Annotated in this window: 50 protein-coding genes and 2 pseudogenes (1 of these 52 cut by a window edge); 16 read left to right on the plus strand and 36 right to left on the minus strand. The window is 72.4% G+C overall.

All coding sequences use genetic code 11. The features are described 5' to 3' along the window. The first annotated feature begins 83 nt into the window (after positions 1-83). Positions 84-356, plus strand: a complete 273-nt coding sequence (locus tag ACZ3UD_RS23265; protein ID WP_465590794.1) for a phospholipase domain-containing protein — start codon at positions 84-86, stop codon at positions 354-356. A gap of 239 nt (positions 357-595) precedes the next feature. On the opposite strand, the gene ACZ3UD_RS23270 is transcribed toward ACZ3UD_RS23265, so the two are convergent. Beyond that, a complete protein-coding gene (locus tag ACZ3UD_RS23270) occupies positions 596-3,175 on the minus strand; it encodes a collagenase (RefSeq protein WP_465590797.1) in 2,580 nt (859 codons plus the stop codon). Positions 3,176-3,642: 467 nt separating this feature from the next. Between ACZ3UD_RS23270 and ACZ3UD_RS23275 the strand changes: the two genes are divergently transcribed. Beyond that, complete coding sequence (locus tag ACZ3UD_RS23275; protein WP_465590800.1) at positions 3,643-4,401, plus strand: endonuclease/exonuclease/phosphatase family protein; 759 nt, start codon at positions 3,643-3,645, stop codon at positions 4,399-4,401. A gap of 45 nt (positions 4,402-4,446) precedes the next feature. Here the strand turns inward: ACZ3UD_RS23275 and ACZ3UD_RS23280 are convergent, their stop codons facing one another. The 6 genes from ACZ3UD_RS23280 to ACZ3UD_RS23305 all read right to left on the minus strand — a co-directional run bounded on the left by ACZ3UD_RS23280 (position 4,447) and on the right by ACZ3UD_RS23305 (position 12,708). Beyond that, complete coding sequence (locus tag ACZ3UD_RS23280) at positions 4,447-5,748, minus strand: aminotransferase-like domain-containing protein (protein ID WP_465590803.1); 1,302 nt, start codon at positions 5,746-5,748, stop codon at positions 4,447-4,449. Further along, complete coding sequence (locus ACZ3UD_RS23285) at positions 5,741-6,859, minus strand: alpha-hydroxy acid oxidase (protein ID WP_465590806.1); 1,119 nt, start codon at positions 6,857-6,859, stop codon at positions 5,741-5,743. Before ACZ3UD_RS23285 ends, ACZ3UD_RS23280 begins: the two co-directional genes overlap by 8 nt. Continuing rightward, positions 6,856-7,920 (minus strand): 4-hydroxyphenylpyruvate dioxygenase, encoded by a 1,065-nt coding sequence (gene hppD / locus ACZ3UD_RS23290; RefSeq protein ID WP_465590809.1) that lies wholly within the window; start codon positions 7,918-7,920, stop codon positions 6,856-6,858. The genes ACZ3UD_RS23285 and hppD overlap by 4 nt, the downstream gene beginning before the upstream one ends. A 65-nt stretch (positions 7,921-7,985) precedes the next feature. Further along, positions 7,986-8,825 carry a phytanoyl-CoA dioxygenase family protein gene (locus ACZ3UD_RS23295; RefSeq protein WP_465590812.1) on the minus strand — a complete coding sequence of 280 codons (840 nt, stop codon included), beginning with the start codon at positions 8,823-8,825 and terminating at the stop codon, positions 7,986-7,988. Next, a complete protein-coding gene (locus ACZ3UD_RS23300; RefSeq protein ID WP_465590815.1) occupies positions 8,822-10,801 on the minus strand; it encodes a condensation domain-containing protein in 1,980 nt (659 codons plus the stop codon). Before ACZ3UD_RS23300 ends, ACZ3UD_RS23295 begins: the two co-directional genes overlap by 4 nt. Then, on the minus strand, positions 10,798-12,708 hold the full coding sequence (locus tag ACZ3UD_RS23305) for a non-ribosomal peptide synthetase (RefSeq protein WP_465590818.1): 1,911 nt from the start codon (positions 12,706-12,708) through the stop codon (positions 10,798-10,800). Before ACZ3UD_RS23305 ends, ACZ3UD_RS23300 begins: the two co-directional genes overlap by 4 nt. Before the next feature lie 827 nt (positions 12,709-13,535). Here ACZ3UD_RS23305 and ACZ3UD_RS23310 point away from each other — a divergent pair. Together ACZ3UD_RS23310 and ACZ3UD_RS23315 are read left to right on the plus strand one after the other, a co-directional pair. Next, positions 13,536-14,870, plus strand: a complete 1,335-nt coding sequence (locus ACZ3UD_RS23310) for an ATP-grasp domain-containing protein (RefSeq protein ID WP_465590821.1) — start codon at positions 13,536-13,538, stop codon at positions 14,868-14,870. Positions 14,871-14,934: 64 nt separating this feature from the next. Beyond that, positions 14,935-16,128 carry an argininosuccinate synthase-related protein gene (locus tag ACZ3UD_RS23315; RefSeq protein ID WP_465590824.1) on the plus strand — a complete coding sequence of 398 codons (1,194 nt, stop codon included), beginning with the start codon at positions 14,935-14,937 and terminating at the stop codon, positions 16,126-16,128. Positions 16,129-16,208: 80 nt separating this feature from the next. Here ACZ3UD_RS23315 and ACZ3UD_RS23320 read toward each other — a convergent pair whose 3' ends face one another. Then, the gene (locus tag ACZ3UD_RS23320; RefSeq protein ID WP_465590826.1) at positions 16,209-17,138 is read right to left on the minus strand and encodes an ROK family protein; all 930 of its coding nucleotides are present in this window, start codon (positions 17,136-17,138) and stop codon (positions 16,209-16,211) included. Between the two features lie 121 nt (positions 17,139-17,259). On the opposite strand from ACZ3UD_RS23320, the gene dcd reads away from it, so the two are divergent. From dcd to ACZ3UD_RS23355, 7 genes are all read left to right on the plus strand, one after another. Next, the gene (dcd, locus tag ACZ3UD_RS23325; protein WP_465591245.1) at positions 17,260-17,787 is read left to right on the plus strand and encodes a dCTP deaminase; all 528 of its coding nucleotides are present in this window, start codon (positions 17,260-17,262) and stop codon (positions 17,785-17,787) included. Continuing rightward, the gene (locus tag ACZ3UD_RS23330) at positions 17,784-18,308 is read left to right on the plus strand and encodes a dCTP deaminase (RefSeq protein ID WP_465590829.1); all 525 of its coding nucleotides are present in this window, start codon (positions 17,784-17,786) and stop codon (positions 18,306-18,308) included. The genes dcd and ACZ3UD_RS23330 overlap by 4 nt, the downstream gene beginning before the upstream one ends. Beyond that, positions 18,305-19,456 (plus strand): glycosyltransferase family 4 protein, encoded by a 1,152-nt coding sequence (locus ACZ3UD_RS23335; RefSeq protein ID WP_465590832.1) that lies wholly within the window; start codon positions 18,305-18,307, stop codon positions 19,454-19,456. The genes ACZ3UD_RS23330 and ACZ3UD_RS23335 overlap by 4 nt, the downstream gene beginning before the upstream one ends. A 41-nt stretch (positions 19,457-19,497) precedes the next feature. Continuing rightward, positions 19,498-19,947: an HIT family protein gene (locus ACZ3UD_RS23340; protein ID WP_465590835.1), complete on the plus strand. Its 450-nt coding sequence runs from the start codon at positions 19,498-19,500 to the stop codon at positions 19,945-19,947. A 56-nt stretch (positions 19,948-20,003) separates the two neighbouring features. Continuing rightward, entirely contained in the window at positions 20,004-21,326 is a 1,323-nt protein-coding gene (locus ACZ3UD_RS23345; protein ID WP_465590838.1) for an MFS transporter, read from the plus strand. Beyond that, positions 21,323-22,081: a class I SAM-dependent methyltransferase gene (locus ACZ3UD_RS23350; RefSeq protein WP_465590841.1), complete on the plus strand. Its 759-nt coding sequence runs from the start codon at positions 21,323-21,325 to the stop codon at positions 22,079-22,081. Before ACZ3UD_RS23345 ends, ACZ3UD_RS23350 begins: the two co-directional genes overlap by 4 nt. 76 nt (positions 22,082-22,157) lie before the next feature. After that, positions 22,158-23,498 carry a hypothetical protein gene (locus tag ACZ3UD_RS23355; protein WP_465590844.1) on the plus strand — a complete coding sequence of 447 codons (1,341 nt, stop codon included), beginning with the start codon at positions 22,158-22,160 and terminating at the stop codon, positions 23,496-23,498. 956 nt (positions 23,499-24,454) lie between these two features. Here ACZ3UD_RS23355 and ACZ3UD_RS23360 read toward each other — a convergent pair. From ACZ3UD_RS23360 to ACZ3UD_RS23370, 3 genes and pseudogenes are all read right to left on the minus strand, one after another. Beyond that, entirely contained in the window at positions 24,455-24,727 is a 273-nt protein-coding gene (locus ACZ3UD_RS23360; protein ID WP_465590847.1) for a hypothetical protein, read from the minus strand. A 185-nt stretch (positions 24,728-24,912) separates the two neighbouring features. Further along, positions 24,913-25,763 (minus strand): annotated as a pseudogene (locus tag ACZ3UD_RS23365) (IS5 family transposase). A gap of 142 nt (positions 25,764-25,905) precedes the next feature. Next, positions 25,906-26,223, minus strand: a pseudogene (locus ACZ3UD_RS23370) (transposase); the annotation flags it as partial. Between the two features lie 270 nt (positions 26,224-26,493). Here ACZ3UD_RS23370 and ACZ3UD_RS23375 point away from each other — a divergent pair. Together ACZ3UD_RS23375 and ACZ3UD_RS23380 are read left to right on the plus strand one after the other, a co-directional pair. Next, complete coding sequence (locus ACZ3UD_RS23375; RefSeq protein ID WP_465590850.1) at positions 26,494-26,673, plus strand: hypothetical protein; 180 nt, start codon at positions 26,494-26,496, stop codon at positions 26,671-26,673. Between the two features lie 93 nt (positions 26,674-26,766). Continuing rightward, positions 26,767-27,621: a PIG-L family deacetylase gene (locus ACZ3UD_RS23380; protein WP_465590853.1), complete on the plus strand. Its 855-nt coding sequence runs from the start codon at positions 26,767-26,769 to the stop codon at positions 27,619-27,621. 256 nt (positions 27,622-27,877) lie between these two features. Here the strand turns inward: ACZ3UD_RS23380 and hypE are convergent, their stop codons facing one another. The 16 genes from hypE to ACZ3UD_RS23460 all read right to left on the minus strand — a co-directional run bounded on the left by hypE (position 27,878) and on the right by ACZ3UD_RS23460 (position 42,979). Further along, positions 27,878-28,948: a hydrogenase expression/formation protein HypE gene (gene hypE, locus ACZ3UD_RS23385; protein ID WP_465591263.1), complete on the minus strand. Its 1,071-nt coding sequence runs from the start codon at positions 28,946-28,948 to the stop codon at positions 27,878-27,880. A 7-nt stretch (positions 28,949-28,955) separates the two neighbouring features. Then, a complete protein-coding gene (gene hypD, locus ACZ3UD_RS23390; RefSeq protein WP_465590855.1) occupies positions 28,956-30,080 on the minus strand; it encodes a hydrogenase formation protein HypD in 1,125 nt (374 codons plus the stop codon). Further along, positions 30,077-30,379 (minus strand): HypC/HybG/HupF family hydrogenase formation chaperone, encoded by a 303-nt coding sequence (locus ACZ3UD_RS23395; protein ID WP_465590858.1) that lies wholly within the window; start codon positions 30,377-30,379, stop codon positions 30,077-30,079. The genes hypD and ACZ3UD_RS23395 overlap by 4 nt, the downstream gene beginning before the upstream one ends. 6 nt (positions 30,380-30,385) lie before the next feature. Next, complete coding sequence (gene hypF / locus ACZ3UD_RS23400) at positions 30,386-32,704, minus strand: carbamoyltransferase HypF (RefSeq protein WP_465590860.1); 2,319 nt, start codon at positions 32,702-32,704, stop codon at positions 30,386-30,388. Continuing rightward, positions 32,701-33,447 (minus strand): hydrogenase nickel incorporation protein HypB, encoded by a 747-nt coding sequence (gene hypB / locus ACZ3UD_RS23405; RefSeq protein WP_465590863.1) that lies wholly within the window; start codon positions 33,445-33,447, stop codon positions 32,701-32,703. Before hypB ends, hypF begins: the two co-directional genes overlap by 4 nt. Before the next feature lie 4 nt (positions 33,448-33,451). Beyond that, positions 33,452-33,832 (minus strand): hydrogenase maturation nickel metallochaperone HypA/HybF, encoded by a 381-nt coding sequence (locus tag ACZ3UD_RS23410; RefSeq protein WP_465590866.1) that lies wholly within the window; start codon positions 33,830-33,832, stop codon positions 33,452-33,454. 116 nt (positions 33,833-33,948) lie between these two features. Continuing rightward, the gene (locus tag ACZ3UD_RS23415) at positions 33,949-34,053 is read right to left on the minus strand and encodes a DUF6893 family small protein (RefSeq protein ID WP_465590869.1); all 105 of its coding nucleotides are present in this window, start codon (positions 34,051-34,053) and stop codon (positions 33,949-33,951) included. Next, positions 34,047-34,553, minus strand: a complete 507-nt coding sequence (locus ACZ3UD_RS23420) for a hydrogenase maturation protease (RefSeq protein WP_465590871.1) — start codon at positions 34,551-34,553, stop codon at positions 34,047-34,049. Before ACZ3UD_RS23420 ends, ACZ3UD_RS23415 begins: the two co-directional genes overlap by 7 nt. Then, positions 34,550-35,920 (minus strand): hypothetical protein, encoded by a 1,371-nt coding sequence (locus ACZ3UD_RS23425; RefSeq protein ID WP_465590874.1) that lies wholly within the window; start codon positions 35,918-35,920, stop codon positions 34,550-34,552. The genes ACZ3UD_RS23420 and ACZ3UD_RS23425 overlap by 4 nt, the downstream gene beginning before the upstream one ends. Continuing rightward, positions 35,917-36,555 carry a DUF6084 family protein gene (locus ACZ3UD_RS23430; protein ID WP_465590877.1) on the minus strand — a complete coding sequence of 213 codons (639 nt, stop codon included), beginning with the start codon at positions 36,553-36,555 and terminating at the stop codon, positions 35,917-35,919. The genes ACZ3UD_RS23425 and ACZ3UD_RS23430 overlap by 4 nt, the downstream gene beginning before the upstream one ends. Beyond that, positions 36,552-37,199 carry a DUF5947 family protein gene (locus tag ACZ3UD_RS23435; protein ID WP_465590880.1) on the minus strand — a complete coding sequence of 216 codons (648 nt, stop codon included), beginning with the start codon at positions 37,197-37,199 and terminating at the stop codon, positions 36,552-36,554. Before ACZ3UD_RS23435 ends, ACZ3UD_RS23430 begins: the two co-directional genes overlap by 4 nt. Next, positions 37,196-37,663: a thioredoxin gene (locus tag ACZ3UD_RS23440; RefSeq protein ID WP_465590883.1), complete on the minus strand. Its 468-nt coding sequence runs from the start codon at positions 37,661-37,663 to the stop codon at positions 37,196-37,198. Before ACZ3UD_RS23440 ends, ACZ3UD_RS23435 begins: the two co-directional genes overlap by 4 nt. Next, positions 37,660-39,447: a nickel-dependent hydrogenase large subunit gene (locus ACZ3UD_RS23445; protein ID WP_465590886.1), complete on the minus strand. Its 1,788-nt coding sequence runs from the start codon at positions 39,445-39,447 to the stop codon at positions 37,660-37,662. Before ACZ3UD_RS23445 ends, ACZ3UD_RS23440 begins: the two co-directional genes overlap by 4 nt. Before the next feature lie 123 nt (positions 39,448-39,570). Then, positions 39,571-40,617, minus strand: coding sequence for an NADH-quinone oxidoreductase subunit B family protein (locus tag ACZ3UD_RS23450; protein ID WP_465590889.1), 1,047 nt, complete (start codon positions 40,615-40,617; stop codon positions 39,571-39,573). A gap of 134 nt (positions 40,618-40,751) precedes the next feature. Further along, complete coding sequence (locus ACZ3UD_RS23455; RefSeq protein ID WP_465590892.1) at positions 40,752-42,443, minus strand: enoyl-CoA hydratase-related protein; 1,692 nt, start codon at positions 42,441-42,443, stop codon at positions 40,752-40,754. Between the two features lie 119 nt (positions 42,444-42,562). Then, positions 42,563-42,979: a hypothetical protein gene (locus ACZ3UD_RS23460; RefSeq protein WP_465590895.1), complete on the minus strand. Its 417-nt coding sequence runs from the start codon at positions 42,977-42,979 to the stop codon at positions 42,563-42,565. A gap of 371 nt (positions 42,980-43,350) precedes the next feature. Here ACZ3UD_RS23460 and ACZ3UD_RS23465 point away from each other — a divergent pair, with 371 nt between their 5' ends. Both ACZ3UD_RS23465 and ACZ3UD_RS23470 read left to right on the plus strand, forming a co-directional pair. Further along, on the plus strand, positions 43,351-43,776 hold the full coding sequence (locus ACZ3UD_RS23465) for an SsgA family sporulation/cell division regulator (protein WP_465590898.1): 426 nt from the start codon (positions 43,351-43,353) through the stop codon (positions 43,774-43,776). A 73-nt stretch (positions 43,777-43,849) separates the two neighbouring features. Beyond that, positions 43,850-44,224 carry a cupin domain-containing protein gene (locus ACZ3UD_RS23470; RefSeq protein WP_465590901.1) on the plus strand — a complete coding sequence of 125 codons (375 nt, stop codon included), beginning with the start codon at positions 43,850-43,852 and terminating at the stop codon, positions 44,222-44,224. A 133-nt stretch (positions 44,225-44,357) separates the two neighbouring features. Here the strand turns inward: ACZ3UD_RS23470 and ACZ3UD_RS23475 are convergent, their stop codons facing one another. From ACZ3UD_RS23475 to ACZ3UD_RS23485, 3 genes are all read right to left on the minus strand, one after another. Further along, positions 44,358-47,108: an alkaline phosphatase family protein gene (locus tag ACZ3UD_RS23475; protein ID WP_465590904.1), complete on the minus strand. Its 2,751-nt coding sequence runs from the start codon at positions 47,106-47,108 to the stop codon at positions 44,358-44,360. 70 nt (positions 47,109-47,178) lie between these two features. Beyond that, complete coding sequence (locus ACZ3UD_RS23480; RefSeq protein ID WP_465590907.1) at positions 47,179-48,549, minus strand: ABC transporter permease; 1,371 nt, start codon at positions 48,547-48,549, stop codon at positions 47,179-47,181. Then, positions 48,546-49,484 (minus strand): ABC transporter ATP-binding protein, encoded by a 939-nt coding sequence (locus tag ACZ3UD_RS23485; RefSeq protein ID WP_465590910.1) that lies wholly within the window; start codon positions 49,482-49,484, stop codon positions 48,546-48,548. Before ACZ3UD_RS23485 ends, ACZ3UD_RS23480 begins: the two co-directional genes overlap by 4 nt. 360 nt (positions 49,485-49,844) lie before the next feature. Here ACZ3UD_RS23485 and ACZ3UD_RS23490 point away from each other — a divergent pair, with 360 nt between their 5' ends. Further along, a complete protein-coding gene (locus ACZ3UD_RS23490) occupies positions 49,845-50,096 on the plus strand; it encodes a hypothetical protein (protein ID WP_465590913.1) in 252 nt (83 codons plus the stop codon). Positions 50,097-50,209: 113 nt separating this feature from the next. On the opposite strand, the gene ACZ3UD_RS23495 is transcribed toward ACZ3UD_RS23490, so the two are convergent. The 6 genes from ACZ3UD_RS23495 to ACZ3UD_RS23520 form a co-directional block, all read right to left on the minus strand. Further along, on the minus strand, positions 50,210-50,365 hold the full coding sequence (locus ACZ3UD_RS23495; protein ID WP_465590916.1) for a DUF6131 family protein: 156 nt from the start codon (positions 50,363-50,365) through the stop codon (positions 50,210-50,212). A gap of 279 nt (positions 50,366-50,644) precedes the next feature. Beyond that, positions 50,645-52,201, minus strand: coding sequence for a threonine/serine exporter family protein (locus ACZ3UD_RS23500; protein WP_465590919.1), 1,557 nt, complete (start codon positions 52,199-52,201; stop codon positions 50,645-50,647). Between the two features lie 164 nt (positions 52,202-52,365). Next, the gene (locus ACZ3UD_RS23505; RefSeq protein WP_465590922.1) at positions 52,366-52,650 is read right to left on the minus strand and encodes a hypothetical protein; all 285 of its coding nucleotides are present in this window, start codon (positions 52,648-52,650) and stop codon (positions 52,366-52,368) included. Positions 52,651-52,721: 71 nt separating this feature from the next. Further along, entirely contained in the window at positions 52,722-54,404 is a 1,683-nt protein-coding gene (locus tag ACZ3UD_RS23510; protein ID WP_465590924.1) for a phospholipase D-like domain-containing protein, read from the minus strand. A 176-nt stretch (positions 54,405-54,580) separates the two neighbouring features. Continuing rightward, a complete protein-coding gene (locus tag ACZ3UD_RS23515; RefSeq protein ID WP_465590928.1) occupies positions 54,581-55,069 on the minus strand; it encodes a hypothetical protein in 489 nt (162 codons plus the stop codon). Positions 55,070-55,217: 148 nt separating this feature from the next. Beyond that, positions 55,218-56,422: the 3' portion of an Ig domain-containing protein gene (locus ACZ3UD_RS23520; protein ID WP_465590931.1), read on the minus strand. It continues 694 nt past the right edge of the window; the window shows 1,205 of its 1,899 coding nt (coding positions 695-1,899); its start codon lies beyond the right edge, outside the window; the stop codon is at positions 55,218-55,220.

A 56,422-nucleotide genomic window follows, 5' to 3' on the forward strand; every position in this document is an offset into this window, starting at 1 on the left:
CCCGCGCAGACATTTGTTTTCGAGCGGGGCCCCTATTGCGGGGGGGGGGGGGGGGCGGGGCCCGCGTTGTCCCCCGCCGCCGGATGCGGGGGGGGGGGGGGGGCCCCCCCCCCCCCGCCCCCGCTTCTGCGTTCTCTGCACACCGAACAACTGCGCCCCGAGCCACGCCCCGAACAACTGCGCCCCGAACCGCGCCCCCGAGCCGCCCCTCCGCCCCGGTCAGCGCCTCCTTCCCCACCAGGAGCGGCTGGTACGACCTGACCGTCACCGCCAACACCTCCGACGGCTTCCTGCGCCGCCTGGCCGGCCACATCGAGACCGGAGCGGTGAGCACCACCGACCCGGCCCCGCATTGATGTTGCTTTCGTTGCCCTGCAGCGCGAATGCCAGCTTCTTCCAGGAGTTGGATGCGGCACGCTGCATGGCTGCCGTGAGCCTCTCGGGGTACGGGCCGTACCTGCCGATCGGCAGGTACGGCCCGATGAACTTCCACTGCCTGTCGGCGAGTTGCCTACGCGTCATGCACAGCGTCCTACCGGATTCCGCCTTCAGGTGGACACGAAGCCGCAATGTTGATCACAACATCACACAGGCCCTAGTACTGGGTGGAGATGGTCACGCCGCTGAAGTCGGTCTGGGCGTAGAGGCTGATGTAGCGGTAGCCGGCCGTGGTGTTGGTGACGGTCAGGCTCTGGGTGGTGCCGTTGTTGGTGGAGCCGGTGGTGTAGGCGCTCGGCGTGGCCCAGGTGTCGGGGTTGTAGAGCAGGTACGCGGTGCCCGTGCCGCCGGAGCTGTCGACCTTCAGGGTGGTGGTGCCGGCCGGCAGGTAGATGTAGTAGTAGTCCAGGTTGCCGGCGGTCGCGGACTGGTTGCTGCGGGAGCAGTTCTTGTCCAGCACCCGGGCGTCGGCGGCGGTGCAGCCGGTGAGGCCGCCGACCGTGACGGACTGGGTGGCGGTGTTGGTCTTGCCGTTGCCGTCGGTCACCGTGAGGCTGACGGTGTAGCTGCCGGCCGCGGCGTAGGTGTGCGCGGGGCTCTGGCTGGTGGAGGTGGCGCCGTCACCGAAGTTCCAGGCCCAGGAGGCGATGCTCCCGCCGGACTCGGTCGACTGGTCGGTGAACTGCACGTTCAGGCCGGACGGGAGGGCGGTGAAGGCGGCGGTCGGGGAGCCGCCCACCACGCAGGCGCCGGCGGCGCAGGCGTCCAGCCAGGTGTTGAACTCGGCGTCGTACGCGGTGCCGATCGAGTTGTAGGTCGCGTAGCCGCCGGTGTAGTCACCGGTGCGGAAGTGGGCCAGCATGTTCCGGATGACGTCCGGGTGCTTCTCGACCATGAAGCGGACGGCCAGGTAGCCCCACGGGTAGGTGCGGGTGGTGTCGCTGTTGTCGTAGGTGTTCTGGAACAGCGTGCTGAGCGCGTAGGTGTGCTTGGGTGCCTCGGCGACCGCGCCGGTGTCGGTGACGTTGCGGTAGCTGTAGGAGACGTACTCGGCGACGCCCTCGATCCACCAGACGTCCGGGACGGAGATCTGCTGGCTGAAGTCGCCCTTCATGTCGAGGCGGCCGTCCAGGGCGTGGGTGTACTCGTGGTTGAGGTTCCAGATGCCCGCGGTGAAGCCGTCGTTGCCGTTCTGGTAGGTCAGCGACATCGGCTGGTTGCCGGGGGTGGCCGGGTCCCCGATCAGGGTGATGCCGCCGTTGTTGGTGCTGACGCCGTAGATGGCGCCCGCGTAGGTCTGGTAGTCCTGCGGCGAGGCGAACGTCACCAACTGCAGCGAGTTCTCGTACTGGCCGGCGATCGGGCCGTTGTCCTTGACCAGGTTGTGGAAGAACGGGTCCTGGTTCTGCAGGCTGGCGCAGACGGCGGCGAGGTCGGCGGCGGTCAGGCTCTGGGCCAGGATGGTGTGGGCGGAGTCGCAGGTGTGGCTGACCGGCAGGGCGGCGGCCTTGAGCCGGTCCGGCAGGTTGCAGACGCCGTAGTACGAGCAGTTCGCCTCGTCGTACCCGGCGGCCATGGCGGCCACCCCGACCCAGAGCGGCGCGGTGGGGCCGGTGATGGAGGAGACGTCCATCAGGCCCTTGATCAGCGGCCGGACGGTGTCGGCAAGCGCCGGGTGCTCGATAAACCGGGCCGTCTCCAGGCCGGCGTTGGAGTCCAGGAAGGAGTTGTTGCCGCCGAGCATGCCCTTGTGGTTCAGCGCGAAGCTGTCGAGGGTGTTGATGATGCTCGGGTCGGCGGTGACGGCCGCGACGTAGTCGGCGTTCTGGTGGCCGCGGAAGATCGGGGTGTACACGCTGTTCGCGAAGTTCACCATGGACGAGGACGCGTCCCACGAGCTGTTGTACGCGTTCAGCACCCGCTGGTAGGTGCTGAGGTAGTGGGCCTGGAGGTTGGCGCTGTCGGAGAGGATCATCGCCTGACCGGCGACCCGGCCGTTGCCGTCGTTGACGTCCAGGAAGTGCGGGCCGGCGACCAGGGTGTCGAGGGCGGACTGCACCGCGCCGGTGAGCGTCGCGTCGTACGTGCCGACGTCGGCCGGGTGGTAGTACTGCACGTAGTAGCCGGCCTGGAGGAAGTAGACCAGCTGGTAGATGCCGGTGGAGTTGTCGCCGGTGTACGAGGCGGCGGCGCTCTTCAGACCGTTGGCGACGGCGAGCATCTGGCTCTGCTGGAACACCGCGTGGGCGTCGCCGCCGGTGATGCGGAACAGCGAGCTGAGGCAGTCGACGGTCGAGCCCTGGATGAAGCTCACCAGGTCGGCGCCGCTGCGGCCGCTAAAGTCGGCCGGGGTGCAGGAGGTTTCGGCCGCACCGGCCGCGTGCGCGCCGTCGACGGTGGCCCCCTTGGCCGCGAACCGGCCCGGGACCTCGGCGAGTTTCGGCGTCGGGGCCTGGGGGGCGGCGGACTGCGGGGAGCGCGGCGGGAGTTGCGCGGGGGCGAGCCGGCCGGCCTGGGTCTCCGCGTGGGTGTCGAGGCCGAAGGCGGTGCCGGTGGGGGCTATGCCGCCGGGGTGCGCGGTCCGCGGGGCCTGGCTCGCCTGCTGACCGGCCTGCACCGTGGGGGCGGCGAAGCTCGGGGCGGCGGCGAAGCTCGGGGCGGCGGCGAAGCCGGTGATGGCGGTACTCGCGGCGGCGAGCACGGCCAGTGCTCGGGGCAGCCGAAGTCGGTGACGCATCGTCACTCCTAGCTGGGGGGTGGGGGATGAGCCTCACGTGCTGGCTGCGGAGGCGTCGCCTGGCACGGTGTCATGGACAACCCACCACAATCAATAGGGTGTGACATATCACTTTCGACCTTGGTCAACCTTTCGGATGCGATCGGCTGGGGCGCGGGCGAGCCCGCCGGAGCCCGGATCCGGCGGCCGGGGCGGGCGGCGGGGCGACGGGGAGGGTCCACGGGGGCGGGCCCGCCCCCGGAGGAGCGGCGGCGGCCGCAGGCATGGAGCCCCGCCTCGATGCGTCGGTGACGGGTACGCCTTCGCTTCGACGCATCGGCGGATTCCCGGTTCGCCGAGCCCCGGAATCCCCCGCCCTTTTCGCTACGAGGAGAATTCGGAGCGATCCCGATGCCGGTCGGATTCAATGGGCTCCCGGACCAACGTGCCGAAAAAGCGAATCCGTCCGCGACGGAAAGGGAGTTCACGTGAATCGTTCACTGGATGCCGCCGCACCAGCCATCGACGTCATGTCGTTCAACATCCACCACGGCGAGGGGGTCGACGGCGTCCTCGACCTCGAGCGGATCGCCCGGGTGATCCGGGCCAGCGGCGCCGACGTGGTCGGGCTCCAGGAGGTGGACCGGCACTTCGACGGGCGCAGCGAATGGGCCGACCAGGCAACGGAGTTGGCGAGACTCCTCGGCTACCACCTGGCGTACGGGGTGAACCTCGACCTGGCCGCGCCGACCCCGGGCGCGCCACGGATGCAGTACGGCACAGCGGTGCTGTCCCGCCATCCGATCACCCGCTGGCGGAACACCCACCTCTTCCGGTCCCCCGGCGAGGAACAGCGGGGCCTGCTCCAGGCCGAGATCGACTTCCGTGGAATTCCGCTCCAGGTCTTCGTCGCACATCTCGAGCTGTTCTCGGAGACCGATCGCACCCGACAGGTGGTGGAAGTCATCGAGCTGATCGGGGACACCGCCCCGGCAATTCTCCTCGGTGACTTCAATGCCGCCCCGGAAACACCGGAGATAGCCGCCGTCCGGGCCGCTTTCACCGATTCCTGGTCGGTTTTCGCCGGCGGACGGGTGGCGACCTTCCCGGCCGACGCGCCCGAGGAGTGCATCGACTACGTCTTCGCCGGCCCGGGGGTTCGGCCGGTGCGGATCGGTCCGGTCACCAAGGATCCGGCAGCCTCGGACCATCTGCCGGTGCTGGCGCGGCTGCTGGTCACGGCCTGACGCGGTCCGGGGGCGGTGCGGCGACGCACCGCCCCCCGGAGGGAGTCAGCAGCCCTGCTCGGCGAAGAGCGCGGCGAGCCGGTCCAGGCCCTCGTCGATCGCCCGGCCGCTGAGTGAACTCACGGACAGCCGCAGGGAGTCGGTACCGCCGGCGGCGCCGTAGAAGTGGCTCATCGGGGTCCACAGCACGCCGTGCCGACGCGCCGAGCGCTCCAGCAGCGCGTCGTCGACCGTGAACGGGACGGTCACGCAGACGAAGAAGCCGCCGGTCGGCACGGACCAGCTGATGCCCGGGTGCCCGCCGAAGCGGCTGCGGAGTCCGGCCAGGACCCGGTCGATGTTGTCGCGGTAGATCCCCCGTTCCCGGGCGTTGGCCCGTTCCAGGCTGAAGTCGTGTTCGAGCAGGGCGCCGCCGACCACCGCCTGGGCGATCGGCGAGGTGTTCACCGTCACCATGCTCTTGATCTTGGAGAGCTGGTCGGCGAACAATCCTGACCCGCCGTCGGCGGTCGCGACGCGCTGGTCCGCCACGGCGTAGCCGACCCGGGCGCCCGGCAGCACCGTCTTGGCGAAGGAGCCGAGGTGGACCACCCGGCGTCCGATGTCCAACGCCTTGAGGGTGGGAGGCGTCCCGTCGCCGCCGTGGAACACGCCGTACGGGTTGTCCTCCAGCAGCAGGATGGACTCGCGCTCGGCCAGCGCCAGCAGTTCCCGCCGTCGGCCGAGGTCGATGCTGAGGCCCGAGGGGTTGGCGAAGTCGGGCATCACGTAGCACGCCCGGGGGCGCAGGCCCTGGGCCCGGGCCGCGCGGATCGTCGCCGTCAGGTCGTCCAGGTCGATCCCGGTCGGCCCGGCGGCGACCGGCAGGACCGGCAGGTCGACCAGCCGCGCGGCGCCGGTGAGGCCGACGTACATGGGCGAGACCGAGAGCAGGACGTCCCGCTCGGTCGCCCGCAGCGCGCGCAGGACCAGGAACATCGCCTCCTGGCAGCCGACGGTGACCACGACGGCCTCGGGGTCGACCCGCAGGCCCTGATCACGCGCGAGGTGCCGGGCGATCAGCTCGTGGACGATGCCCTTGGTCCGGCCGTACTGGCACAGGGTCCGGCGGACCTCCTCGTCCGACAGTCCGCGCTCCTCGGCGAGGTGGCGGCTGAAGGTGCGCAGCCGGTGGTGCACCGATTCGAGGTCGAAGAAGCTCTCGACCGGGCGGCCGGGGGCGAAGGACAGCGCGTTCGGGAAGCGCGAGGTCACCTCGTTGAGGAAGTTCATCGAGGTGAGGGCCGGATCCTCCAGCGAGCCGTGCAGGTCGACGGTGGTCAGGTCTGCGAGCGGCGTGTCAGGCACGGGTTGCCAGCCTCTCGGTGCGAAGGAGCCGCGCCGCCGCGAGGTCGGCGCAGCCGGCCAGCGTCATCGCCTCGGCCAGTTCGGTGTGCAGCAGGTCGAGCACGCGGCCGACCCCGGCCTCGCCGCCCGCCGCCAGGCCCCACAGCACGGGACGGCCGAGCAGCACGCCGCGGGCCCCGAGGGCGAGCGCCTTGAGGACGTCGGTGCCGGTGCGGACCCCGCTGTCCAGCAGCACCTCGCAGTCGCCGGACACCGCGGCCACCACCTCCGGCAGGGCGCTCAGGCTGGCCCGTGCACCGTCCAGTTGGCGGCCGCCGTGGCTGGAGACGACGACGGCGGCGGCGCCCAGGTCGGCGGCGATGCGGGCGTCGCGCGGGTCGAGCAGGCCCTTGACCACCAGGGGCAGCGAGGTCCGGCGGCGCAGCCGTTCCAGGTCCGGCCAGGAGAGGGCGGCCGCGAAGGAGGCGCTGGTGTGCACGGCGAGCGCCGAGGTGCCGGCGGTCCCGCGGTGGGCCTCGCTGCCGGGACCAGTGTCGAGGTTGGCGGCGCGGACGTGCGGTGGCAGCGCGAAGCCGTTGCGCACGTCCCGCAGCCGACGGCCCATCAGCGGCACGTCCACGGTGACCATCAGCGCCCGGCAGCCCGCGGCCTCGGCCCGGGCGACCAACTCGTCGTTCTTGGCCCGGTCGCGCAGGCAGTAGAGCTGGAACCAGGTGTCGGCGCCGGTGGCGGCGACGGCTTCCAGGGGGTGGCTGCTGAGCGTGCTGATGACGTAGGGGACGCCGCGGGCCCGGGCGGCGCGGGCGGCGGCGGGTTCACCCTCGTCGTGCAGCAGGCGCTGGTAGGCCATGGGGGCGACGGCGACCGGGAGGGCCGCCGCGGTCCCGACCAGCCGCTCGGCGGTGTCCGCCGCCGTGGCGCCGGTCAACATACGCGGGACGAGGGCGAGTTCGGCGAAGGCGGCGCGGTTCGCGGCGAGCGTGGACTCGGTGCCGCTACCGCCGTCGACGAAGTCCCGGACCGCGGGATCGAGCACCGAGCTGGCGGCGGCCCGGATGCCGTCCAGGTCCACCGCGGCGGTTGCGGCCGGGCGGTCGTCGATGGCCGTCACCCGAGCCGCTCCGCTTCCACCGCTTCGTACAGGGCCTTGATGTTGCCGCTGCCGAAGGTCGTGGCCCCGATCCGCTCGATGACCTCGAAGAACAGCGTCCGCCGCGGGTGCACCGTCCGGGTGAAGATCTGGAGGAGCTGGCCCTCGTGGTCCTCGTCGACGAGGATGCCGAGCGCGGCGAGCTGCTGGACGGTGTGCCGGGCCGGGCGCAGGCGGTCGGCGAGCATCCGGTAGTAGGCGGGCGGGGTCGACAGGAATTCGACGCCCCGCTCGCCCATCGTGCCGACGGACCGCACGGCGTCGTCGGTGCGGAACGCGATGTGCTGGACGCCGGAGCCGCCGTGGTTCTTGATGAAGTGGTCGATCTGGCCGGGCTCCCGGCTGGTGTCGGGCTCGATGAGGGTGAGCGTGAGGCCGCCGGACGGGGACTGCACCACTTCCGAGTCCATCGCCTGGGCGCCGACGACGATCCTCTCGGTGAAGGTGTTCCGCAGGCCCAGGACCTGCTCGTAGAACTCGACGGTGGAGCGGAGCCGGCCGGCCTCGACGCACACCGCGAAGTGGTCAACGTCGAGCAGGCCGGTGTCCGTCACGGGTTCGGCCCGGCGTACGGGGGTGAAGCCGGGCAGCCGCCGCGGGTCGGTTCCCTCGCGGCGCTGGACGAAGGTGTGCCGGACGTCGCCGAAGCCGGCCACGGCGGCCGTCACCACGCCGTCCGCCTCGGCGGGCGCGGCCAGCGGCCGGGCCCCGCGCCGGACGGCCTCGGTGAAGGCCGCCGCCGCGTCGGCGGTGGTCAGGGCGATGTCGGCGACGCCGTCCCCGTGCCGTCGGGTGTAGTCGGCCGCGGGGTGGTCCTCCGCCCGGGCCTGGGTGAGCAGCAGGCGTATTCGCTCCCGGCCGACGGCGACGGAGCTCGCGTCGCCCGGCTGGTCGGAACGGGCGTACGCGGCGAACCCGTACGCCTCGGCGAAGCGCCGTGCGGTGGCGGCGAGGTCCTCGACGTACAGCTCGACATGGTCGATGGACAGGTCGTTCGGGGCGTTGTCCGGGTGTGCCGTCACGCTGCTGGTCTCCTTCGGGTGGGGGGATGGTCGGCGGGACTACCGGGCGGGACCAACCAGTGGGCCTACCAGGGGTCGACACCGAGCAGCCTGCGGCCGAGCGGCGTCATCGCCGCGGTCTGCAGGCCGTTGTAGGAGTGGCCGGCCGGGCGGTCGCCGGGGCGGTCGCCGGATTCCCAGGGCTGGTCGTCCCGGGCGTAGCGGACGAACTGGGCGACCCGTGCCTCGGGCCTGCGGTTGTGCGAGGCGGCGTGCGGCATCAGGTGGTGGGTCAGCACGAAGTCGCCTGCCGCGCCGGTGATTTCGATGCTCTTGAGGTGCGGGATGTTCCGCCACTTGTCGTGCAGCTGCCGCCCCTTGGGGACGGCTCGGGCTTCCGCCTCGACGATGCGGTGGCCGCCGGGCACGACGTGGATGCCACCGCCGCCGGGGGCCACGTCCGTGAAGTAGTAGCAGCCGCCGATCTCGACCTCCTCGGGGGTGAACAGGAACTCGTCCACGTCCTCGGGCACCGCCGGGTCGATGTGCAGGTCCTGGCTCAGCTCGTCGGCGTGCGCGGTGTCGTTGCGCATGGTGATGGCGACCGAGCCGTCCCGGACGAGCAGCCGCGGGTGCCCCAGGAGCTGGGCCGCCGCCCGGTAGAGCAGCTCGTTCTGGAGGAGCGGGATGAACTCCGGACCGTCGAAGGTCTGGTTCCCGGGGGTGTTGTAGGGCTTGAACCGGCCGTCGTACGCCTGCCAGTGCTCCGGGACGCGCAGGTCGCGCGGGAGCAGGTCGAGGATCAGGCCGGCGTGGTGCCTGGCCTCCTCCCTGGTCAGGACGCCGGGGATGAGCAGGTAGCCGTCCTGCCAGAAGCGGTCGGCCTCCTCCTGGGACAGGACCGGCTCCGGCATGGCGATCGTCATGGGTGCTCCGATGGGTCGGTTGGTGCGGTCGGTTCGGTCGGTTCGGTGGGCCGGGGTTCGGGACGGCCGGGGCGGAGTTCCCGGGCCAAGCCGCGCAGGGTGGTCATGCCGCTGACCTCGGTGAAGCCGGGCGGACGGTAGCCGTTCCGGCGGATCAGCTCCGCAAGCTGCGGGTAGCGCTCCAGCCGGCCACCCGCACGGACGTAGCAGAGGTCGAGGTCCGGTTCGACGGCGAGGCCGGACTCGGCCAGGATGCCGAGCAGCGTGCCCTCCGCCGCGGTGACGGGGGGCCGCCGGGTGGTCGCCCGGCCATCCGAGGCCTCACCGCCGTCGATCTCGAACCACTCCGGGACGGCCAGGAGTTCGCCGGTGTGGACGGCCCGGAGCAGTTCCTCCCTCAGGTCGAGCGGGGAGGGGGTGGCGCCGTCGGCCGGGGTGACCCGGGCGGTCAGCCGGGCGGTGGTGTCGGAGCCGTCACCGGGCACCAGGGCCACCGCGGCCTCCGCCACCCCGGCCATCGAGCGCAGCCGGTCCTCGATCGCCCCGAGGTCGATCCACCGTCCGCCGGACCGCTGTTCGCGGGGGCCCCGGGCCGGCCGGACCAGTCCCACCGCGGCGGCGATGTCGTCGGGCGCGCAGTCCTGGCCCGCCGCGATCCGGGTCAGGGCGAGCTCGATGCCGCGCAGCAGCGCCGCGCACTGCTCGGGCGGCAGCACCCGGGAGTCGCCGTGGACGGAGAGCCGGACGGTCCGCGGGTCGGCCCAGCGGACGGAGAGGCTGGCCCCGTACTCGTAGGAGGTCTCGGCGGTGGCCGCCCAGCTGATCGCGGAGCCGGCCCGGTCGGTGCCGGCCCGGTCGGTCCGGTCGGTGCCGCCGTGCTCGCCGTGCTCGCCTTCCAGCAGACGGGCCCAACCCTGGGGCGGCGGGATGAAGTTGAAGGCGAGGTCGGTGGACAGGCAGAGGCCCCGACGGTGCTGGGCCTCGATCCGCTCGCGGATCAGGTCGAACGGGTCGTACCGGCCGTAGGCGGGGTGTCCCTCGGCCAGGGTCCGTTGGACCTCGTCGGCGGCCTCCAGCAGGCTCCGGCTCCGGCCGGGCAGGGCGACCGGCGATCGCTGCGCGGTGGCGCACAGCACCCGGCGGAGGTCGGCGTTGTGCCGGTTGTCCAGGGACACGTTGACCGTGCACCCGTCGGTGTCGCCGCGCCCGCAGAGCAGTTGGGTGAAAGCCGCGAGCACGACCGCCGAGGGCAGCACGCCGGCCCGGGCCATGACCCGGGCGAAGAGGCCGTCGGCGCCCGGGAGGGTGAGGGTGCTCCGGTAGTAGCGGCCCTCCTCGCCGTCGGCGGGCGGACGGTGCGGATGCATCCGGGCGGGCGCGGAGGAGAAGTGCTTCCGCAGGTAGTCGAGCGCCCTGGCCCGTTCGGTGTCCTCGGCCGGGTCGGCCTCGCGCCGGGCCTGCTCGGCGGGCTGGATCCCCGGCCGTCCCCGCAGGACGTCAGCGGCCGGACCGTCGGACCGCTCCCCCAGCAGCTCGGTGATCGCCTGCTCCACCACGCCGTGGAACCCGGCGTCCACGGCCACGTTGTCGGCCACTACGGCCAGCCAGTACCGGTCCTCCGCCCGGAGCAGCCGGAACTGCACCAGGAACCGGCCGATCCTGCCGTGGACGTGCGCGGTGAACTCCCGTACCAGGTCAGCCATGCCCTGGTGGACTGTGCCGTCCGGCCCGATGTCCACCAGCTCCACCGGGGAGCCCGACCCGTGGACGACCTGCCGCAGTTCACCGTCGATGACGGCGAGCGCGGTGCGCAGGATCTCGAAGCGGTCCTCCAGGGCGCGCACCAACTGCCGGGCGGCGGCCTCGTCGGTCGATGCCGGGAGCTGCCGGAGCCCCTCGGCCAACCCCTTCTCCAGGAACCACTGGAACTTCTGGGCCCTGGTCAGGGGCGCGCCGGCGACCGAGCCGGCGCTCATACCGCGCTCCCGGCCGACTCCGCTTCGGACTCCGACCCCGACGCCGGGCCCGGAACGCCGGCCGCCGGGCCGGCCGAGCGGGACGCGAGCAGCGAGAGCTGCCGGATCGTCGGCGCGCCGAGGACGTCGCGCACGGTGATCCGGACCCCGGCGGCCCGGGTCGCCGCCGTGGCCACCTGCACCGCCGAGATGGAGTCTCCGCCGAGCGTGAAGAAGTCGTCGTCGATCCCGACCTCCGCGAGCCCCAGCATCTCGCGCCACAGCTCGGCCAGTTCCGCCTCCAGCTCGTCGCGGGGGGTCGTCGCGGGGTTGTGGGCGGCGCCGCGCTCCTCGGCGGGGGCCGGCAGTGCCGCCGGGTCCAGCTTGAGGTTCGCGGTGAGCGGGATCGCCGGGATCACGGTGATCGAGGCCGGGTGCTGGTGCGGCGGAAGCACCGTCGCGATCTGTCGGCGGAGCTCGGTCGTGAGCCCGGGAACGTCCACCGCGTCTACCGGCCCGCCCTCCGCACCGGCTCCGGTCGATGCTCCCGATTCCTTGGTCGATGCGGACGAGCAGACGACATAGGCGTCCAGGCGCTTGTCCCCCGTGCCGTCGTCACGCGCCACCACGACCGCGTCGTTCACCCGGGGGTGCCGGGTGAGCACGGCCTCGATCTCGCCCGGTTCGATCCGGTAGCCGCGCACCTTGATCTGCCGGTCGGCGCGGCCCAGGAACCGCAGCGTCCCGTCCGGGCCCCGCCGGACGAGGTCGCCGGTCCGGTACAGCAGCTGGCCGGCCTCGCCGTGCGGATCCGGGACGAAGCGCTGGGCGGTGAGCTCGGCCCGGTTGAGGTAGCCGCGGGTCATCCCGGCTCCGCCGATGTACAGCTCGCCGGTCCCGCCGTCCGGGACGTCCTCGCCGTCCGGACCGAGCACCCGGACCCTGACCCGGTCGATCGGTCCGCCGATCGGGACCGTCGTCGCGTCCGGCGCCATCGCCCGCACGTCCTGGTGGGTGGCGAAGCCCGTGGTCTCGGTCGGCCCGTAGAGGTGGACCAGCCGCCCCCCGAAGGAACGCTGCACGCGGTCCGCCACGTCCGCGCGGACGGAGTCCCCGCCGAACAGCAGCGTGTGCACGCCGGAGAGATCGGCGAAGTGGCCCGGCTCCAGGAGCCGGAAGACGGGGCTGGTCAGGTGCAGGACGGAGACCGCGTCCTCCCGGACCCGTCGGCAGAAGGCGTCCAGGTCGGTGCCACCGAAGCTGTGGACGACACAGGTCGCGCCGTTCAGCAGCGGCGCCCAGATCTCGAAGGTCGAGGCGTCGAAGGAGAGCGTGGCCAGCGCGGCGACCCGGTCCTGCGGGCCGATGGTGACGTAGCTCTGATCGGTGACCAGGTGCACGACGCTCCGGTGCGGTACCAGCACGCCCTTGGGCGTTCCGGTGGATCCGGAGGTGTAGATGACGTTGGCGAGATCGGGTCGGCCGACGACGGGCGGGTTGTCCGCGGGACCGGCCGAGTCCTCGTCGAGCAGGGCGACGGCCGCCTCGTGCGCGGGGAGCCGGCCCACCAGTCGGCGCTGGGTCACCAGCACCGGGACGGCGCTGTCCCGCAGCATGAAGTCGAGCCGCTCCGCGGGGTATCCGGGGTCGATCGGGACGTACGCGCCGCCCGCCTTCAGGATGCCGAGCAGCCCGACGATCATCGCGGCGGACCGTTCGACACAGATCCCGACCAGCGTGTCGGGGCCGACGCCCAGCTCGCGCAGCCGCCAGGCCAGTCGGTTCGCCCGGGCGTTCAACTCGCCGTAGCTCAGGGTCCCGTCGTCCGCGACCACGGCCGTCCGGTCGGGAGCGCGCTCCGCGTGCGCTTCGAACCGGGCGTGCACGGTGGTCGACCCCGCCCCGGTCGGTCCGTCGTTCCGCTGCATCACTGGCTGACTCCGTCCTCTCGTGCGGTGACCGGGTCGGTGGACGCGGCACCGCGGAATTCGTTGCTGATGAGTCCGATGGCGGCGCTGCACGGGTGTCGGTGAATCCCGGAAACCGACGGGCAGGATCGCTCAGGACCGCTCTCGCCAAGTTCGGGGCGCCCGGAGCGGGATCGTCGGACTCCGATGTCCTGTTCGGGCCCGGGCCCGAGCGGCACCGTCCCTGGAAAAACCGGGAATTCCATCGGCGTTCGTTACCGGCGGAACTTGTCTCCGATGCCGGAACCCCCAGGAGCCTAAGCAATCCGACGATCTCCCGCCACCCTCTCCCGGGGAATACCGGCAATCATGCGCTATGCCCGTTCCACACCAATCACCCCGATCGTCGGGCTTCCCGCCCGGCCGCGGGGAGGTGATCCGACGGACCGTCAACCGCGCGTCGGCGGGGGCCCGTCGAGCCCACCGGGCCTCGGGCTCACCGGCCGGCTCCGCGTGTCAAAACAGGCCGAACTCCCCCATATTGCCCCACCATCGGCGCGACATGCAATGTGCCATTGCACATCTGTGGCTTGTCATGGACTATGGATCAAGAGCTGCGACGCCACAGTTCCGAAGCCGACCGGGGGGTTCGCTTGTCCGCTGCACCGTGCCGGGCCTGCGACGAGAAACGGCTCCCGCGCGCTCCTGAAATCACTCGCCCGGTTATTCGCGAGGGATTCCGCGACCCCCTTGGTGAATTCCCCGTCGCGACGGCAGCCGTAGCACCGCGCTCCTCAACCGATGCGTGATCCCCCGGGGCTGGAAGGCCCGATTCCAAAGGAAGCCTCATGTCTGAGAACCAGTCCTCGGCCCTGATCGTCGGCGCGGATCCCTATTTGATCCGGGCCTGCCTCAGGACCGGCATCAAGCCCGTCGTGGTGTACGGTCCCGGCCTGCACGACTGGGGATTCATCGAGATCCCGGACGGGGTCGAGACCGTCTTCGCCGAGGACACCTCCAGTGTGGAGAGCGTCCTGTTCGGCCTGCACCGGGCTGGCCTGGCCGACCGGGAATTCGGCTGCGTCCACACCGGGGACGAGTACGCCCTGGTCACGGTGGCGGCCCTCGGGAAGGTCCTGGGCGCCCCGGTCGCCGTGGATCCGGACACCGCCGTACGGTTCCGGGACAAGTGGCTGCAGAAGCGGGCGCTCGCCGAGGCGGGCATCGAGGTCACCGCGTCCCGGCTGATCGAGGACGTCCACCACCTGGACCCGGCGGCCGTCGAGGAGTTCGGCAAGGCCGTCCTCAAGCCGGTCGCCGGAGCGGGCACCAGGAACACTTCGGTCGTCGAGGGCCGGGCCGGCCTGATCGCCCGGTGCGCCGAGCACCGGCGCACCGGAACGCCCCAACGCACCTTCGTGCTGGAGGAGTTCGTGCCGGGCGACGAATGGATCGCCGACGGTGTGGTGTTCGACGGGGAGCTCCGCTTCCTGAGCGTGAGCACCTACGGCGAACCCTGCCTGAGCACGGTGGACTGCAACCGGGCGCTCCAGGTCGAGGTGCTCGACCCGACCGCCGACGCGGGCGCCTACGAGCTCGCCCGCTCGGTCGTCGAGCCGGCCCTGCGGGCACTCGGCCTGCGGCGCGGCACCTTCCACATGGAGCTCTTCCACCAGCCGGACACCGGGCGCCTGGTGTTCGGCGAGTGCGCGGCCCGCACCGGCGGCCTGCTCCAACCCGAGCTGGTGGAAGCCAAGTTCGGTGTCGATCTCGCGGTGGCCGCACTCCGCTGCGCGATGGGGACCGATCCGCGGATCGAGCCCGAGGTGCGCCCCGACACCATCGGCTCCACCTACCTCAACAACCGTCCCGGCGTCCTGGTCGGCTACCCGAACCCGGCCGAAGTGCGGGCCCTGCCGGGCGTCGAGTACCTGCGGCTGGAACTCCCGTACGGCTTCCGGATGTCGGACGCGCTGGCGAGCACCACCGAGGCCGTCGGCCAGGTCGTGCTGAGCGGCCGCACCCGGGAGGAGTTCCGCAGCCGCCGCGACTTCCTGACCCGGTGGTTCGACGAGCGCCTACTGGTCGTCCCCCCGCACGCGGGCTACCCCGAACTGCGCCGTTGGCAGCAGGAGAACTGGCCGGAATCCGTCTCCTCCTTCAGCACCTTCTCGGACGACTGAGGACCGCCCGACGGCCGTCGCCCGGACCGAACCACTTCCCCGCACCACGTCTTGAAGGACCAGCATGCAACGCCGTCACCGCCTGATCCGCTCCTTCCGCCACCTCACCACCGACACCCTGCCCGCGGACACCCCCGTCGTCACGCTCTTCAGCGGCGGGCTCGACAGCAGCTTCCTCCTGCTCCGCCTGAAGAACGCCGGCTTCCGGGACGTCCACGCGCTCAGTGTCGACCTCGGCGAGGACGAGACCAGCGAGCAGAAGCGGCAGATCGCCGACGAACTCGGCGTCCGGCTGCACATCGTGGACGGCCGTCAGGCCTTCGCCGACGAGTTCGTCCGGGCCGCCGTCATCAGCCAGGCGGTCTACCTGGGCACCCACCCGGTGAGTTCCACCCTGAGCCGTCCGCTGATCGCGCGGTTCGCCGTCGAGCTGGCCCGGCGGCTGGAGGCATCGGCCGTCCTGCACACCGCCAACCGCTCTCAGAACACCATGCGCAGGCTCAACGGAGCGCTGGAGCTGCTCGGCTTCGACGGCGCCTACGGCAGCCCGTACGACCTCGACCCGGTGAGTCGGGAGGTCAAGACCCAGGAGCTGAAGGAGGCCGGGCTCGCCCAGATGAGCGAGCGCGTGGTCAGCGGCGACTCCAACCTGTGGTGCCGCGAGTTCGAGTCCGGGATCCTGGACGACCCCGAGCAGCACGCGGTGCCGGAGCAGATGTTCCGGTGGAGCGCGCGCCGGCCCGAGGCCGTCGAGGACGGCATCGAGGTGCGCTTCGTGGGCGGGACCCCGGTGGCGGTGGACGGCGTCGAGCTGCCCCTGGTGCAGCTGGTCGGCGAACTGAATCGACGGGTCGGCGCGTTCGGCCTCGGCCGGTACAGCGGCCTGGAGCACCTCGACGGCGGTGAGAAGGTCCTGGAGATCCGGGAGATGCCGGCCGCGTGGCTCCTGCTGCGCAGCTACCGGCACCTCGAGACGGCGGTGCTCTCGGCCGAGACCATCCGCGAGAAGATGCACCTGGAGCAGCTGTGGCTGCGGGAGGGGCTGGAGGGCCGCTGGTTCGGTGAACTGCGGTCCGCCGCCCAGTCGTTCATGGACTACTGCGCCCGTCCGGTGACCGGGTCGGTCCGCTGGCGGCTCACCCCGGGCGGCGCCGAGACCCGCTCCATCACCGCGGAGCGGCCGCGCTACCTCCGCGACCGGGAGGCCTGGGAGCAGGAGTCCGTACGGTCCGAGGTCTCCGCGTTGGCAGGGGCCTGATGGGCGCTCGGCACGGCTCGCCGGGAACGCCGTCGGCCTGCCCCTCCCGGGTCAGGCCGACGGCGAGGGAGCGGCGGCCGTCAACCGGTGGGGCGGTCCAGCAGGTCCCAGGCCAGCAGGCCGGCCCCCAGGCACGCGGCCGCCTCGCCGAGCGCGGCCGGCACGATGTCCGGCATCCGCTGGAAGGTGAGCCGGCCCTCGACTGCGGCGCGCAGCGGACCGAACAGGGCGTCCCCGGCTTCGGCCAGCCCGCCCCCGATGATCACCCTGGCCGGGTCCAGCAGCGTGACACCGACGACCAGGCCGTCGGCGAGCGCGGCCACGGCGTCCGCCCAGACCTGCCGGGCCCGGGAGTCACCGGCCTCCAGCGACCGGACGCAGTCGGCCGCGTCCGCGTCCGGTCGGCCCGAGGCGGCGGCCCAGGCCCGTCCGACCGCGGACGCCGACGCGTACTGCTCCAGACAGCCGCGTTGACCGCAGGCGCAGGGGACGCCCCCGGGGCGGACCGCGATGTGGCCGATCTCGCCCGCGGCACCGTGCGCACCGGGCGCGATGTGCCCGCCGAGGCCGATCGCGCCGGCGATGCCGGTGCCGAGGGCCAGGAAGAGGAACCGGTCGACGCCCCGGCCAGCCCCGATCCGCTGCTCGGCGAGCCCTCCGGTGCGGACGTCATGGCCGAAGGCGACAGGAAGGCCGTCCAGGCGCTCCGCCAGCAGCGGGCCGAGCGGGAGGTCGCGCCAGCCGAGGTTGGCCGCGTACACCACCGTGCCCGTGGCGGCGTCGATGATGCCGGGCACGGCGAGGCCGGCCGCCAGGGCGGACTCGCCGAAGCGGCGCTCGCCCTCGGTGCGCAGTTCGGCGGCGACGTCGAGGACGGACGCCACGACGGCGGCCGGACCGCGTTCGCGACGCGTTTCCCGGCCGGTGCGGTGCAGCAACTCGCCGTCGATTCCGACCAGCGCGGCCTTGATTCCGGTTCCGCCCACATCAAGGGCTATGACGTGTTTCATGGGGAACGAGTATGAAGCCTGCCCGGACAGACTGGCAAGCATCCTGGAAAACGACCCGGACGAATCCCGTCGGCATCCGTCCGCCGATTTCCCAAACCTGCTGGAAGAGTGGGAGCATCTAGTGATCCTGACGGGACCAGAAATCATCGAATCCGCCCACGACGGCAGGATCTCCATATCCCCTTTCCATCGGGACCAGGTGAACCCGAACAGCTACAACGTGTGCCTCGGCGAGACCCTGATCACCTACTCGGGCAGCGTCATCGACGCGTACCGGCCCAACCCGACGGACGCCGTCAAGATCGACTCCGACGGCTTCGTGCTGCAGCCGGACGAGCTGTACCTGGGGCACACCGTGGAGGAGGTCGGCTCCGACGTCTTCGTGCCCCTGCTGTTCGGGCGCTCCTCGGTCGGCCGGCTCGGGCTGTTCGTGGAGATCACCGCCCCGATCGGGGACATCGGCTTCCACGGCCAGTGGACGCTGATGCTGTCGTCGGTCCGGCCGCTGCGCGTGTACCCGGGCATGAAGATCGGGCAGATCATGTTCTTCGACACGCTCGGCGAGATCGAACCGTATTCCGGAAAGTACCAGGGGGCGGTCGGCCCCCAGGAATCGCGCTACTGGCGGGACAAGTTGGGGCAGACGTGATACTCACCCGGGCGGAAATCGCCAGATCGGTCGCCAGCGGCGATATCGTCATCGAGCCGTTCGATCCGCGCCGAATATCCCCGAACGCCTACGACTGGCGGCTCGGCGACACCATTCGGATGTGCGACTCAGAACTCGACGCGGCGCATTCCTCGGAATTCGTCGAACACACCATCCCGGCAGCCGGAATGGTACTGGTGCCGGGAAAGCTCTATCTCGGGGTGACGCACGAGCGCACCCATTCCGAGCGCTTCGCGCAGATGATCAACGGTGACCGCACCGTGGGTGCCCTGGGCGTCTGGGTGCACGTCTCGGCGCCGCTCGGCCACGTCGGCCACGCCATCAGGTGGACGCTGGAGATCCGCGTCGTCCGCCCCGTGCGGATCTACCCGGGCATGACCTTCGGGAAGATCATCTTCCTCAAGACCCTCGGCTCCGCGGCCAGCTACCAGCACATGGGCCGGAAGTACACCCGGACCAGCGGCATCGACACCTCCCGCCTGTACGAGGAGCTCGCGTGAACATCCTCACCGGGATCGACCTCCCGCCGGACAGCCCGGGCGGCAGCATGGAGCTGCTGCGCGACCTCTACGGCGGGCCGGACCCGCTCATCCCCGCGGACGTCTTCATGCTCGCCCGGGGGAACCCGCCGACGAACTCGCCGACGAACTCGCCGACGAAAGCGCCCACGAAAGCGCCCGTGAGGACGACTGACGGGCAGGACTCACCGGTGCTGCTCCCGGTGGCCGGCAAGGCCGTGTCGGGCCCCGACTTCTGGTCCTACGTGGACCGGCTCGGCGCCGCCGTCCGCGAGCGGTTCGCCGCCGCCGACCACGACGTGCTCCACCTCCAGCACCTGGCCTTCGGTGCGACGGCCGCGCTGCAGCAGGTCTTCCCGGACCGCCCGAGCATCGCGCTGGTGCACGGCACCGACCTGCTGTTCGCCGCGGACCACCCCACCCAGGCCGTCGTCCTCCGGGAGACCGCGGCGTCGGCCGACGCCGTCGTCGTCCCCACCACGGCGATGGCGGACCGGCTGCGCCGGCTCACCCCGGTCCCGGCGGACCGGATCGTGCACATCCCCTGGGGCGTCCCCGACCGGCTGCTCGCGGACCGTCCCACCCTGCCCCGCCCGCGCGCCGAGCACGGAGCAGGCGCCCTGCGGGTGCTGTACGCGGGTCGGCTGACGGCCGAGAAGGCCACCTCCGGCCTGATCGAGGCGGTGGCCGGCTTCGACGGGGTCGAGCTCTCGGTGGCGGCTCCCCGGGCGGAGTTCGCGGCGCTGGCCGCGCGGTCCGACCTGTCGCGGGCGCGCTACCTCGGCTGGCTGTCCCGGGAGGAGCTGTGGCGCGAGTTCGGCCGGCAGGACCTCCTGATCGTGCCCTCGCTCAGGCTGGAGGCGTTCGGCCTGGTCACCATCGAGGCGCAGGCCTGCGGCCTGCCGGTCGCCTACCAGCCCGTGCCGGGCCTGACCGAGGTGCTCGGCAGCTCCGCGCTGCCGGTCGACTTCGGGGACCTCGCGGCAGTCCGGGACCAGCTGAAGGCGCTCGCGTACTCCCCCGGACGGCTGGACGAGCTGGCCGCGGCCGGCCTGGTCAACAGCGGGCGCTACCCGCTGTCCCGCACCGCCGGAGCGCTGGCCGACCTGTCCCGCGGGGTCCGGCGATGACGCCTCCGACGGTGACGGGTCCGACCGTGACGGGTCCGACGATGACGGCACGGCCCGCGGACTGCGTCTTCTGCGCCATCGTCCAGCGGCGCCAGCCCGCCGCCATCGTCCACGAGGACGAGCACACCCTCGCCTTCCTCGACATCACCGCAGTCATGGACGGGCACACCCTGGTGATCCCCAAGCGCCACGCCGCCGACCTCTGGGAGATCACCGCGGCGGACGCCGCCGCGGTGATGGCCACGGTCCACCGGCTGGCCGGGCGGATCCGCGACGTGCTCGCACCGGACGGTCTGACGCTGTTCCAGGCGAACCGGGACGCGGGCTGGCAGGACGTGTTCCACCTGCACGTCCACCTGGTGCCGCGGACCGCCGGCGACCACCTCCATCGCCCCTGGACGGCCTCCCCGGTACCGCTGGAGCGGCTCGCGGCGACCCGGGCCCGCCTCTCCCGGCAGCCCGACGACCAGCCGGGCCGGGACCGGACGTGACGGCTCCCGCTTCCGTCGGGTCCCCGATTCCGTCGGGGAAGAGCGAAAGGCATTCTTTGCGCACTGATCTCTCCCTCCTCCGGGAGCGCTCGTTCCTGCTGCTGTTCTCCGCCCGCTCCGTCTCCCTGCTCGGGGACGCGATCGCGCCGGTCGGACTGGCCTTCGCCGTCCTCGGCATGCCGGGCGGCTCGGGCACGACCCTCGGGATCGTCACCGCCGCCCGACTCGCCGCCCAGGTCGCGTTCCTGCTCTACGGCGGCGTGCTGGCCGACCGCCTGCCGCGGCACCGGGTCATGGTTTGGGCGGACCTGGTCGCGGGCGCATCCCAGGGCGCGATCGCGGTGCTGGTGCTGACCGGGACCGCCTCCGTGGCGAGCCTGGTCGGCCTGTCGCTGGTCGGCGGCGCCGCCGGCGCGCTGTTCACCCCGGCGTCCCGGAGCGTCACGGTCCAGCTGGTGCCCGCCGAGCGGATCCAGTCGGCCAACGCGCTGGTCCAGCTGTCGATGAACGCCGGCAGCATCGGCGGCGCGGCGCTCGCCGGTGTGCTCGTCGCGCTGCTCGGCGCCGGTTGGGCGCTGGTGGTGGATGCTGCGACCTTCCTGATGTCCGCGGCGCTGCTGGCCGGCGTCCGGCTGACCGGCGCGGCGGACGGCAGGTCCGGCGGGGAGTCCGGGGAGACTGCTGCCGAGGAGGGCATCCTCTCCCAACTCAGGCACGGGTGGCTGGAGTTCACCGGTCGGACCTGGCTGTGGACCGCGGTGGCGCAACTCGCCCTGGTGAACGTGTGCATCGGCGGCGGCTTCGTCGTACTGGGACCGGTCGTGGCCGAGGAGCGGCTCGGCGGCGCGTCCGCCTGGGCCGCGGTGCTCACCGCCCAGGCGGTGGGCTTCGTCGCGGGCAGCCTGCTGGCCATCCGCCTGCGGCCGAGGCGGCCGTTGCGGACGGCGGTGCTCTGCACCCTGGGGATCGTGCCCGCCCTGCTCAGCCTCGCCTGCGCCGCGCCGCTCGCCGTCACCGCCGGAGCGATGGCGTTCACCGGCCTGTGCATGAGCCTCAACGACGTCACCTTCCTCACGGCGCTGCAGAAGCACGTGCCGGAGGAGTCGATGTCCCGGGTGATGTCCTACGACGCCTTCGGCTCCTTCGTCTTCCTCCCGCTCGGCCTGGTGGTCGCCGCCCCGATCGCGGACCGCGTCGGCACCGGCACCGTCTTCCTGGGCGCGGCCTGCCTGATCGCCGCTACCGCGTGCGCCGTCCTCACCGTCCCGGGGGTGCACGCCCTGCCGTACGAGCCGGAGGCCGCGACCGCCCCTGGCGGTCCGGGACCAGCCCCGGCAGCCGTGCCGGGATCCATCCGAACAACCGAGGAGGAACGATGACCGACACCGTCGAGCAGCAGAGCGGACGGGGTTCCACGGCGATGCCGGAACCCGCCGGGCCGCCGCGCGACTCGCTCCGGGAGACCTTCGCCCGAATCTACGCCAGCGGGGCCTGGACCCTGACCGAGGACGACGGGACCGGGCGCGACGGGACCGGGGACGGCGGGGAGTCCCGCTCCGGCCTGGGGTCGAACCTGACCCAGACCGCCGCGCTCCGTGCCGAACTGCCGTCCCTGCTCGCCGAGCTCAGGGTCCGGAGCCTGCTCGACGCGCCGTGCGGGGACTTCTTCTGGATGTCCCGGGTCGACCTGGGCGTCGACCGCTACATCGGTGCAGACATCGTCCCCGCGGTGATCGAGCGCAACCGGGCGCGCTTCGCCCGCGCCGACCGCGAGTTCCGGGTCGTCGACCTCACCCGTGACCCGCTGCCCGAGGTCGACCTGGTGTTCTCCCGCGACTACCTGGTGCACCTCGGCGACGACGACGTGCACCGCGTGCTGGAGAACGTCCGCCGCAGCGGCTCGACCTACCTCGCGACGACCACCTTCACCGGGCGGGCCGGGAACGAGGCCGCCACCGAGGCGGGCAGCTGGCGTCCGCTCAACCTCCGGCAGGCGCCGTTCCTGCTGCCCAAGCCGTTCCGGGTGATCGACGAACAGTGCACCGAGGTCTACCTGACCGAGGAGAACGGCACCCGGGTCGAGCACCGGTTCGCCGACAAGTCGATCGGGGTGTGGCGGATCGCGGACCTCTAGGGTCCGCCCTCAGGCCCGTCCTCGGTCCGTCCTCGAATCCCCGCCTCCCGGCCCCCCAACGAACGAAGGAGAAGTCTTGCCCCAGGACCAGCCCTCGGCCCTGCTCATCGGTACGGACGCGTACGCGATCCGCGCCTGCCTCCGGAACGGGATCACCCCGTACGTGGTGCACGGCCCGCACCTGAACGACTGGGGCTACCTGAAGCTCCCCGACGGGGCGGTGGGGGTGTTCGCCGAGGATCCGACCAGCATCGAGAGCATCCTCCTCGGTCTGCGCCGGACCGGAGTCGCCGACCGCCGGTTCCGGTTCCTCCAGACCTCGGACGAGGAGGCGCTGGTCACCAGCGCGGCACTGGCCCAGGTCCTGGGCCTTCCCACGGCCGTGGAGGCCGACATCGCCCCGAACTTCCGGGACAAGTGGCTGCAGAAGCAGCTCGTCGCGGCGGCCGGCCTGGACGTCGGCGGCTCATGGGTCATCGAGGACATCCACCATCTGGACCCGTCCGCCGTTCCCGACTTCGACCGAGCCGTGCTCAAGCCCATCGCCGGAGCGGGCACCCGGAACACCTCGGTCGTCCGGGGCCGGGCCGACCTGATCGCGACCTGCGCGGAGTACCGGCGCCGCGGCGTTCCGCAACGCACCTTCGTCCTGGAGGAGTTCACCCCGGGCGAGGAGTGGATGGCCGACGGCGTGGTGTTCGACGGGGAGCTCCGGTTCCTCAGCGTGGGCACCTATCTGGAGCCGTGCCTGACCGCCGTCGACGCCAACCGGGTGCTTCAGCTGGAACGCTTCGACCCGACCGAGGACGCGGCCGCCTTCGCCCTCGCGCGGCCGGTCGTGACGGCGGCACTCCGGGCCCTCGGCCTGCGGCGCGGCGTGTTCCACATGGAGCTCTTCCACCAGCCGGACACCGGACGGCTGCTGTTCGGCGAGTGCGGCGCCCGCACCGGCGGCGGGCTGATCTCGGAGTCGGTGGAGTTCAAGTTCGGCGTGGACCTGGGTGAGGCCGCCATCCGGTGCGCGGAGGGGGTCGACCCCGGGATCGAGCCCTCCGTCCGCCCGGAGAGCGTCAGCACCATCTTCCTCGCCAATCGGCCCGGCGTCCTGGTCGGCTACCCCGCCCCGGCGGAGATCCGCGCCCTGCCCGGGGTCGAGCACGTGCGGCTCGACCTCCCGTACGGCTTCCGGACGGGGGACGCGGTGGAGGACACCACCCAGGGCGTCGGGCAGGTCATGCTGAGCGGGCGCACCCGCGAAGAGGTGCGCGACCGGCGCGAGTTCCTCACCCGGTGGTTCGACGAGCGCCTCGTGGTCGTGCCCGCCCACGCGACCTACCCGGAACTGCGGAGCTGGCAGCAGGCCAACTGGCCGGAGACCGCCTCAACCTTCCGCACCTACCAGGCCCCGGGGGCGTAGGGTCCGTCGTCGCTCCCCCGACCGGCCGGTGGACACCCGGGCACTGCGGGGCTCGGGTGTCCACGCCGCGTCGGATCCGAGGTCGGGTCCGAGGAAGGTCGGATCTGAGGATCGTCGGCATGAAGATCGTTGGGCGCCGAGCGTACGTCAGCGGTCCGGCCCGGCCCGGGCGAATTCCTGGCGGGAAGCGGCGACCGACCGGCGCGTCCAGGCTTGCAGATCTTGGCTCGCCGTCAGGCCTGCGGCGTAGCGGACCGCCTGGCGCTCGGCGACTGCCAGATCGGCGCCCTCGTGTTTGGCCTCGATAACGCCGACGAGCTTGGTGTCCAGATACAGCAGGTAGTCGGCGCGGCCCGCAGCCGTTGTGACCTCAGAACCGCAACGCCGCGAGCCGCGTATAGGTTCTGGCTTCCTTGACCGTCCTGTACAGCCCATCCCTGCCCTTGCCGAGAACCTCATCCGGCCTGGTGGGAGGCAGGGTGCACAAGTGCCGCCCTCGTCAGTCGGATAGGCGCTCTGGCGGAGCCGGCGAGCTCCGCGACATGATGATCGCCCGTGCTGCTACGACTGGCGTACCTGGGTGTGACGAACGCGTTCGCGTTGCTGCGGCTGCGGCAGATCCCGCAGCGGCGACGCGCCCGTGACCTCGGACGCACCGCGACCACCATGACCTGCGCTTCCTCGTCGAACCAGGTGTCTTCCGGCACCGCCTGCTCGCATCCGACCAACCGCTTCAATACCGTGGTGAACCGCACGCCGCTTCTCCTGCGTGCTCGATCTCGGGCTTCGACACCTCGAGATCCGCACAGGGAGCGGCGTGCACTGCGTCAGGCTCTCCGAAGCGACCCACAGATGGAGCAGAAGAGCCGCTTTTACCCGGCCAAGCCCTACCGGCCAGGCCGTGGGAGGGCAGTCCCGCGTTCTGCCCAGGTCGGGGACGAGGTGGCGGCGGACTCCTACGCTGCGGCTGCGGCCCGGTTGCACGCCTCGGTCGCGGCCGCGGTGGGGATACCGAGCGGCGTCAGTGCGTTGACACACCCGCCGTGGTTGCCCACCAGACCGTAATAGCACGCCGTCCGGGCCACGTCCGTGACCTCGTAACCGTGCTGCTGGAGGTATGCGGTGCAGTCCCCCAGATCCGCGTGGGCGGCCGGGGCGGACATGACGAGGCCACCGAGGGCGACGGCCAGGCCGGCGACAGTGCTGACGATTCGAGACGTCGGACGCATGGGGATGCACCTGCTCTCCCAATCGGCTCTCCCGATCTTAGTCGCGTCGGACCGCGCCTACGAGGGCGACATTGAGCAAGCACACCGATGGTCGGACAAGTTGCCGCTGATCGCCCCGATCGGCTCGGTTTCGATCACGCCTCCTAAGGAAAATGCTAGAGGCCTTAGACCGACCGGCAAATGGATCACTTGAGGCGTAGGGTGGTGGGGCAACCGTCCCAGCGATAGCGACTCGTCGCTCGGCGGATCAGCATGCGGAGCGTGACGATGGCGGCGGCGAGGTAGAGATAGAAGTCCACGGCGCTGCCGATCTTCTCTGTGCAGCGCCGGAGTTTGCCGTAGTCGTTCATCCACGAGTGCGTGCGCTCAATCACCCAGCGCTTGCCGGCCTGAATCGGAGCAGGCACACCCTTGCGCGCGATCTCGGCGGTGAATCCCAACTCGGCTATCAGCGCACGGGACTTGGCGCTATCGTAACCGCGATCGAGGCTGACGTTGACCGTTTCCGGCAGCGGACCAACCTGCGTCTTCGCCACTTCCAGGGTGGGTCCGAGCAGGGGCGAGTCGTGCCGGTTGGCTCCGTCGGAGACGATCCCGAGCGGAACGCCGCAAGCATCCGAAGCGACCGAGCGCTTCAGCCCCTGCTTGCCCCGGTCGACCGGCGATCTTCCCGCCTTCTCGCCGCCGAGGGGAGCCTTGGTGATGCAGCCGTCTACCGAGATCTCACCCAGTCCGAGACCGATCATGCGGTCGTACGCCTCCAGGGCGAGGGCGTGCACCTTCTCGGAAATCCCCTGCTCAGCCCACTCCTGAGGCGACGTCGGATCGCCCGGTCGGAGCATCCGGGCGTGGAGACGCGCTCGTAACCGGAGCCATGGACCAGCGCCAGCACGACATGCTCGAAGACCGTCCGATCGGCAATCCGACGCCTGTGACAGCCCAGCGGGTGGTCCGTGACGAACTCCGCCCGAGCAGGCAAGAAGGCAGCGAACTGGTCCCAGAGGGGTTCGAGCAGGCACGATGGGAGCGCGGGCACGGCCGTCCTTCGTGATCACTGAGCGTAGAGAACATCCCAATGCCGTTGTCAAGCCGCCGTCGTGACTGGCAGTGTTGCCTGGTAGCACGCTCCGTCGCGGATCATCGCCCACAGGACGTTCACTCGCACGGGGCCCGGCCGCGGCGAGGGTGTCGACCAAGCGGGAGACGGTCGGGTCGGAGGCCACCGGTCCGAACACGGCGGGCTCCGCCCGCAGCACCACGACATCGGCCAGACAGTCCCCGCCCAGGGCCACGGCGAGCGCGAGATCCAGCAGGATCTTGCCTGGCTCACGGACCGCCCGCGCCTTGCGCCACGGCGCCAGCGCCGCCGATATCGCCGTGTCCAGCCCCATCTTACGGGCGGTCTCGACCAGCAGCACGGCGCCGGACTGCGAGACCACCCCGCGACCACCGCCCTCGACGCGGACACGCGGGTACGACCCGCTACGCTTCTTCACCTGAGGAGTGCAGCTTTCTTGACGACGACCAGGACCCTAGACAAGTCCCATCGTCCCAGGTCAGAGGCACTCCTCATTCTTTTGATCACGCCTCGGACAGCCCCGATCGTGAAAGCGCGAGACTGACCTCCATCAACACTGATGGCCGACGAGGGCAGAGATCCTCGTCGGCCATCAGTGTTTGTGCTGGTCAGGCCCGCGTCAGCGTCAGCCGGAAGCGAAGCGGCGAAAGTGCGCCATTCTGAGCGTCCGAACGCGATCCCGTGCCGGATGACCACGTCCGACACCGTCGCCTACGACTGGGCCACCGCGACCCTGACCGACAACACCACCGGCACCACCACCGTGCTGCCCAAGACCTGTATCGACATGACCACTTGGACCCAGGTGACGGCCGCCGTCACGGCCGGGCACAGCTACACGCCGACCCTGGTCAGCTTCGAGGTGTAGCGCCTCGCCACATCGCCCCGATTTCGCTGGCGATCGGCCGCCCGTATACCGCAGACTCGGGCCGAGCACTTTTCAGACCGGAGGATGGTTTCCATGGTTGACCGGCCCTTGACGCTGATGGCGGTGCACGCCCACCCCGACGACGAGGCCACCGGAACCGGGGGTGTGCTGGCACGGTACGCGGCGGAGGGGATCCGTACGGTCCTCGTCACCTGTACCGACGGCGCCTGCGGTGACGGACCGGGAGGCGTCAAGCCCGGCGAGCCCGGGCACGACGCGGCGGCCGTCGCCGCGATGCGCCGTGAGGAACTCCAGGCGAGCTGCGACGTCCTCAAGGTCAGCCACCTGGAGACGTTGGACTACGCGGACTCCGGGATGATGGGCTGGGCGGCCAACGACGCGCCCGGCTCCTTCTGGCGGACGCCCGTCGAGGAGGGCGCCGCCCGCCTCGCCGAACTGCTCCGGCACTACCGGCCCGACGTGGTCGTGACCTACGACGAGAACGGCTTCTACGGCCACCCGGACCACATCCAGGCCAACCGCATCACGATGGCGGCCCTGGAGCTGACCGGGATGACCCCGAAGGTCTACTGGACGACGGCGCCGCGCTCGACGATGCAGCGCTTCGGCGAGCTCATGCGCGAGTTCGGCTCCGACTGGGAGGAGCCAGACCCGGCCGAGACCGGGGCGGACCCGGCCGAGGCGGAGGCGATGCCCGAGATCGGGCTCCCCGACGAGGAGATCACCACCTGGGTCGACACCACCGAGTTCGGCGGCCAGAAGTTCGACGCCCTGGCCGCACACGCCAGCCAGGGCGAGAACATCTTCTTCCTGCGGATGGGCAAGGAGCGGTTCACCGAACTGATGGGCGTGGAGACCTTCGTCCGCGTGCAGGACACCACCGGCGCGGCCGTACCGGAGAACGACCTCTTCGCCGGCCTGCGCTGATCCCCCCTCATGGCCCGGCCAACCGGGCCAGCGGCATCTTGTCGGACAGCCCGTTGGCACCGCACACCTGGGCGGCGGCGTTGGTGGTGCGCTGCGCCGGATCACGGCGACTGGCGGTACTCCCTCCTGGCCGCCCTGGTGGTGGCCCTGCTGCTGGGCGACGCCCTGCTCGGCTGAGCAACGTCGAAGCAGGCGGGGCGCCGAGCCGGGCGGGGCGCCGACGACACCCGCCGTCGACGCCCCGCCCGAGCCGGTGTCAGCAGATTCGCGGCAGCTGCTCGCCCATCGGCAGGTCGACCACCCGGGTGCCGCCGAACCCGGTGCGGGCGACGACCATCCCGGGGTGCTCCTCGACGCACTCGCCGATCACCACCGCCTCCGCGCCGAGCGGGTGGGCGCGCATCGCGGCGAGCACGGCGTCGGCCTCGCCGCGCGGGACGAAGGCGACCAGCTTGCCCTCGTTGGCGATGTACATCGGGTCCAGGCCCAGCACCGAGCACGCGTTGGCCACCGGATCCGGGACGGGGACGGCGCGTTCGCTCAAGCCCACGCCCACCCCGGCCGCCGCCGCGATCTCGTTGAGCGACGCGCCCAGCCCGCCGCGGGTGGGGTCGCGCAGCACGTGCAGATCAGGCGTCACCGCGAGCATCGCCTCGACCAGCCCGCCGAGCGCCGCGCTGTCGCTGCGCACCTCGACGCCGAACTCCAGGCCCTCCCGAACGCTCATGATCGCCACACCGTGCAGCCCGATCGGCCCGCTGAGGATCACCACGTCGCCGGGGCGGGCCCGCTGCGGCCGGATGTCGACCCCGGCCGGGACGAGCCCGATGCCGGCGGTGTTCAGGTAGACGCCGTCCCCGTGCCCGGCCTCGACCACCTTGGTGTCGCCGGTGGCCACCTCGACCCCGGCGCTACGCGCGGCGGCGCCGAGCGCCCGGGCCACCCGGTCCACCACGGCCATCTCCACCCCCTCCTCCAGGATGAAGCCGCAGGACAGGTAGGCCGCCCGGGCCCCGCTCATGGCGAGGTCGTTGACCGTGCCGTTGACGGCGAGGTCGCCGATGCAGCCGCCGGGGAAGAACAGCGGCCGCACCACGTAGGAGTCGGTGGAGAAGGCGAGCCGGGCGCCACCCAGCTCCAGGACGGCCGAGTCGCCGAGCCCCTCCAGCGCCCGCCCGCCGAACGCGGGAGCGAAGAGGTTCTGCACCAGCTCGGCAGACATCGCCCCGCCGCCCCCGTGCCCCATCACCACCCGGGGGTGGTCGCGCAGCGGCAGCGGGCAGCTCCAGCCGGAGAAGTCGGGCGCGGCCGACTGTTCCACCAGCATCTCGGTGTCAGCCAACGGGACTCGCCTCCTGGGGCGCGGCCGGCGTGCTCAGCCGCCGGTAGAGGTAGTACGCGGCGCAGGCCCCCTCGCTGGAGACCATGGTGGCGCCGAGCGGGGTGCGCGGGGTGCAGACCGTACCGAAGGCCTCGCACTGGTGGGGCTTCAGCAGCCCCTGCAGCACCTCGCCGGCCCGGCACTGGGCCGGTTCCCTGGTGGCGATCCCCGCGACGTCGAAGCGGTGCTCGGCGTCGTGGTCCCGGTAGTGCGGCGCCAGCCGCCAGCCGCTGCGCGGGATGACGCCGATGCCCCGCCAGGAGCAGTCGGCCACCTCGAAGACGTCCTCCAGCATGGCGCGGGCGGCCGGGTTGCCCTCGGGTCGGACGGCCCGCGGGTAGGCGTTGTCGACGGTGTGCTCCCCGCGCTCCAACTGCCGTACGGTGCGCCGGATGCCCTCCAGGATGTCCAGCGGTTCGAAGCCGGTGACGACGATCGGCACCCGGTGGCGCTCCGCGAGCGCCGGGTACTCGGCGGTGCCCATCACGCTGCACACGTGCCCGGCGGCGAGGAAGCCCTGGACCCGGCAGTCCGGCGAGTCCATGATCGCCTCGATTGCGGGCGGCACCCGGACGTGCGAGACCAGCATGCTGAAGTTGTGCAGGCCCTGCTTCCTGGCCAGGTGGACGGCCATGGCGTTCGGCGGGGCGGTGGTCTCGAAGCCGATGCCGAAGAACACGACCTCCCGGTCCGGGTTCTCGCGGGCGATCCGCAGGGCGTCGAGCGGCGAGTACACCACCCGGACGTCGCCGCCCTCACCGCGGACGCGGAAGAGGTCCCGGTCGGTGCCGGGCACCCGCAGCATGTCCCCGAAGGAGCAGAAGACGACCTCCGGCCGGGCGGCGATCGCGAGTGCCCGGTCGATCACCTCCAGCGGGGTGACACACACCGGGCAGCCCGGCCCGTGGATCAACTCGACTTCTTCCGGCAGGAGTTGGTCGATGGCGTGCCGGATGATGCTGTGCGTCTGGCCGCCGCACACCTCCATCAGCGCCCACGGCCGGGTGACCGTCGCCCTGATGTCGGCGAGCAGGCCCTCCGCCAGCTCGGGGTTGCGGAACTCCTCCAGGTACTTCACCGTCCGGCCTCCTCAGCCGCTCGTGTCGCGTCCCGCTCCCCCGCCGCCTCCCACGGGTCGCCGAACTCCTCCTGTAGGAGCCCGAGTTCCTCGAACAGCTCCAGGGTCCGCCGGGCCGACTCCTCGTCCAGTCGCTGGAGCGCGAAGCCCACGTGGACGATCGCGTACTCCCCCACCTCCAGGTCGGGCAGGTACTCCAGGCACACGTCCTTGACCACCCCGCCGAAGTCCATGACCGCCATCCGGGTCCCGTCCCGCTCCCCGATCTCCGTCACCCTGCCGGGCACTGCCAGGCACATCCGCTCTCACTCCTCCCGGGTGGCCGACGACCGGGCGGCCACCATCAGCTGGCCGAGCGCCAGCCCTCCGTCGTTGGGCGGCACCCGGCGGTGCCGCAGCACGGTGAAGCCGGCCTCTCCGAGGCCGCTCGCGCAGGCCGAGGAGAGCAGTGCGTTGGCGAAGACGCCGCCGCTGAGCGCCACCGTCGCGGTGCCGCACTCCTCCCGGGCGGCCACGCAGATCCGCCGGACGACATCGGCCACCCCGGCGTGGAAGCGCGCGGCGACCAGCCCGGCGGAAGCGCCGGCGGCCACGTCCGCCACGACCCCGGCCAGCACCGGCCCGGGGTCGGCGATCCAACCGTCCGCCGCCGCCGACAGCCCGAATCCGTAGCCCGCCGCCGGGCCGGACCCGACCGCCGCCGCCTCCAGTTCGATCGCCGCCTGGGCCTCGTACCCGGCCCGGTGGCAGACCCCTGCGAGCGAGGACACCGCGTCGAAGAGCCGGCCCATGCTGGAGGTCGGCACGCAGTTCAACCCGCGCTCCAACTGTCGGTCCAGAAGCCGTAGTTCCTCTTGCGGGCACGCCTCGACCGGCGGCAGCCCGGGCGTCCAGGGCAGCCCGGCCGCCCGCAGGTGCGCGAGCGCCGTCCGGTACGGGCGCTCGACGGCGGCGTCCCCGCCCGGCAGCGGCACGTAGCCGAGGTGGGCGAGGCGGCGGAATCCGTCGTAGTCGGCCAGCAGCACCTCGCCGCCCCAGATCGCGCCGTCCTCGCCGTAGCCGGTGCCGTCGAAGGCCACCCCGAGCACCGGCCGACCGCCGTCCAGGCCGTGTTCGGCCATCACCGCGGCGATGTGGGCGTGGTGGTGCTGAACCCGGCGCACCGGCCGGCCGGCGGCGGTCCGTTCGGCGTGCCGGACCGAGCGGTAGCCGGGGTGGCGGTCGGCGGCGAGCAGTTCGGGCCGCACCCCGCTGACCGTGCCGAGCTGCTCGACCGCGCGGTCGAAGGCGCGCAGCGTGGCCAGGTCGTCCATGTCGCCGATGTGCCCGGACAGCCAGGCGTAGCCGTCGCGGGCCAGCGCGAAGCTGTTCTTCAGGTCGCCGCCGACCGCCAGCACCGGGCGGACGGACACCGGCAGCGGGAGCGGCAGCGGGGCGTAGCCGCGCGAGCGGCGCAGCGGCAGCTGTTCGCCGTCCACCACCCGCACCACGGAGTCCTCGCACGGCACGTGGATCGGCCGGTCGTGGGTGAGCCAGCCGTCGACGAGCGGGCCGAGCCTGCTCAGCGCCTCCCGGTCGTCAGTGACGATCGGTTCGCCGGAGAGGTTGGCGCTGGTCATCACCAGGAGGTCCGGTCCGGGGGCGGCGAGGAGCAGGTGGTGCAGCGGCGTGTACGGGAGCATCACGCCGAGGTCGGGGCTGCCCGGGGCGACCGCCGCGAGTTCGGGCGTCGACGGGAGGGTGCGGCGCAGCAGGACGATCGGCCGTACCGGTCCGGTGAGCAGTTCCCGCTCGACCGGGCCGACCGGCAGCAGGCCCTCGACGGTGGCGAGGTCACGGGCCATCAGGGCGAAGGGCTTGTCACCACGCCGCTTGCGCCGGCGCAGCAGGGCGACGGCTTCGGCGTGGCGCGCGTCGCAGGCGAGGTGGTAGCCGCCGATGCCCTTGACGGCGACGACCGCCCCGTCGGCCAGCAGGCGGCGGGCCTCGGTGAGCGCCTCCTCCCCCGCCCGCGCGGCGGTTCCGGGGACGGTCAGCGCGAGCCGCGGCCCGCAGGCGTGGCAGGCGACGGGCTGGGCGTGGAACCGGCGGTCGGCGGGGTCGGTGTACTCCCGCTCGCAGTCCGCGCACATCGGGAAGCCGGCCATGGTGGTGTTGGCGCGGTCGTACGGCAGGCCGGTGACGATGGTGTGCCGGGGGCCGCAGTTGGTGCAGCTGATGAACGGGTGCCGGTGGCGCCGGTCGGCCGGATCGGCGAGTTCGGCCAGGCAGTCGGCGCAGACGGCGACGTCCGGCGGGATCAGGGTGGCGCGGGGGCCGGCGGCGCGGGACGGGGTGATGGTGAAGCCGCTGTCGCCGGTCGCGGCGAGCGGCGCGTGCTCGACCGAGGCCACCTGGGCGAGCGGCGGCGCGTCACTGGCCACCCGCAGGCAGAAGGCGTCCAGGGCTTCCCGGCTGCCCTCGACCTCGGCCAGCACGCCCTCGCCGGTGTTGGTGACGCTGCCGGCCAGCCCGAGTTCGACGGCCAGCGTGAAGACGAACGGCCGGAAGCCGACCCCCTGCACGAGACCTCGGACGGCGACCCGCCGCCGCTCGCGGTCGAGTTCCAGGTGGCCGGCCGTCACCGGGGCGCCTGCGCCGCGTGGTGGTGACCCCCGTGCGAGTGCCCGTGCCCGCGGGAAGCGGCGGCCATCACCGGCCGGTGCGGCTCGGCGCCGTCCAGCACGGCCAGCGCCCGTTCCAGCAGCGCCCCGACGCCGTCGCCGGTCCGGGCCGAGGTGTGCACCACCTCCACTCCGGGGTTGACGCGCTGGACGTTCGCCAGGAACGCCGCCTCGTCGAACTCGGCGGCCGCGGCGAGGTCCGCCTTGGTCACCAGCACCAGGTTGGCCAGCCCGAACGCGGTCGGGTACTTGAGCGGCTTGTCCTCGCCCTCGGTCACCGAGGCCAGCACCACTCGCAGCGATTCGCCGAGGTCGTAGGAGGCCGGGCAGACCAGGTTGCCGACGTTCTCCACGAACAGCAGCCGGCAGTCCTGCGGCAGCCAGCCGTCCAGGTGCCCGGCGAGCATCCGCGCCTCCAGGTGGCAGAGCCCGTCGGTGAGCACCTGCTTCACCGGCGCGCCCGAACGGGCCAGCCGCAGCGCGTCGTTCTCGGTGGCGAGGTCGGCGGTCAGCGCGGCCACCGCCACCCCGCGCCGCCGGGCCAGCCCCAACTCGGCCTCCAGCAGGGCGGTTTTGCCGCTGCCGGGGCTGGACAGCAGATTCACCGCCACCGTCCCCCGGGCGGTGAGCGCCGTCCGCAGTTCGCGGGCGCTGTCGTCGTTGCGGGCGAGGACCGCCTGGCGCAGGTCGACCGTCTGGCACATCGCGTCAGCCTTTCTGTTCCGCCGGTGCGCCCGCGCGCCCGGCCCATTCGACGGCGAGGATCTGGAGCTCGCGCCCGGACAGCAGCTCGACTCCGCCGCCTCCGGAGCAGCTCGGGCAGCCGAGGTCGGGCGGCATGCCGACGGCCCACTCGACGGCGCAGGGCGCGCACCGGGCCCGCCCCTCGACGGTCTCGGTGTCCAGCACCGCGCCCTCCACCAGCGTTCCGGCGCAGGCCAGTTCGAAGCAGAAGTCGAGGGAGTCGGCCACGACCCCGGCCAACTCGCCCACCTGCAGCCGCACCCGCGCCACCCCGGGGGCCCCGTGGTCGCGCGCGGCCGCGTCCACCTGCTCGACGACGGCGGCGGCGATCGACATCTCGTGCATCGGTCTCTTCCCACGGCGGGCGGCAACGGGCCCCATTACAGGGGGCGGTGGCGGCCGCGGCTCGAAGCCGCGCCGCCACCGCGCCCGGGGCTGCACCGTTCGCAGCAATCCGGGCCTCACATCCGCGAGATCTTCACGTACCGCTTGAGATCCGGCAGGCTCTGCCAGACCAGCGTGCCGATCCCCGCCAACAGGGCCGCGCAGAACAGCTTCCTCAGCATGGTGTTGTCTCCCTCTCCGGCTGCGTGGCCTCGTCCACGACCCGCAGGACCACTTGGACCGCCGCCTCGACGGCGGCGGCGACGGGCTCGCTCAGCCCGATGCCTTCCTCCAGCGACGCCGGCTCGCAGCCGACCACCAGCACCTGCCCGGGCGGCTCGTCGCCGGTACCGGCGGCGAGCGTGGCGAGCAGTGCGAGCACGGCGTCCGGCCCCATCCGGTGCCCGTCCAGCACCGGTACCTCCAGCGGCTCGGCGGCCGCCTCGATGAGGTAGACGGTGCCGGGTGCCCCGCCGCGGAAGGTGGCGTCCACCAGCACGGCGGTCCGGTAGCCGTCGAGCAGCCGGTACGCGAGGTCCACGCCGCGCACGCCGACGTCGACCACCTCGACGCCCTCGGGCAGCGGGTGGGCGGACAGCCGCCGGACGGTCTCGACCCCGAACCCGTCGTCTCCGAGGAAGATGTTGCCCACCCCGGCGACCAGCACGGTCCCGCCCGTCACGACTCCTCCAGCGGCGTGACCTCGTCGGGCTGGAAGTAGCGGAAGCGTCCCTGTGCCCGCCACAGGTCCGCGCCCGGGTCGTCCTCGACGGTGACGGCCAGGTGCACCGAACCGTCGACGTCGTGCAGCACAGCCTCGACGACGCCGATGCGCCCGTCCAGGAAGAGGTCCTGGGCGTCGGTGCGCCGCCGTCCGGGCCGCAGCAGCACCCGGCTGCCGGCGCCGACCGGGTGGCCGTCGACCAGCACCCGGTCGCGTTCGGGGTCGACCTGCGGGTCGTTGCCCGGGTCCCACCAGGGCTGCTCCGCGTCGCCGGCGCCGCCGGTGATCTCTCGCAGCCCGCGGATGGCCCCGTGCAGGCGCTCCAGCACCTCCGGCGGCATGGACTCCGCGAGGTCGATCACCGCCCCGGCCCGCTCGTCGGTGCCCCTGGCCTCCCGTTTCTCGTCCTCGGTCAGAGCCGCCGTCCGCAGCGCCAGGATCTCGTCGATCTCGGTGGCGTCGTACAGGGTGCCGAGGCTCTCCGGGGCGATCCGCGGGTGGTCCTCCAGGATGATCGGCGAGGACAGCATCACCTGGGACCCGCCGTCCGGTCCGGCCAGGACCGGCCAGGTGCGCTCGTTGCGGCAGTGTTCGACGGCCGGCCTGGCCCACTCGGGCGGGTCGGTGACCGAATGGAACCGGCCGTGCTCCAGCCCGAGCAGCAGGTGGACGGAGACCAGGGACCGCGGCAGCGCCTCCTCGCGCCGGGCCCGCAGGTGCGGCGTCCAGTCCGAGGCGTTCTCCACCACCGCCGTCAGCCGCTGCGCCCGGTACGGGCCGGGCAGCTCCTCGGCCCTCAACCGCACCAGGCCGTCGATCTGTTCGCGCCGCCGCAGCAGCCGTCCGGCGGCGGTGCCGTGCTCGTGCAGCAGCTCCGTGCCGCCGACACCCGGCAGCCGGAACCCCTGCTGCACTCCTTCGCCGCTCAACTCGTCGACGGGCAAGAGGAGTTCGATCCGTTCCTCGACGCCCTCGTCCCATTCGACGAGTACCCGGTCGGCGAGTTCCAGCCGCTCCACGGGCTCGAACCCGCCGGTGGCGGAGACCCGTTCGACGGTGCGGCGCTGGATCCGCAGGAAGCGCAGCTCGACCGCCAGCCGGTCGTCGCGGCGCGCCTCCATCACGCATTCGGTGCGCTGGTGGGAGTGCTCGCCGCCCTGCCTGGTGTACTCCGGCGGTACCAGGACGCCGAACTGCCAGCGCAGCCGGTTCTTGGCCGCCGACGCGCGGTACGGGTACAGCACATAGCCTTCCAGCAGCACCGCGTCGGCGATCTGCCGGGCGGCCGCGAAGCCGCGCTCGATCCCCTCGGGGAAGCCGCTCACCGGGCCCCCTCCCCGACCGCGGCCAGCAGTTCCCGCACCGTCGCCTCCCAGGACGGCAGGGCCCGCCGGGAGCGGTAGGCCAGCAGGTCGTCCATGACGTCCTCCGGCAGGCGCAGCCAGCCGCAGCCGGGGAAGTGCTGGTCGATCGCCTCCCGCCAGACCCGCACCGGCATCCGCACCCGGGCCTCCCGGTCCCAGGGCACGGGAGTGACCTGGAAGCCGCCGGGGCCGGCGAAGGCGGTGCCGGAGAAGAGCAGCAGCAGCGGCACCTCGCCGCCGTCCAGGGCCCGGAAGTAGCGGGCGGAGGCCACCTCCAGGTCGTAGCCGCACGGCACCGCGAGGTCGGCCTCGGTCTCGCCGGTGAAGCCGGGCACCAGCAGCGGCACGGTGGCGAACTGGATCGGGTTGAGCGTGCTCGACCAGCGCTCCCGCTCGCCGAACAGGTCGCTCAGCCGCCCGCCCTCCCCGGTGGCGTACGACCGCCGGCCCGGTTCGATCCTCAGCTGGCACTGGAGGGCGAGGGCGTGCACCCGGACGTCGGCCGGCGCCGTGATCCGCAGCCGGAACACCAGGGTCGGCGCGGCCGCGTACGGGTCGGACCGCACGCCGGTGCAGCTGAAGCCGAGCGCCGTCACGCCGTCACCGCCGCGGGCAGCGGGCGGGCCCGGGCGGCCAACCGCTCGAAGAAGGCATCGAGTTCGGCCCGCACCTCGGCCCCGCCGTCGAAGCCGTGCCAGCACCGCCGCAGCCGGCCGACCAGTTCGTAGCAGAGGTCGATCGGCACCAGAAAGCACTCGACCTGCCGGTCGGTGCGGCGCAGCAACAGCGCCTCCACGTCCGGTTCCAGGGCTGCGGCCAGCCGGCTGCCGCCGAGGGCGCGTTCCCAGGCCTCCTCGTCCACCTCGCTCTCGGTGGCGCCGGCCGGGCCGGGATAGAAGGCGAGCAGCCGGTCCAGGACGGCGTCGCGGAACAGGAACGCGGTGCCGACCGGGATCCCCAGCACCGACCAGGCCCGTTCGTCCACCGCGCCGTCCGGGTCGACCAGGCAGCGGTCCGGCACGCTGCGGTAGCGGCCGCCGGCCGCGCCGGGCTGCTGAAACAGCAGGCCGCAGGCGGTGCAGGTGCAGGCCAGGGCACGGTCCTCGACGTCCACCAGGTGGCGGTGGTCGGCGGCCAGGTCCCGGCCGCAGAAGGCGCACTGCTCGGGCCGCGGCGGCGCCGGCTCGCGCAGTCGGCGCAGCAGGGCGGTCCCGTCGCGGGAGACCCTTCGGGTGTTCACCGCGCCTCCGCGGGCAGCGGCGGGCGGGTGCCGATCTGGAGCAGTTGCGGGGCGCGTTCCAGCTCCAGGGCCGTCACCTCGGGCGCGTGGCAGGCGAGGGCGGCCTCGACGTCCTGCTCCCCGCAGCCGCAGCCGGAGGCGGTCCGGCGCAGCCGCAGGGTGCCGGTGGCCGGTTCGAAGCCGAGCACCTCGATCCGCTCGGGCAGGGCGGCGAGCGCCCGGTCGATCCGGGCGGTGACGTCCTCGGGGTGCAGGTCGTGCAGGAGCAGCAGGGCGGCCACGGCGGAGTCGTCCAGCATCCGTTCCAGGGCGGGCGGGGGAAGGGCCGGGACGAGCCGGGCCAGGCCCTCGCCGTAGAACTCCATGAGGTCGCGGACCAGTTGCTCGCCCGCCCGCTCGGCGCCGCTGCCGGCCAGGGCGTCCAGCGCCTCCTGGATCCGCAGCCCGGTCTGCTCGGCCGTCATGCGGTGAGCCCGCTCAGGCCGGTGGGCACGTGCATGGTCTGCAGGGTGCGCCCGTTGCCGACGTACATGTGCACCCCGCAGGGCAGGCAGGGGTCGAAGCTGCGCACCGTGCGCATGATGTCGATGCCCTTGAAGTTCTCCGGGGAGTTCTCCTCGAAGATCGGCGTATTCTGCACCGCGTCCTCGTACGGGCCGGGCGTGCCGTAACTGTCGCGGACGCTCGCGTTCCACGGGGTAGGCGGGTACGGGTGGTAGTTGGCGATCTTGCCGTCGCGGATCACCATGTGGTGCGAGAGCACGCCCCGCACGGCCTCGGTGAAACCGCAGCCGATCGACTCGTCCGGCACCTCGAAGCGCTCCCAGGTCTGGCTGCGCCCGGCGCGGACCTCGTCGAGCGCCTTCTCGGCGAAGTGCAGGGCGGCGGCGGCCGCGTACGCCTGGAAGTAGGTGCGGGCGCGGTTGCGCTCGATGGCGTTGCTCCACTGCGGGATCTTCCACTCGAAGGTGACCTCGGGCTTGGTCATCGAGCGGGGCAGGTTGATCCGGACGCTGTGGCCGGTCGCTTTGATGTAGCCGATGTCGACCAGCCCGGACAGGGCGGTGGACCACAGGCGGGCGATCGGGCCGCCGCCGGTGTCGAGGGCGAGGTGCTCCTTGCCGTCGAACCAGCGCGGGGACATCACCCAGCTGTACTTGTCGTCGAAGTTGCGCTTCTGCGGCTGCGGGATGGTGTGCTGGTTCCACGGGTGCCGGGGGTCGACGGGGTTGCCCAGCGGGTCGTGGGTGACGAAGAGTTCCTTGCCCTGCCAGTCCTCGTAGTAGGAGCTGCCGAGCAGGATCCGGATGCCGAGGTTGATCTGCGTCAGGTCGTTGGTGACGAGCTTGCCGTCCACGACGACACCGGGGGTGACGAACATCTTGCGACCCCAGTCCGTCATGTTGCGGTAGGTGAAGTCGCAGTGGTCCGGGTCGTTGAGGCTGCCCCAGCAGCCGAGCAGGATCCGGCGCCGGCCGACCTCCTCGTAACCGGGCAGCGCCTGGTAGAAGAAGTCGAAGAGGTCGTCGTGCAGCGGCACGACCTTCTTCATGAACTCGACGTAGCGCATCAGCCGGGTCAGGTAGTCGGTGAACAGCTGCACCGTCGCGACCGTGCCGACGCCGCCCGGGTAGAGCGTGGAGGGGTGCACGTGGCGGCCCTCCATCAGGCAGAACATCTCCCGGGTGTACCGGCTGACCTGGAGCGCCTCGCGGTAGAACTCGCCCTCGATCGGGTTGAGCGAGCGCATGATGTCGGCGATCGTCTTGTACCCGTGGTCGCCGGCGTGCGGGGCCTCGGTGCGCTCGGCCAGCTCCAGGACGCCGGGGTTGGTCTCACGGACCATCTTCTCGCAGTAGTCGACCCCGACCAGGTTCTCCTGGAAGATGTTGTGGTCGAACATGTACTCGGCAGCCTCGCCGAGGTTGATGATCCACTCGCCGAGGTGCGGGGGCTTCACCCCGTACGCCATGTTCTGGGTGTAGACCGAACAGGTGGCGTGGTTGTCGCCGCAGATCCCGCAGATCCGGCTGGTGATGAAGTGCGCGTCACGCGGGTCCTTGCCGCGCATGAAGACGCTGTAGCCGCGGAAGACCGAGGAGGTGCTGTAGCACTCCGCGACCTTCTTCTGCTTGAAGTCGATCTTCGTGTGGATGCCCAGGCTGCCCACGATCCGGGTGATCGGGTCCCAGGACATCTCGGTCAGGCCACTGCCGTCGCCGGCCGCCCTGGTCGTCGGTGTTGCCATCGTGTCTGCGTGTCCTTGTCTACGGGGTCTACGGGGTCTACGGGGTCTACGGGTCTACGGGGTCTACGAGCGGGGCGGAGGTCGACAGGGCCGCACACCGGGGCGGTGTGCGGCCCTGCCCTGTCACCAGGGCGGGCGGTAGCCCGTGGCCAGGTGGCGGCCGGTGCGGCGCCACTTCGGTTCCTTGTCGACGGCGCGCTGCGTGATCGCGCGCAGCCGGCGGATCAGCGGTCCGTACACCGAACTGGCGCCGGAGGAGATCCGCGAGCCGGGCGGCGGGTCCATGAAGGGCATGAACTTGTCCGGGAAGCCCGGCATCGTGCAGGCGATGCAGATGCCGCCGACGTTCGGGCAGCCGCCGACGCCGTTGATCCAGCCGCGTTTGGCGACGTTGCACTTGACGACCGGGCCCCAGCAGCCGAGCCGCACCAGGCACTCGGGGGTGCCGTAGTCGGTGGCGAACTGCCCCTGTTCGTAGTAGCCGCCGCGGTCGCAGCCCTCGTGCACGGTGGCGCCGAACAGCCAGGCGGGGCGCAGCTTGTCGTCGAGCGGGATCATCGGCGCGGAGCCGGCCAGCTGGTAGAGCAGGTAGGTGAGCGTCTCGGCGAAGTTGTCGGGCTGGATCGGGCAGCCGGGCACGCAGACGATCGGGAGTCCGGCCTTGGACTTCCAGTCCCAGCCGAGGTAGTCCGGCACGCCCATCGCGCCGGTCGGGTTGCCGGCCATCGCGTGGATGCCGCCGTACGTGGCACAGGTGCCGATCGCCACCACGGCGGTCGCCTTGGGGGCGAGCCGGTCCAGCCACTCACTGGTGGTGATGGGCTGGCCGGTGGCGGGATCGTCGCCGAAGCCGCACCAGTAACCCTCCTTCTTGATCCTCTCGTTGGGGATGGACCCCTCGACGACCAGGACGAACGGTTCGATCTCGCCGCGGTCGGCCTTGAAGAACCACTCGACGAAGTTGTCCGCGCCCTGGACCGGGCCGCACTCGAAGTCGATCAGCGGCCAGTGCACCGCGACCTCGGGCAGGCCGGGCAGCGCGCCGGTGACGATCTCCTCGATGCTCGGCTGCATCGCGGCGGTCAGTGAGACGGAGTCACCGTCGCAGCTGAGGCCGGCGTTGATCCAGAGAATGTGCACCACGTCGGTGTCGGTTGTTGCAGCACCCATGAGGATGCCTCCTCGGGGATGGGAGCCGGACGAAATGGCTCGAATACCAGTCATAGCAACCGATCGGATCGAACGCCGGTCCAAAGGCCCGACCGGGTCCCCCGGGGGGACGCAAGCGGGCGGGGCCGTTCGGGTCACGTCCGCGCGGCGGGCCCGGCGGGCGCGGGGCGCTTGCGGACGAACGCGGACCGCAGCGCGTGGTACGGCGATTCGGGGGTGAAGAACTGCCGGTGCATCACCGCGAGCTCCTCCTCCCGGTACGCGTCCAGCGGCTTCGCCCGCTCGTCGGCCTCGCGCGCGGCCTTCTTCGCCGTGATCCGGCGCTGGGTGGCGGGCGAGGCCGCGAGCAGCCCGGCCAGGCGGGCCGCGCTCGGCCCGAACTCCTGCGGCCCGCAGTCCAGTACGCGGTCGACCAGGCCGATCCGCTCGGCGGCCGCAGCCGACACCGGGAGCGCCTGCCGGGTCAGCCGCTCGGCCGCCGCCGCGCCCACCCGGCGCGGCAGGGTGTACGTCCAGTACTCCGAGCCGTACAGCCCCATCAGCCGGTAGTGCGGGTTGAGGACGGAACCGCCCCGGCACCACACCTCGTCCGCGGCCAGGGCCAGCATCACGCCGCCGGCCGCGGCGTTCCCTGCGACCGCGGCGACCACCAGGCGGTCGGTGGTGGTGAGCACCTCGGCGACCAGGTCGTCCATCGCGGTGATGTTGGCCCAGGACTCGGCCGCCTGGTCCGGCGCGGCCTCGATGACGTTGAGGTGGATGCCGTTGGAGAAGAAGTCCCGGCCGCCGCCGAGCACCAGCACCGAGGTCGGGCGCGCGACGGCGAAGCGGTACGCCGCCAGCAGCCGTCGGCAATGGTCGGTGGACATCGCGCCGCCCGGGAACGAGAAGCGCAGGAAGCCCACCGGGCCGTCCTCGCGGTAGCGGATGTCCGACCACGCCGGGCCGTCGTGCTCACCGGGCACCAGCGGCGCCGCCACCTCCGGCAGCGGCGGCAGCAGGGCGCCGAGGGCCGTCACCGCCGGGAGCTTGAACGTGGCGGGCCCGCCGGTCGTGCGGCGGCGGCGAAGTTCGGGGATCCACACTGCGCCGTCCGGGGTAGCGCGGCACACCGCGCCGGCCCGGGTGGCGAGCAGCTCGCCCGGTCGGCCGCGCAGCACCGGCTCGCGGCGGCCGCCGTGCAGGTACCACTCGCCGCCGCACAGCGTGTCGAGCACCCCGGGCTGGGAGTCGGCCGCGCGGAGCCTGCGCAGCACCGCCTCGGTGGAGTCGCCCGCCCAGTCGATCCGGCGCTCCTGCTGGCGCAGGAAGGGTCGGGTGCGCACCGCCTCCCGCCAGCCGGGGCCGTGCTGCGGCTGCGGCACGTACGCGCCCGAGGCGACGCGCTCCACCGCGAGCAGCGTGGCGGCCACGGCCGCGTCGGAGACCTCGTTGCGGTACAGGTCGCTCTTGCCGAGCGCGGGCAGCCGGCAGGGGGCCCAGGCCCAGACCGGTCCAGCGTCCATCTCCGCCTCGGCCTGGAGCACGGTGACGCCCCACTCGGCGTGGCCGTCCTGGATCGCCCGGTCGAGGGAGGACGGGCCGCGGTCGCCCGGCGGGCCGGGATGGACGATCAGGCAGGTGAGCTCCGACCAGACGTCCTGCGGGATCGCCGTGCGCAGCATCGGGGCGAGCACCAGGTCCGGCCGCAGGCGGTCAACCGCGTCCGTCAACTCATCGTCGTCACCGGCCAGTTGGAAGTCCACCGCGTGGCCCCGGTCGCGCAGTTCGGCATGCAGCCGCTGGCTGAGGCTGTTGAACGCGCTGGCGAGGAGCAGGATCCGCATGTCCGCCTCCGACGGTGAGGGCCTCCGGGAACCCGGAGATCATGTCCCCGCACCCGCCCGGCCCCCGGCCCGGCCGCCCCGCCGCGCCGCCCGTTCACTCGGGCGGCGGCGGTGCTCGCTCAGATCCAGCGACGGCGGCGACCGAGCAGCAGGACGGTCAGGGCGACGACGGCGATCCCCTCGGCCCAGGCGGCGAGCGTCTTGTCGCCGAACCAGACCGGCTCGTGCATGTTCGGCAACGGTCCGAGGGCGCCGACGTCCACGTAGCGGTAGAGCAGCAGCGCGCCGAGCCCGGAGGCGGCGACCAGCCAGGCGAAGAGGTCGCCGGACCGGTGCCGCCAGAGGATCAGCAGGACCACGGCCAGGCTCGCGGCGGCGGCCTCGGCGCGGAACAGCGTGCCCTGGGTGAGCGAGTCGCCGACGGCGTCGTAGCGCTCGGCGAGCCGGGCGTGGACGGCCGCGTCCACGGCGAGTCCGGCGGCGGCCAGCAGGCGCAGCACGAGGTGGTGGAGCCTTCGGCCTTCCGGGAGGGCCATGGCCGGTCAGCCGACCGTGAGGACGGCGGAGCGCAGGAGCGCGGCGGCTGGCAGGAAGGAGCGGGGGCTGGTCAGTCGCATGTCGGGACTCCGTTCGGGAAGGGGGCACTGACCCGAGCACGTATGTCGAGGATCCCGGCGGACAGGGCCTCCACCGCCAGGCCAAGGCCCCCGAACAGTCCGGTGTTTCATTCCCGCGGGTGACGGTGAGGGCCGGGGCTTGACCGCGCGGGGGCGGTCCGCTCGCGGTGTGCGAAGGGGTTGTGGAGGTTCCGGCCCCGCGCGGTGCCTCTCGGCGCACCGGGTAGGCGCCCCTCAGGTGCGCCGGTCCGCCCCGGACCGGCCCGCTGTGATCGCAGGAGGCCGATTCGATGCAGTTGTCCACGGTCCGCCCGGTGCCCGTCACGTTCCCGGACAGCGCGCTGCCCGACGTCCGGGTCGACGCCGAACTCCGCTTCGACACCAGTCTGCCGTATGCCGCCTGCCTGGCCTTTCCGCTGACTCCGTGCCGGTGCACGGGCGACGGCGCCCAGGTGTGCTGGTACTTCAGCCGTGAACTGCTGAGCGAGGGCCTGCACGAGCCCGTCGGCAGCGGCGACGTGTTGGTCCGTCCGGGTCCGGAGGGCGAGGTCCTCATCACCCTGCGGGGGCCCACCGGCAACGCGGCCGTGCTCAGCGCCCCGGGGGAGGCCGTCACCGCGTTCCTCTCGGACTCCTTCGCGCTGGTGCCCGCGGGATCGGAGTCCGACCACCTCGACGTCGACGCCGCCGTCGCCCGGCTGCTCGCCGACGACTGACCGGACGCACCCGCCCCTCCGTAGAATCCGCAGGTCGATCCCGCCGTACCCCACTCACCTGCAGGAGGCCGCGTTGACGCCCGATCCCGGACCCGGTGTGCTCACCCAGCTGGAGTCGCTGCTCCACGACGCTCCGGCCGAGCGGAGCGGGGCGCTGTGGCGACTCGCCGGGGAGGGGCGCCAGTTGGACGCGAACATCATCCGCCTGCCGCCGAACGCGGAGGTCGCCGAGCACGTGGAGCCGGACCTCGACGTCCTCGTCCAGGTGCTCGGCGGGAGCGGCCGCCTGGAGACGGACAACGGTCGACAGGCCCTCGCGCCCGGGTACACGGCCTGGCTGCCGCACGGCGCCCGACGGGCCCTCGCCGCGGACGCGGACGGCCTGGTCTACCTCACCGTCCACCGCCGCCGGCCCGGCCTGGCCATCCGCCCCGCCCCCGCTTCGTAGCGTGCCCGCGCCGGCAGGCGCGCCGCAGGGAACGGACGGGCCCCGAGCAGGCGTGGTGCCGGCCCGGGGCCCGCTCATGGTTCCCCAGCGGGATCAGCCGGAATCAGAGGGGATCGGGCGGTTCAGCGCGGGATCAGCCGTCGTTCTCCGCGGACGGCAGGTACGCGCCGGGCACGTCCTCGGGTGCGTGGATCTCGCTCTCGCCCGGGTACGGGGTAGTCCAGTTGTGGGTCTGGTACCAGGTCAGGTGGTTCATCTGCGCCGGGTTCGCGCGGTCCGGCGCGGCGTTCGGACCGCTCAGGCGCTGCTTGGACTTCCAGGCGTCCCACTGGTCCGCGACGGCGCGCTCCGCCGCCGGCGGCGCGGTCGTCACCGGAGCGGCGGCCGCGCTGCGGTCCTGCTGCCCGGGCACGTCGACGCCGCACGCGGGCGGCGTCTTGAGGCCGTCGGTCAGCGAGGTCCGGTTGGGCACCGCGGTGAACGGCGTGAAGTCCGGCTTGTCGGTGAAGGCCGTGGCCATCGGGCTGGCCGCGCTGTCCTTCTGGTTCATCGGGTGGATCCCGAGGATCTGCTCGATGGTGCGGATCATCGTGATCTGCGAGTAGTAGCGGCTGTCGACGGCCCCGTGCTGCGCCCAGGGGCTGATGATCTGGATCGGGGCGCGGTGACCGTCCACGTGGTCGAGGCCGGCCTGGGAGTCGTCCTCGACCACGAAGACGGCCGAGTCCTTCCAGTACTCGCTGTGCGAGATCTCGTCGACGATCTTGCCGACCGCCAGGTCGTTGTCGGCGACCTGCGCGGCCGGGCTGGCCGGACCGCCGGTGTGGTCGCTGGACAGCCACAGCATGTTGAGGTTCGCCGGGCCGTTCTGCTCGAAGTCCTGCTTCCAGATCTGGTACCGGTACTGGTCCGGCACGTCCAGGTCGAACTTGGGGAAGCCGGGCACCGACACGTCGTTGAGCGAAGGGATCGGCGACGAGGAGTTGAGCGGGTAGACGGTGTCCTGCCCGTTCGCGTCCATGGTCTTCGCGTCGCAGTACAGGTTCTGCCAGCTCGCACCGTCGGGCTTGGTGAGGAACTGCTGGAACTCCCCGAAGTCCCGCACGTCCTGGCCGGCCGCCTGCGCGCCGGTCCACAGGAAGCCCGACCTCTGGTGGCCCAGGCCGTCGTCCTCGGTGTCGTAGCTGCGCTCGTACTCGCCCGCCGAGGACTCGGTGTACTCCGGGTTGTCGGCCTGCATCAGCCAGTTGTGGCCCTCGGCGGAGTTCGTGCCGATGTCGTAGGTGTTGTCGTAGAGCCCGAACTGCTCGGCCAGCGCGTGCTGGTTGGGCGTCACGTTCGCGCCGAACTGGGCCAGCTTCGGGTCGCCGTTGCCCTTCACGAGGTCCCCGAAGAGCTGGTCGTAGGTGCGGTTCTCCTTGACGATCAGGAAGACGTGCTTGATCGTCGACGGGTCGCCGATCCGCGTCGGCACCGGCACCGGCTTGGCCTTGGGCCGGCCGGCGGTCTGCACCGACCCGCTGGTCCAGCCGTTCTGCCGGAAGACCTTGGCGGTCTGGGAGCGGATCTCACGGTCGCCGGGCAGCGTGAACTGGGTCAGGCTGGACGTGGTGTCGTGGGTGTTGTGCGCGCCGGTGCTGTTGGGCCGCCGCGCGTCGATGCCACGGGTGTTGGAGACGACCACCTTCGAGCCGACGGTGGTGATCTCGGCGGGGAAGTAGTCCGTGGGCAGCAGGCCGACGTAGCTGACCGGCTCCTGCGCCCCGCTGTAGCGGTAGACGGCCACCGCGTTGGCCCGGCCGAGGGTGACCAGCAGGTGCCCGTCGTCGGTGAGCGTCACGGCGGTGGGCTCGTAGCCCACCGAGGCCTCCGGCCACGGCTTGGTGGAGATGCTCTGCACCACCTTGTCGTGGGCGGTGTCGATGACCGACACCTCGTCACTGTTCGTGTCGGTGACGAACAGCGTCCCGTTCCTGGCGTACAGCGCCGTCGGGTGCAGGCCGACGTCGATGGTCCCGACGGCGGCGGACGGGTCCGCGAGGTCGATCACGCTGACGGTGCCCGTGGTGGTGGCACCGGTGTCCGGGTCGGCCACCACCTGGGTGCCGTAGGAGTTGATCGTGTCGTCGTCGGAGGTGGCCGGGCGTCCGCCCTCGTTGCCGACGTACAGCTTGTGGCCGACCTGCACGATGCCGCGCGGCGCGTTGCCGACCGTCCAGCTCCGCCCGATCGCGCCGGTCGCCGCGTTGATCGCGACCACCCGGTTCTGCCCGTTGACCGCCGCGTACACCGTCGAGCCGTCGGCGGAGAACACCGCTCCGGACGCCAGCGCGTGCTTGTCCCCGTCGGCCGGGATCGCCACCGTCACCGGGTTGGCCAGGGAGCCGTCGGCGTTCACGGTGAACTTGGTGTAGCCGTTGAGCTGGCCCAGCCACAGCTGCGAGCCGTCCGGCGAGTACACCGGGGCCTCCTGGCCGACCGAGCCGTCGGTCAGGTGCAGGTCGTCGCCCTTGGCCTTGCCGACGCGCTGCTGCACCTTGCCGGTCTTCAGGTCCACCACGACCAGCGACGCGTCGCCGTCGGCGACCGAGGCGGCCAGGTGACCGCCGTCCGGGCTGACCCGGGACGCCATGATCTTGCCGTTGTCGATGACCAGCCGATCCCCGTACGGAGCCAGGTACTGGTCGCTGGAGATGACCTGACCGTCGGCGGTGACCTGGCCGACCTGGTCGGTGCCGAACTGGTGGGTGGTCGCGAAAGCCGTGCCCGTGGCCACGGCCACCGCCGTGATGCACGCCGTGGCGAGAGTGGCCCGGCGGCCCGCACGCCGACCGGGAAGGACGAAGTGGTCCTTCCGGACGCGTCGACGACGCGTTACCTGCATGGCGTCAGCCCTTCGTTGAGTTCGTCGGGTTCGTTGACTTCATCGGGTGTGTCGCGGCCGCTGCGGCCGCTCAGTTCGTCCGGGAGGAGAGCAGTCCGACCTGACCGTCGAACTGCCACAGCGGGTTCGGCGCGTCCCCGGTCGGGGTGTGCACCAGGAAGTAGCCGTTCACTTCCTTGGGCCCGTCACCGTCGGCCATCAGCCGACCGTCCGAGGCCACGTCGAGTTGGTAGATCGCCGTCCCCGGCGCGGCCGTCCCCGGCAGGTACCAGGTGACGACGCAGCGCCAGTCGTTGCCCGGCCCCTGCGGATCGACCTGGCCGTCACCCCGGTCGCACGCCGCCGTGACCCGCAGCCGGTCCTCCGTGACGGCGGGGCGGTGCAGTTGCTCGGTCTGCAGCCGGTACAGGTGCGCGAACACGGTCGCGACCGACCGCTGCACCTTCGCCTGCGAGATCCCCGAGCCCGTCGAGGGCGTGGCCACCACGACCGCCCCGAAGGTCAGCGCGAGCAGCCCGGCCAGCGGCAGCACCCCGAAGGCGAGCGCGCGGCGCCCCGTGCCGTCCTCGCTGCCGTTGGTGAAGTCCCGCCGCATGAACAGCCGGTAGGCCGCCGCCGTCGCCACCACGACCCACACCAGGCTGACCGCGACGGCGATCAGCAGCTCGTCGAGCCGCGCCGGGTCCGCGAACAGCCCGTTCCAGGAGACGAAGGCGGAGCCGGGCAGCGCGAGCCGTAGCGCCACCGGCAGCGGCAGCATCTGGGCGAGCTGCATCGCGACCGCCGCCAGCGCGGGGACCAGCAGCCCCATCGGCGAGCGCCCCAGGATGACGGAGCCGAGCAGCCCGATCGCCGCCAGCGCCAACGTGGGCGCGAGCGCGCACCCCCACGCCAGCAGCACGCTCCCGGCCGCGTCCGACGGCGACAGCAGGTGCCCGTCGACGCCGACCAGCGGCCGGTTCCCGACCGCCGCCAGCCCGCCGACCGTGCTCGCGGCCACCAACCCGGCCACCAGCAGCACGAGCACGGTCGCGCTCGCCAGTGCCTTCGCCGCGAAGATCCGCCGCGGCGAGCGGACCGCCACCAGCAGGTGCCGCCAGGTGCCGAGCCGGTCCTCGACGGCGAACACGTCGCCGGCGACCACCGAGGTCAGCAGCGGCAGCGCCCACGAGCCCGAGAAGCCCAGCACCACCAGCGGGCCGGCCCAGCCGGTGGCGTGCATCCAGCGGCCGAACAGCGTGTCGGACGGCAGCGTGCCCTGCTGGGCCACCGCCGCCGTGAACAGGCCCGGCAGGGTCCAACAGACCAGCATCAGCAGCCGGATCCGCCACTGGGAGACGAGCTTGACCACCTCGAAGCGGTACACGCGGCTCACCGGCACCCGGTCCGCCTCCGGCGCGGCGCCGGTACGGGCCGTGGCCGTGGTGGGAGTCGTGGTCATTCCAGCCCCTCCTGCTGCTCGGTCAGCGCGAGGAACGCGGCCTCCAACGGCGGGATCACCGGCGCGACTTCGCGCACCCCCACGCCCGCGCGCACCAGCTGGGCCACCAACTCCTCGACGGCCGGCCCCGACGCGCGCACGACCAGTGCCCCGCCGGGTGCCCCGGTCTCCTCCACGCCCCGCACCCCCGCGGCGCCGGCGGCCACCCGCCGCGCGGCCTGCGGATCGGAGGTGAGCAGGCGATGTTCCAGCTCACGGCTCTCGGCCGCCAGCTTCTCCAGCGGGCCGGAGAAGCGGACCCGCCCGGTAGCGAGGATCGTGACCTCGTCACACAACGCCTGGAGGTCGTCCATGCGGTGACTGGACAGCACCACGGTCACCCCGTCGCCCGTGAGCCGCCGCAGCGCCCGGTGGACATGCTGCTTGCCCGCCGGGTCCAGACCGTTGGACGGCTCGTCCAGCACCAGCAGCCGCGGATCCGAGAGCAGCGCCGCGGCCAGCCCGAGCCGCTGCCGCATGCCCAGCGAGAACCCCCGCACCCGGTCGTCCGCGACGTCCGTCAACCCGACCTCGGCCAGCACCTCGTCGATCCGCCCCGCCCGTGCGTCCTGCCCGCGCAGCGCCGCCAGCGCGACCAGGTTCTTGCGCGCGGTCAGCGACGGATACAGCCCGGGCCCGTCCACGAACCCGGCCACGCCGTGCGGCGCCGCCAAGGCCCGCCCGACCGGTCTGCCCAACACCTCCAGCTCGCCGCCGTCGGCGACCGCCAGCCCGAGCAGCAACCCGAGCAGCGTCGTCTTCCCGGCCCCGTTCGGCCCGGCCAGCCCGTGGATCCGCCCCGGCGCCAGGTCCAGCCCGACCTCGTCGAGCGCCACGACGTCACCGAAGCACTTCGTCAATCCACGCGCCCGTACGGCAAGTTGTGTGTCGTCCATAGCCCCATCCCACAGTCCCCCAGGGAAGGTAGGGCGTTGACGGGCCGCAGACCAGAGCGCGTGGTTGAACACGGGTGGAACAGCAGACGGTCGCCTCCCCCGCGACAGAGCCGCCGGACGACGGCCTGACACGGGGCGCGAGGCTCCGGCTCAGGGGTCTTCGGCGGGCGGGCCGGCTTCGGGGCGGCCGAGGCCTGCCGGGAGCGCCGGGGCCAGGCCCGGGGGCGCGGCGTTCAGCTCCGGGTTACGGTCGACAGGCAGATGTGTCCCGGAGCCGGCCTCGTCCGCCTGGTGCGGACCCGGATCTCGGGGGCACCCGACTGATGGCCAGCCGCTGACTCCTCAGGAAGGGAGCGAGCCATGACCACGCGCGACGACAACGGGACCCAGCCGGACGAACCGGCGCAGGAGCGGTCCGCCGAGGAACGGTCGATCACGGCCCCCACCCCGGCCGACGTCCGGAGGAAGGCGGAAGGGAAGGTCGGGGCCCGGGAGCGGTCCGCCGAGGAGCGCTCGATCACGGCCCCCACCCCCGTCGACGTCCGGAGGAAGGCCGAGGCGGACGACGACCAGGGGCCGGAGCCGCCCGCGGCGGACACCGTGGCGCCTTGAGTCAGTGTGCCGCACCCGTCCGGCGACGGTCGCCGGGCGGGCGCGCACGGCTGTCCGCGTCGGCGTGACGAGATGCGGGCGCGGACAGGCGCTCGGGCGGGTCGGAAGGCGGGTCAGTAGTAATGGCGACGTCCACCGACGGCGTGCCCGAGGGCCCCGGCGACCCACAGGACGAGGCCGATGACGACCAGGATGACGCCGATGGTCCACAGGACCGGAATCCCGATGACGAAGCCGATGACGAGCAGGATGACGCCGAGCGCGATCACGATGTCTCCTCCCTGATGGTGACGGGGACGTTAGCGGGGGAGTCTGGCTGCGGCGCGCTCGGCGCCGACGCCACCCCTGGGCGGTGGAGCCGTCACTTCTCCGGCCGGTCCCATGAGCCGCGTCTACCGCTTCGCGGGCCCGGTAAACCCGTGACCGGCCCCGGGCGTCACCTGGCCGAAGGGCCTGGATCGCCGGTGAACAGGGCGCGGCGTTCCTCCTCGGTCAGCCCGCCCCACACGCTGTACGGCCCCCGCGCCTTCACGCCCGTCGACCGCTCCTCAGCGGCGGTGGCGGCCCCTGTGCCGTGGGGCACGACGGGCGGCCGGGGCCACACCCGGCGCCGGCAGGAACAGCCGGGCCACCTCGCGGCCCAGGTTCACGCCGATGGCGAGGGCCATCGCCGTGGCCGTGGCGCGCCCGAGGCCGCTGAGCCCCGTTTCGGGTTCGCCGCGCACGAAGGCGACCAGCCCGTAGTACAGCAGCGACCCGGGCAGCAGCGGCCCCAGGGCGGCGGTGACGAACGGCAGTGCGGAACTGCCCCGGTACCGGGCCATGAGCTGGCCGGACAGCCCCACCAGCACCGCGGCGAGGCCGGTGGCCACGATGGGCTCCCCGCCGGCGCCGACCAGCACGTTGTACGTCGTCCAGCCCGCCCCGCTGTTGACCATCACGCCCGGCAGCGTGCCCGGCTCGGTGTTGAGTAGCATCGCGAAGGTCAGGGTGAGCAGGATCGCCGCCGCCAGTTGGAGCGGCGGGTTCGACGCCGAGGCCGGTACGCCCTGGGCCGCCAGGTCGGCGCCGTTGTTGACGCCGACGTAGAGCACGGTCATCACCCCGACGACCACGCCCGCCATCAGGTACAGCACTTCCAACAGCCGCGCGGCGGCGGTGAGGTAGAAGCCCGCGAGACCGTCCTGCACCGCCGCCACCATGGGCCAACCGGGCAGGAGCGCGTACAGCCCCCCGGTGATCACCACCGACCCGCGCAGGTGCAGCTGGTTGAAGGACATCAGGATGCCGACCACCGCGGCCGGGGTCGCGGCCGTCGCGATCCGGTAGAAGTTCGGCAGGTCGTGGCGCCCGACCAGCGCCGAGAGCCGGTCGCCCGCCATGGCCGTGACGACGGCGCTGACGAACACCAGCCAGGCCCGGGCGTCGGCCCGGCCGCCGACCAGCAGCGTCGCGGCGCCGGCCAGCAGGCCGGAGGAGAGGACCAGGGCCCACGCGGGGTAGCCGCGGCAGTGCCGGCGCACGGCCCGCAGTCGCTGGTGGGCGTCGTTCACGCCGAGGCCGCCGACGGTGATCTCGGTGACCAGCCGGAAGAGCGCCGCCAGCCGCGCGTAGTCCCCGCCGGGGTGGTGCACGGACCGCTCGGCCGTCACCGGCGGCTCCCGGGGGCCCTGCTGGTAGGAGATCGCCACCCGGGTGAAGGTCACCTGGGGATCGCAGGGCTGGGCCCGGTAGGTCCGCGCGACGGCGAGCATGGCGGCCTCGACGTCCTCCGCGGCCTCGCCGCAGGCCAGCATCAGCTCGCCCACCAGCAGCACCAGGTCCAGAACGGCGGCCACCTCGGCGGGCCCCGGCCCATCCGTGCCGGTGCCGGCCACGGCGCCGTCGCCGTCGCCGACCAGCGGACGGGCGGTGGTCGGGGTGCGCAGCAACGGCAGCATCAGGTCGGGCCAGGGGGCCGCCGCGTCGATGCCGGTGCTCTCGCCCCCCGCCCCGGGGGCGGGGTCGGCCTCCTGGGCCTCGCCGGACTGTCCCTGCCGCGGCACCCGTCGGCTGGCCGAACCGTCCGCCTCGGCCCGCACGCCGAACCGCTTGTGTTCCGGCATCTTCGCTCCCTGCACCACCCCCACCCGACTACTTTTCGCACCCATTCGAGTACCCGGAGCCATCGATTCGTGAACGTTGTGACTGGAGTGCGGGCGGCCCGTTCGCGCCCGGCGTCCGGGTACGGCCGGACGCCGGCCGCTGGTGCGATCGCCCGAGGACCGGCTCAGGCGGATGGGGCGGGCCCGGCGGCCGACCGGTTCCCGCGGGTCTCAGCCGGGGCGCTCCCGGGTGAGCCGGTAGTGCCGCGGGTCGGCGATGCCAGCTCCAGGGACTCCCCGTACTGGGCGTCGCTCTCGATCGCCCAGTGGCCGGGCTCCGCCACCGCGCCGCCCGTCCGGTCCCACCCGGGGCCGTCACCGGCCCGCACGTCGGCAGGCCGGGTGCCCAGCAGCCGGTGGACCGCGGCGTCCACCTCACGGGCGTCGCCGCCGGGTGGCAGCTGCTCCACCGGACGCTCCCCGGGCGGCAGGGCCGTCCCGTCGAGCGGCCAGGGGCCCGGGCCCCTGGCCGTCACGGACGTCAGCCCTGGCAGAGGCCGCGGGTGTAGTCGTACGTCGCGGCGGCCTGCGAGTACTGCCACTGCGGGGCGAGCAGTTGGTCGTCGAGCTGCGTCGCGGCGGTGCGGTTCTCGACGAGATAGCCGAAGTCCTGCAGCCAGGCCGGGTAGAGGTTCTTGGAGCCGATGAAGAAGGCGGATCCGTCGACCGAGACCAGCTTGTGGTGCAGCGCGTAGGGGTGGCCGTCGGCCCAGGTCGAGGTGGGGGCGGCGCGGAACGGGGCGAGCTGGAGGTTCCGGCACATCGCCGTCCTGGCCCGGCCCGGGTCGCCGAGGCGGGCGGTGAGGCGGGCGGCGAGGGTGTCGCTGATCTCGTTGAGGGACTTGATCTGCGAGTAACCGCCGCTGCCGACCGCGCCCCGGTTGCCGGGGTCGCTGACCACAATGCGGACCTTCACGCCGTCGGCGAGCTTGGCCGCGAGCAGGTCGAAGAGCCGCACGTCGTAGCGGGGCATCGGCGGGCAGGTGCCGGTCACGTCCTGCTGGGAGATGTCGATGCGGCTGCTCGCGCTCGCGATCAGCGCGCGCAGGGCGTTCTCCTCGGGGTTGACCGTCTCGTAGTCGCGGTCGCCGTTGGTGTTGTCGTGCAGGCCGATCGGCCCGCACTTGGTGTCGGCGGCGCTCGGGACCGGGCCCGGACGGTAGGCGGAGGCGGGGTCGGCGCCACTGATCCCGACGCCCAGGCCGCCGACGGCGATCACCGGCAGGCCCCCGGTGGCGGGCACCTGGTCGGTCGGCGGGTTGAGGCGCTGTTCCAGGTCGGGGGTGCAGGCGGCGCCGTTGGTGGAGGCGAACCAAGCGGCCGAGAAGGTCCCGGTGTTGCGGCAGGTCCAGTCCCACAGGGTGTCCAGGTAGGCGCCGGCGGAGGCGGCGGCCGGACCGGTCAGCGCGAGGTCGACGTCGGTGACCGGGTGGGCGGTGTCGAGGTAGTCGGCCTTCCAGTTGTTGATCCCGCCGGTTATGACGCTCTGCCCGTCGACGACCAGCAGCTTGGAGTGGTTCCAGGAGAACGCGGTCTTGGCGGTGGTCATCGAGGCGACCTCGACGGTGACGCGGCCGGCGGCGTCCCCGAGCTTGGCCGTCAGGTCGTCCCGGTACTTCGACGGGAGCGCGGTGATGTTATAGAGCGGTGCGGCCCCGGCGAGGATCCGCACGTGCGGCGTGTTCCCGGCGGCCACCGAGGCCTTGAGGCCGGCCACGATGGCGTCCTGGAAGGCGCCGTCCGGGAAGGGCGCGAGGGTCGAGATGTCGACGGTCCGGGTGGCGCGCGAGATGTTCTCCCGCATCTTGTCGAGCAGTCGGCGGGTGCCGGTGCGCTCGGCGCAGGAGGGGTCGCCCCAGCAGCCGGGGGTCTGCAGCAGCCAGCCGCCCGGATCGCCGGACGGCGCGTCGAGCCGGTTGCCCGCCGTACGCTGCCACACCGTCCCCTCCAGGCCCGGGGACACCTGACGCAGGGTCTGTTCCACCGCGTCCAGGTGCGGGGTGGCCTCGGTCTGCGCGGCCGGGGCCGGGGCCTGGGCCTGAACCGGCGCGGGAGCGGGAGCGGCTGACGCGGGGGCAGCGGGCAGCGCGCAGACGGCGGCGACGAGGGCCAGCGCGGAACCGGCGAGACGACGGCCGGAACGGCGGGGCTGGTGATCGAGCACGTACGAGTCCTTCACGAGAGGCCGGGCATGTTCACCCGGATGACACCATTAAATTACCCTAAGGTAACCTGATCGGATGTCAGGGCCCCATCAAGGCAGGCGTACCGTCACGTCCCCGGCCTCGGGTACGAGGCCGGGGACGTGACGGCGGGTCAGGAAGACCTCCGGACCACACGTCAGCCGGTGACCTCGATCGTGACGTCGTACGTGCGCTGATCCGGCCCGCAGTTGAGGGCCTCGCCGCAGATGGTGCGGGAGGCGGCGAGGTGGGCCGTGCCGGGCGTGCGGGCGGTGAAGGAGGCGGAGACGGTGCCGCAGCCCCCGCCGGGCCGGCAGGAGGGGGACGCCGAGGTGCTCGGGGAACCGGCCGGGCTGACCACGTCCGGGGCGGAACTGGTGGCGGCGGACCAGTAGGTGCTGTGCAGGTCGACGGAGATCGTCGTGCCGACGGCGACCTTCAGGGTGGTGTGGTTGGCGTGTTCGTCGGCGGTGACGGCGGCCCCCGCGCTCGCGGTCGTGGACGCCGGAGCGGACGTGGACGCCAAAACGGACGTGGACGCCGGAGCGGGCGAGGCCGTCGAGGTGCCGGCCGAGCCGCAGCCGGCCAGGGCGAGCAGGGCGCAGGCGCAGGTCAGAGCGATGGTGGTGGGTCTTCTCAGGTTCACAGTGGTTCCCTTGTGCCGATGTGCGAGCGGTGCCGGTTCGACGTACCGGAGGCCGGTTCGGATCCCTCGACGACCAAAAACTCGAAGACCAAAAAACCGCACCGGGGCGGGCCCAAGGCCCACCCCGGCGCGTTCGGCGCGTCGATCGTCAGGAGACGGTCACGTCGTCGTAGTAGGTGTAGGTCGGGTCACCCGGGTAGTTGTCGTCGTGGTTGCTCAGGGTGAGCGTGTACGAGTGACCGGGGGTGACGGCCGCACTCTGGTTGGTCCAGGTCGCGGTGGCGGCGCAGGTCTTGGCGAGGACCGTGGTGGTCGTGCCGGTGGTGTTGTCCTTCAGCGTGGCGGTGGCCCAGTCGTAGGTCACGGTGTCCGGGCAGGTGCTGCTGTACCAGAAGGACACCTTGCTGGAGCCGGTCGGCGCGGTGAAGGTCTGGGCGATCGAGGAGTCACCGGTCGGGTTGGTGGAGCCGACCATCGCGCCGTAGCTGCCGCTGTGGGCGGCGGCGGTGGTGGCGGAGGCGGAGCCGGCGGCGGTCCAGCCGGTCAGGCTGCCGGTCTCGAAGTCACCGTTGGTGACGGCGTTGCCGCCGCCCGAGGTGGAGGACTCGGTCCAGGTGAAGGTGGTGTTGCCGGCGGCGCCGGTGGTGTCGGTCGCGGTGACCGTCACGCTGGAGGTGCCGGCGGCGGTCGGCGTGCCGGAGATCAGGCCGGTCGAGGAGTTGATCGACAGGCCGGCGGGCAGGCCGGTGGCCGAGTAGGTCAGGGTCTGACCGGAGGCCGAGTCGCTCGCGTGGACCTGCAGGCTGGCGGCGGTGCCGACCGTGCCGGTCTGGTTGCCCGGGTTGGTGACGGTGACCGTGTTGCCGTGGGTCAGGATGGCGTGCGAGATCGCGCAGGAGTTGGTGTCGTTCGACCAGCTGGCCTGCTCGGCGAAGCTGCCGTAGGAGCCGAACGAGACGTTCGCGGCGCCGCCGGTGCTGCCGGGCTTGATCCAGGCGCACTCGTCGGAGTTCTCCTGGCCGTTGTACGAGCTGCCGCTCACGTGGTTGGTCCAGCCGCCGGCCGGGTTCTGGTCGGACATCATCTCGTGCCACTCGTGGCCGAGGGTCATCGTCCAGCCGTCCAGCGTGCCGGGCGAGTTGACGAAGCCGACGCCGCAGTTCGCACCCTGGTCGATGTTGTACGGCTGGTTGGAGAAGGCGATGTCGCCGTAGGGCGAGGTGGCCGCGCCGCCCGTGAGGGTGGTGTCACCGTTCCAGTCGTGCCAGGCGCAGTACCCGGTGGTGGGGTTCTGGTAGTCGTCCGGGTTGGTGCCGTGCGGCGACAGGACGATGTAGTACGCGTCGCGGTTGG

It is taken from the genome of Kitasatospora sp. NPDC023118 (assembly GCF_055560875.1).

What these genes read in the sequence shown, in the direction of transcription:
- ACZ3UD_RS23380 (WP_465590853.1), top strand. Translation starts at nt 26,767, where the DNA reads ATGGTTGACCGGCCCTTGACGCTGATGGCGGTGCACGCCCACCCCGAC.
- ACZ3UD_RS23395 (WP_465590858.1), bottom strand. Translation starts at nt 30,379, where the DNA reads ATGTGCCTGGCAGTGCCCGGCAGGGTGACGGAGATCGGGGAGCGGGAC.
- ACZ3UD_RS23350 (WP_465590841.1), top strand. Translation starts at nt 21,323, where the DNA reads ATGACCGACACCGTCGAGCAGCAGAGCGGACGGGGTTCCACGGCGATG.
- ACZ3UD_RS23485 (WP_465590910.1), bottom strand. Translation starts at nt 49,484, where the DNA reads ATGGACGACACACAACTTGCCGTACGGGCGCGTGGATTGACGAAGTGC.
- hypB (WP_465590863.1), bottom strand. Translation starts at nt 33,447, where the DNA reads ATGTGCCAGACGGTCGACCTGCGCCAGGCGGTCCTCGCCCGCAACGAC.
- ACZ3UD_RS23375 (WP_465590850.1), top strand. Translation starts at nt 26,494, where the DNA reads ATGACCACGTCCGACACCGTCGCCTACGACTGGGCCACCGCGACCCTG.
- ACZ3UD_RS23340 (WP_465590835.1), top strand. Translation starts at nt 19,498, where the DNA reads ATGACGGCACGGCCCGCGGACTGCGTCTTCTGCGCCATCGTCCAGCGG.
- ACZ3UD_RS23310 (WP_465590821.1), top strand. Translation starts at nt 13,536, where the DNA reads ATGTCTGAGAACCAGTCCTCGGCCCTGATCGTCGGCGCGGATCCCTAT.
- ACZ3UD_RS23270 (WP_465590797.1), bottom strand. Translation starts at nt 3,175, where the DNA reads ATGCGTCACCGACTTCGGCTGCCCCGAGCACTGGCCGTGCTCGCCGCC.
- ACZ3UD_RS23455 (WP_465590892.1), bottom strand. Translation starts at nt 42,443, where the DNA reads ATGCGGATCCTGCTCCTCGCCAGCGCGTTCAACAGCCTCAGCCAGCGG.
- ACZ3UD_RS23450 (WP_465590889.1), bottom strand. Translation starts at nt 40,617, where the DNA reads ATGGGTGCTGCAACAACCGACACCGACGTGGTGCACATTCTCTGGATC.
- ACZ3UD_RS23305 (WP_465590818.1), bottom strand. Translation starts at nt 12,708, where the DNA reads ATGCAGCGGAACGACGGACCGACCGGGGCGGGGTCGACCACCGTGCAC.
- ACZ3UD_RS23465 (WP_465590898.1), top strand. Translation starts at nt 43,351, where the DNA reads ATGCAGTTGTCCACGGTCCGCCCGGTGCCCGTCACGTTCCCGGACAGC.
- hypE (WP_465591263.1), bottom strand. Translation starts at nt 28,948, where the DNA reads ATGCTGGTGGAACAGTCGGCCGCGCCCGACTTCTCCGGCTGGAGCTGC.
- ACZ3UD_RS23320 (WP_465590826.1), bottom strand. Translation starts at nt 17,138, where the DNA reads ATGAAACACGTCATAGCCCTTGATGTGGGCGGAACCGGAATCAAGGCC.
- ACZ3UD_RS23300 (WP_465590815.1), bottom strand. Translation starts at nt 10,801, where the DNA reads ATGAGCGCCGGCTCGGTCGCCGGCGCGCCCCTGACCAGGGCCCAGAAG.
- ACZ3UD_RS23265 (WP_465590794.1), top strand. Translation starts at nt 84, where the DNA reads ATGCGGGGGGGGGGGGGGGGCCCCCCCCCCCCCGCCCCCGCTTCTGCG.
- ACZ3UD_RS23295 (WP_465590812.1), bottom strand. Translation starts at nt 8,825, where the DNA reads ATGACGATCGCCATGCCGGAGCCGGTCCTGTCCCAGGAGGAGGCCGAC.
- ACZ3UD_RS23410 (WP_465590866.1), bottom strand. Translation starts at nt 33,832, where the DNA reads ATGCACGAGATGTCGATCGCCGCCGCCGTCGTCGAGCAGGTGGACGCG.
- ACZ3UD_RS23480 (WP_465590907.1), bottom strand. Translation starts at nt 48,549, where the DNA reads ATGACCACGACTCCCACCACGGCCACGGCCCGTACCGGCGCCGCGCCG.
- ACZ3UD_RS23490 (WP_465590913.1), top strand. Translation starts at nt 49,845, where the DNA reads ATGACCACGCGCGACGACAACGGGACCCAGCCGGACGAACCGGCGCAG.
- ACZ3UD_RS23360 (WP_465590847.1), bottom strand. Translation starts at nt 24,727, where the DNA reads ATGCGTCCGACGTCTCGAATCGTCAGCACTGTCGCCGGCCTGGCCGTC.
- ACZ3UD_RS23475 (WP_465590904.1), bottom strand. Translation starts at nt 47,108, where the DNA reads ATGCAGGTAACGCGTCGTCGACGCGTCCGGAAGGACCACTTCGTCCTT.
- ACZ3UD_RS23445 (WP_465590886.1), bottom strand. Translation starts at nt 39,447, where the DNA reads ATGGCAACACCGACGACCAGGGCGGCCGGCGACGGCAGTGGCCTGACC.
- ACZ3UD_RS23500 (WP_465590919.1), bottom strand. Translation starts at nt 52,201, where the DNA reads ATGCCGGAACACAAGCGGTTCGGCGTGCGGGCCGAGGCGGACGGTTCG.
- ACZ3UD_RS23415 (WP_465590869.1), bottom strand. Translation starts at nt 34,053, where the DNA reads ATGCTGAGGAAGCTGTTCTGCGCGGCCCTGTTGGCGGGGATCGGCACG.
- ACZ3UD_RS23440 (WP_465590883.1), bottom strand. Translation starts at nt 37,663, where the DNA reads ATGACGGCCGAGCAGACCGGGCTGCGGATCCAGGAGGCGCTGGACGCC.
- ACZ3UD_RS23460 (WP_465590895.1), bottom strand. Translation starts at nt 42,979, where the DNA reads ATGGCCCTCCCGGAAGGCCGAAGGCTCCACCACCTCGTGCTGCGCCTG.
- ACZ3UD_RS23315 (WP_465590824.1), top strand. Translation starts at nt 14,935, where the DNA reads ATGCAACGCCGTCACCGCCTGATCCGCTCCTTCCGCCACCTCACCACC.